This window comes from Mesobacillus subterraneus, from assembly GCF_003937825.1.
In the GTDB taxonomy this organism is placed as follows: Bacteria; Bacillota; Bacilli; order Bacillales; family Cytobacillaceae; genus Mesobacillus; species Mesobacillus subterraneus.
In genome coordinates this window covers 1-57,671 of the sequence record NZ_RSFW01000027.1, presented here as the reverse complement: position 1 = coordinate 57,671, position 57,671 = coordinate 1, and the positions used below count along the sequence as shown (strand labels likewise).

The window sequence follows — 57,671 nt, the reverse complement described above, 5'->3', positions numbered from 1 at the left end:
GAGCATTTCGTTCGTGACACTGTCGTAGAAAAAGCGGCTGCTAACGCTGAAATCGAAGTACCTGACGCAATGATCGATACTGAAATCGACCGTATGGTAAATGAGTTCGAGCAGCGCCTTCAAATGCAAGGCATGAACCTTGAACTTTACTACCAGTTCTCAGGACAAGATGAGGCTGCGCTTCGCGGACAAATGAAAGAAGAAGCAGCAACACGCGTTCGTGTGAACCTTACTCTTGAAGCAATTGCGAAAGCTGAAAACATCGAAGTATCCGATGAAGAAGTGAGCGCAGAGCTTGATAAAATGGCTGAAATGTACAACATGACAGCTGATCAAATCAAAGCTGCCCTTGGCGGAAGCCTTGATGGAATCAAAGGCGATCTTCAACTGAAAAAAGCAGTTGATTTCCTTGTAGAAAACAGCAAATCTGTTGCATAATATTAGAAAAGCGTAAGCGCCTTGGTCAGCCCCGACAAGCACTGGAGGGCCGCCCGGTGAAGTCGTTCTTTGACTTCACCGGGCGGACCGAAGTGACTCGAGGGGCTAGGCGCTGTAGCTAGACATTTCTCGAAGTGAATTTTATACTTAGTTTATAAGATAGAAACAAGGCGCGAGATCTTCGTGCCTTGTTTTCTACAATTAACACATATAAAACAATATACATACATAATTTTTTAGCAATTTCATATATGCCGATTTAATGGCATGATTTATGGTTAAGATGATTTAAGTACATATTTTTTTCACCGGTTCATAAGCACGAAACTGTCGATGTCAAGGGTTATTATTTCCTGTACCTTGGCAAAATGTGATACAATGCAATACATACCTGCTCGAAGCAGCAGAAAAAACCGTTACTTAACCTTTCGTTTCGTTTGCTTATGAATCGCAGCTTTATATATTGTTTAGAAGTTCTCAAGGGGTGAAGGCATTGTTCAAATTTAATGATGAAAAGGGACAGCTGAAATGTTCTTTCTGCGGCAAGACGCAGGATCAGGTCCGCAAATTGGTAGCAGGGCCGGGCGTCTATATCTGTGACGAGTGTATTGAATTATGCACGGAAATAGTCGAAGAAGAACTGGGCACTGAAGAAGAAGTAGAGTTCAAGGATGTTCCAAAACCATTGGAAATCCGAGATATCCTTAATGAGTACGTAATCGGCCAGGACCAGGCGAAGAAAAACCTGTCCGTTGCGGTTTACAATCACTATAAGCGAATCAACTCTAACAGCAAAATCGATGATGTAGAACTTTCAAAAAGTAACATCGCGATGATCGGGCCTACAGGAAGCGGTAAAACCTTGCTGGCTCAAACGCTTGCCCGCATTCTAAATGTACCGTTCGCGATTGCGGATGCTACTTCATTGACTGAAGCTGGTTATGTTGGTGAAGACGTAGAAAATATCCTGCTGAAATTAATTCAGTCAGCCGACTATGATGTTGAGAAAGCTGAAAAAGGGATTATCTATATTGATGAAATCGATAAGATCGCCAGAAAATCCGAAAATCCATCGATTACACGAGATGTTTCCGGTGAAGGCGTACAGCAGGCCCTTCTGAAAATTCTTGAAGGTACGGTTGCGAGTGTTCCTCCTCAGGGTGGAAGAAAGCATCCTCATCAGGAATTCATCCAAATCGATACAACGAATATCCTGTTCATTTGCGGCGGAGCATTCGATGGAATCGAGCAAATCATCAAACGCCGCCTGGGCCAAAAAGTAATTGGCTTCGGATCGGATAAAAAAGAGGAAGAAATCGATAAGAAGGAACTGCTGTCGAAGGTCCTTCCTGAAGACTTATTGAAATTCGGTTTGATCCCTGAATTCATCGGCCGTCTGCCGGTCATCGCCAGCCTGACTCCGCTTGACGAAGAAGCGCTGGTTGAAATCCTGACAAAGCCGAAGAATGCTCTTGTGAAGCAATATCAGAAAATGCTTGAGCTTGATGATGTCGAGCTTGAGTTTGAAGATGATGCTTTAATCGAGATCGCCAAAAAGGCGATTGAGCGCAAGACAGGAGCGCGCGGACTTCGTTCAATCATCGAGGGCATCATGCTGGATGTCATGTTCGACCTTCCATCACGTGAAGATATCGTTAAATGTGTCATCACGAAGGAAACTGTCGAAAACAGCATGCCGCCAAAGCTTGTGCTTGAAGATGGAACCGTCCTTAAAGATGAAAGAAACTCAGCATAATACCCGAAAGCCCGGTGTTCACACCGGGCTTTTTTTGTCATTTAATTTTATAATCGGCTGGTTAATTTCCTGATTTTGAAGGGTGATTTTTTCAAAATTCGAGTGTAGAAGTCCGACATTTCAATGGGAAAATTCACTTGAAAATATTGTTTATTCCAACAGAGTCAGGGGGATACTAGGGGAAAGCAAATAGTATCAACTTACGGGAGGGAATGTACATTGAGTTGGACGGGAATCGCCTTGTTTATACAGCTGTTCTTTGGAATCATCATTGGGCTGTATTTCTGGAATCTACTAAGGAATCAACGGACGCAGAAGGTATCGATCGATCGGGAATCCAGAAAGGAAATGGAGCAATTAAGAAAAATGAGATCGGTGTCCCTGAGTGAACCTTTAGCTGAAAAAGTCAGGCCATCCAGTTTTAAAGACATTGTCGGGCAGGAAGATGGAATCAAGGCACTGAAAGCCGCATTATGTGGACCAAATCCACAGCACGTAATCATCTACGGGCCTCCCGGCGTTGGGAAAACTGCTGCGGCCAGGCTTGTTTTGGAGGAAGCGAAGCAGAATCCTAAATCCCCTTTTAAGACTTCTTCAGTATTTGTTGAGTTGGACGCGACGACAGCCCGATTCGATGAAAGAGGAATTGCCGATCCGCTGATTGGCTCTGTCCATGACCCAATCTACCAGGGGGCAGGCGCGATGGGGCAGGCAGGCATTCCCCAGCCGAAACAAGGTGCGGTGACCAATGCGCATGGCGGCGTATTGTTCATTGATGAAATTGGTGAGCTGCATCCAATCCAAATGAACAAGCTGCTAAAGGTGCTGGAAGACCGCAAAGTATTTTTAGAAAGCGCTTATTATAATGAAGAAAACGCACAAATTCCCAGCCATATCCATGACATTTTTAAAAATGGGCTGCCTGCTGACTTCAGGCTTGTTGGCGCAACGACAAGAACCCCTAGTGAAATCCCTCCTGCCATCCGATCAAGATGCATGGAAGTATTTTTCCGTGAATTGACCCAGGAGGAAATCTCGGCAGTGGCAAGGAATGCGGCTGAGAAGGTTGAATTGAAAATGAGCGAGAAGGCAGTCGAAATCCTGTCCAACTATGCCCGCAATGGGCGTGAAGCGGTAAATATGGTCCAAATTGCTGCGGGCTTAGCGATTACAGATGATCGGTCTTATATTAAGGAAGAAGAAATCGAATGGGTCGTCCACTCAAGCCAGCTGACACCAAGGATGGAGCGCAGGATCAACGAGAAATCAGCAGTTGGACTCGTAAACGGCCTGGCTGTATATGGCCCCAACACCGGAGCGCTTCTTGAAATCGAAGTGACGGTCATTAAAGCAAAGGACAAGGGTTCAATCAATATAACCGGGATCGTCGATGAAGAGAGCATTGGCGGCCAGGGTAAGTCAATCCGCAGGAAAAGTATGGCGAGAGGCTCTATTGAGAACGTCATCACCGTTCTTCGTTCCATGGGTGTTCCAGCGGATGAATTTGATATCCATGTCAATTTTCCGGGGGGCACCCCCATCGATGGACCTTCTGCAGGGATTGCTATGGCAACCGGCATCTACTCTGCCATCTATAAAATCCCTATGGACAATACCGTGGCCATGACTGGTGAAATCAGTATCCATGGAAACGTAAAACCGATCGGGGGAGTATACCCGAAAGTAAAGGCAGCGAAAAAGGCCGGAGCAAAGAAAGTCATCATTCCAAAAGAAAACGTCCAGACCATCTTGAATGAAATCACAGGTATCGAAATTATTCCTGTCACCCATCTGGATGAAGTCTTCGAGATCGCCCTGTTAAAAGAGCATCCAAGAGAACAAATCATCAAGGCAGCGGCCGATTTGACCAAAAAAGAAACAAGCTGACACATCAAAGACAAGATAAACGGTTAAGGCAGACAGGAAAGTGCAACCACAAACTCTGATCGAAAAAAAGAACGCGGGCCGCGTTCTTTTTTTCATGAAGGTTTATTGTTCTTTTAAAAAGGAAAAGAGGCAAATAACAAGGGTATTTGCAAGACTTAAGTTATCTGGTGTAAATAGTCTTCACACCCAACTGGATGCTGACATATTTTCAGCATGTTTTCAGGATACTAAGCATTGTAGGCGAAACGCTCTTGATATTAGACACTTGAAAATAAATACGATAGAATTGAACAACAAAGTATTATATGCTAATGGAATGAGACAAAGCATGTTGGAGGTGCAATGCCATGGCGAATAAAAATGAGTATGCAGTCCCTCTTTTACCATTGCGCGGGCTGCTTGTATACCCGACAATGGTCCTTCATTTAGATGTGGGCCGTGATAAATCGGTACAGGCACTGGAAAAGGCTATGGTGGACGATCATTTGATTTATCTTACCACCCAAAAGGATATTTCCATAGATGAACCTGGCGAGGAAGACTTGTACCAAATGGGTACACTGACTCGCGTCAAGCAGATGCTGAAGCTCCCGAACGGTACGATCCGCGTATTGGTTGAGGGCTTGTCTAGGGCTGAAATCCTCGAGATCTTTGATGAGAATGACCATTTCTCCTGCAAGGTCAGGACGTATGAAGACAAGGAATCAAAAGATGTCGAAGATGAAGCATTAATGCGGACAATGCTCGAGTATTTTGAACAATACATAAAAATGTCCAAGAAGATTTCTGCGGAAACGTATGCATCCGTGTCTGATATCGAGGAGCCGGGAAGGATGGCTGATATCATCGCATCCCATCTCCCGCTCAAGCTTAAGGAAAAGCAGGAAATCCTTGAAACGATCGAGATCAAAGACCGGATGAATCGTGTCATTGAAATCATCCATAACGAAAAAGAAGTGCTTGGCCTGGAGAAGAAAATCGGCCAGCGCGTCAAACGTTCTATGGAGCGCACCCAGAAAGAATATTACCTGCGCGAGCAAATGAAGGCGATCCAAAAAGAGCTTGGTGAAAAAGAAGGTAAGACGGGGGAGATTTCCGAGCTTACCGAAAAAATCGAGCTTGCCGGAATGCCTGAACATGTGAAGGAAACGGCGATGAAAGAGCTTGACCGTTACGAAAAAGTGCCGACAACGTCTGCCGAGAGCGCAGTGATCAGGAACTACATCGAATGGCTCGTTTCTTTGCCTTGGTCGAAGGCGACCGAGGATGACCTTGATATCAACAAGGCGGAGAAAATCCTCGATAAGGATCATTACGGCCTTGAAAAAGTGAAGGAAAGGGTCCTTGAATACCTCGCCGTCCAAAAGCTGACGAACTCTTTGAAAGGACCTATCCTGTGTCTTGCAGGACCTCCGGGAGTTGGTAAAACAAGTCTGGCCAGATCGATTGCAAAGTCCCTGAACCGCAACTTTGTCAGGGTTTCCTTAGGCGGGGTGCGCGATGAATCAGAAATTCGCGGGCATCGACGCACTTATGTCGGGGCGATGCCAGGCCGGATCATCCAGGGCATGAAAAAAGCAGCGACAATCAACCCTGTATTCCTGCTTGATGAAATCGATAAGATGTCAAGCGATTTCCGCGGCGATCCCTCAGCGGCCATGCTTGAGGTGCTGGACCCTGAACAAAATCATAACTTCAGCGACCATTACATTGAAGAGACGTATGATCTTTCAAAAGTAATGTTCATCGCTACAGCCAATAATCTTTCAACTGTCCCAGGGCCATTGCTCGACAGGATGGAAATCATCAATATTGCCGGCTATACTGAGCTTGAAAAGCTCCATATCGCCAGGGACCATTTGCTTCCAAGGCAAATCAAGGATCATGGTCTGTCTAAATCACAGCTTCAGATGAAGGATGACGCGATCACGAAGCTCATCCGATACTATACACGGGAGTCTGGTGTTCGTTCCCTCGAGAGGCAGCTTGCCTCCATCTGCCGGAAGACGGCCAAAATCGTTGTATCGGGTGAGAAAAAGCGCGTGATTGTCAGCGAGAAAAATGTGGAAGACTTCCTTGGCAAGACAAAATACAGATACGGCCAGGCGGAGCTTGAAGACCAGGTGGGTGTTGCCACGGGCCTTGCTTATACAACGGTCGGAGGCGATACGCTGCAAATAGAAGTGTCGCTGTCACCAGGTAAAGGCAAGCTAGTGCTCACAGGTAAACTGGGAGATGTCATGAAGGAATCGGCCCAGGCGGCATTCAGTTATGTCCGCTCAAAAGCAAGTGACCTCGGAATCGATCCGGACTTCCATGAAAAGAATGATATCCACATTCACGTGCCAGAGGGAGCGGTTCCAAAGGACGGCCCTTCTGCGGGAATTACCATTGCTACAGCTCTTGTCTCTGCTTTGTCTGGAAAGCCGATTCGCAGAGAAGTAGGAATGACAGGAGAAATTACCTTACGAGGACGAGTGTTGCCAATCGGCGGCCTTAAGGAAAAATCCTTGAGCGCCCACAGGGCAGGCCTCACAAAGGTAATTTGCCCGAAGGATAATGAAAAGGATATCGATGATATACCAGAAAGTGTACGTAAGGAGCTTGAATTTGTGTTAGTTTCTCATGTTGATGAAGTATTGAAACACGCTCTTGCCAGTGGTGATTCTCAATGAAAGTAAACAGTGCAGAGATCGTCATCAGTGCGGTCAGGCCGGCCCAATATCCGGAAGGCAACCTTCCTGAATTTGCCTTGGCCGGTCGTTCGAACGTTGGTAAGTCCTCTTTTATTAATAAAATGCTGAACAGAAAGGCGCTTGCCAGGACTTCCTCAAAGCCCGGCAAGACGCAAACTCTTAACTTCTTCCTCATCAACGAAATGCTTTATTTTGTTGATGTTCCAGGCTATGGTTATGCCAAGGTTTCCAAGAAGGAACGCGAAGCCTGGGGGAAAATGATTGAAACCTACATTACTTCAAGGGAACAATTAAAAGCAATGCTTCTGATTGTTGACTTGAGGCATCCGCCGTCCGCAGACGATGTCATGATGTACGATTTCCTTAAACATTACGGAATTCCTGTCATCATCATCGCTACAAAGGCGGATAAAATCCCTAAGTCCAAGTGGCAAAAGCACTTGAAAATAACGAAAGAGACCCTTGATCTCGACCCGGACGATTCAGTCATCCTTTTCTCTTCTGAAACTGGAGAAGGAAAAGACAAGGCCTGGTCCATCATGGGAAGTTTCATGAAATGAAAAAATCCCGCACCGTAGACGAAACGGTGCGGGATTTTTATTTCTTTTTGAAAAATAATAGATATATTCCTATGATGACCAAGACTGCCGGCCAAAATCTCCACGCAGTCGCGACGCCATTTTCCAGGAGGCCAAGCCAGTTTGTGAGTCGGTCATAAAAAAGGAGCAGCCCTGCCAGGACAAGGAAGAGTACGCCATGAAACAAACCATTTCCCGTTTTCTGATAGCGCAGCAGAAATCCGAGGGCGATAATTAAGATAAAGGCGCCCAAGTGATCTGGCCATAGCGCGAACTTATTGACGACATGAAAATGCACTCCGAATCCTACGAGGATGACACCCGGGAAGATTGCCTCGTAATCCCTTCCCCAATATCCCTGTACCAGGAAGGCGGCACCGATGATGATCATCAATGTCGGCCATGTAAAGAATTGGCTGAACAGCGGGATGTTTTCCTGCTGAAGGTAAAAATAAATCCCGAATCCGATCAGGATCATGCCAGGTATAATTCTCTGATTTTTCATACTTTCACCACTTCCAATAAGGCTCACTTGAATTAACGGACAAACTTTGATAATGTACATTAGGGAGTATGTTTATTTGTTATTTAGATAGTCTAAACAGTAAATAAACAGATTGACGAACTTATTTATATTAATGCTTCTATATATATGATTTTTCAATAGTTGTTCACATTTACAACGTAAAAAGTAAAAAAACGTCATGTATAATTGCCTTAGCCAATTATGCAATTTCTAATGTGGGGGTGTCAATTAAAAATGCATATTATTGTAGTCGGTCTTAACTATAAAACTGCCCCTGTCGAAATCCGTGAAAGATTGACATTCAACGAGGCGACTCTCGGGGAAGCCATGAGTGCCCTTCAGCAAAAGAAGAGCATTCTTGAGAATGTCATCGTTTCAACATGCAACCGTACAGAAATCTACGCTGTCGTTGACCAGCTTCATACCGGCAGATATTACATTAAAGAATTTTTATCTGAATGGTTCGGGATTCCTCAGTCTGAATTCACGCCATTCCTGTTCATCTATGAGCAGGACGGTGCAATTGAACACCTATTCAAAGTATCTTGCGGGCTGAACTCCATGATTCTTGGTGAAACCCAGATTCTTGGACAGGTTCGTTCCAGCTTCATGCTTGGACTGGGACGGAATACAACTGGAACAGTGTTTAACCAGCTGTTCAAGCAGGCGGTCACTTTAGCAAAGCGCGGTCATTCGGAAACGGATATCGGTGCGAATGCTGTATCAGTCAGCTATGCAGCCGTTGAGCTTGCAAAGAAAATTTTCGGCTCTCTTGATCAGAAGCATGTCCTGATTCTTGGAGCTGGCAAGATGGGCGAGCTTGCAATCCAGAACCTCCACGCCAATGGAGCGAAAAAGGTTACGGTCATCAACCGTACTTATCAAAAGGCCGAGGATCTGGCCAACCGCTTCTCTGGAAATGCAAGGACTCTTGATGAACTTCAAAACGCCCTCTCTGATGCGGATATCCTGATTAGCTCAACAGGCGCCAAGGATTTTGTTGTCACGAAGGAAATGATGGTAAAGGTCGAGCAGAAGCGTAAAGGCAAACCATTGTTCATGGTTGATATTGCAGTCCCTCGTGACCTTGATCCAGAAATTGCGACACTGGAAAATATCTTCCTTTATGACATCGATGATCTTGAAGGCATCGTGGAAGCGAATCTGCAGGAACGCCAGAAAGCAGCAGAAAAAATCCTGATCATGATCGAAGGCGAAATCGTCCAGTTCAAGCAATGGCTGGGCACACTTGGTGTCGTACCAGTTATTTCTGCGTTGCGTGTGAAAGCACTTGCGATCCAGGAAGAGACGATGAACAGCATCGAACGAAAGCTCCCGCATCTTTCAGATCGGGATCGAAAAGTCTTGAACAAACATACAAAGAGTATCATCAACCAGCTTCTGAAGGATCCGATTCTCCAGGCGAAAGAGCTTGCTGCCGGACCTGATGCTGAAGAAGCGCTAGACCTATTCGTCAAGATCTTCAATATCGAACAGCTTGTTGCTGAACAAGAAGGAATCAAAACAGCTGAATCAAAGCAGGTCAGAGTTCCTTCGCCTCAGGCTTCCTTTCAGCCGTAAGAGAGGTTTTGCGTATGGTTGATTTATATATTACCCGACTGCATGAAATCACGATCGTTTTCTATGCAGCCAGCGTGCTCTTATACTTTATCGACTTTCTTAACAGTAACCGGAGGGTAAACCAAACTGCCTTCTGGTTACTTGCATTTGTATGGCTATTTCAGACCGTGTTCTTGCTCTACTATATGGTCGACAAAGGCCGGTTCCCTGTCTTGACCCTCTTTGAAGGGCTTTACTTTTATGCATGGGTGCTTGTAACGCTCTCGCTGGCGATCAACAAGCTGCTAAAAGTAGATTTCATCGTGTTTTTCACAAATGTGCTCGGCTTCATAATCATGGCGATCCACACATTCGCTCCAGTTCATTATGATTCCGAGGTCATGTCCGAACAGATGATTTCCGAGTTGCTGCTAATCCATATCACCATGGCGATCCTATCGTACGGGGCATTTTCCATATCATTCGTCTTTTCACTGCTTTACCTGATTCAGTATGACCTTTTAAAGCGGAAAAAATGGGGAAAGCTGTTACGGAGAATCTCGGATCTTTCTAGATTGGACTATTGGTCTTACATACTGAACGTCATAGGTGTCCCGTTGCTGATTCTCAGTTTGATCCTTGGGCTGCAGTGGGCATGGATCAAGGTTCCTGACCTGATGTGGTACGATGCCAAGCTGATTGGCTCATTCATCGTCCTTGCTGTCTACAGCATCTATCTGTATTTGCGGGTCGGCAAAGAGATGTATGGGAAGTCACTCGCGCTTTGGAACATCGGGTCCTTCCTGGTGGTATTAATCAACTTCTTTCTTTTCGGAAAATTATCATCTTTCCATTTTTGGTATCAATAAATAGGAGGCTGTCATGAGAAAAATTATTGTTGGCTCTAGACGGAGCAAGCTTGCGTTAACACAAACAAATTGGGTAATCCAGCAATTGAAAAAGCTTGGAGCTCCCTTTGAGTTTGAAGTAAAGGAAATCGTCACAAAAGGAGATAAAATCCTAGATGTAACCCTATCAAAAGTTGGCGGCAAGGGGCTTTTTGTAAAGGAAATCGAGCAGGCGATGCTTGATAAGGAAATCGATATGGCTGTCCACAGCATGAAGGATATGCCTGCAGTGCTTCCAGAGGGCTTGGTCATCGGCTCCATACCTGAGAGGGAAGACCACAGAGATGTCCTGATTTCAAACGGGCATGTCGGTTTCAATGACCTAAAACCAGGTTCAGTCATTGGCACAAGCAGCCTTCGCAGGAGTGCACAGCTTTTGGCAAGACGTCCTGACCTCGAGATGAAATGGATCAGAGGCAATATTGATACGCGAATTTCCAAGCTGGAAACAGAAGGCTACGATGGAATCATCCTGGCGGCTGCCGGCTTGAAGCGCATGGGCTGGGCAAGCGATACAGTGACTGAGTTCATTGATGAGGATGTATGTGTACCGGCAGTAGGCCAGGGCGCGCTATCCATTGAGTGCCGCGGCGACGACACTGAGCTTCTTCAGCTTCTAGAAAAGTTCACGTCCCCTGAGACAAGTGCAGCAGTCAGGGCAGAAAGAGCATTTCTTCACAAGATGGAGGGTGGCTGCCAGGTACCGATCGCTGGATATGCGTATATTAATGAGCAGGAAGAGATTGTCTTGACTGCACTAGTCGGTTCACCTGATGGAAAGACCATCATTAGGGAGCAGGTCACAGGAACGAATCCGGAGGAACTTGGCGAGCTAGCGGCTGACAAACTGATCAGCCAGGGTGCCAAGGATCTGATTGACCGGGTTAAGCAGGAGCTTGAAGGTGAATGATTCCGTCACGCCCGCTGCAAAATAAAACGGTTATGATTCCAAGGGGAAAGGCACACGCTAAGCCTTTCTCCGAATTGGTTGCCAGGTATGGAGGGATTCCGGTGGAAATCCCTCTAATTGCCTTTCGTCCTGTTGCAGCAACAGAAGGGCTTCGGCACAAACTGAACAATTTACATACATACGACTGGATCATTTTTACCAGCAATGTAACGGTAGAAACGCTATTCTCTTTTATAAAAGATAACCAGGGTGAGATGCCGAGAATTGCTGTGATCGGCGAAAAAACGAAAGAAGTTCTTGATATCATCGGGCAGAAGGTGGATTTCGTCCCAGGGGAATACGTGGCGGAAGGGTTTGTCGAAGAATTCCTGCCTCTTGTCCGCCAGGAGGAAAGGATCCTCATTCCTAAAGGGAACCTTGCGAGGGACTATATCTCAAGAGCCCTTATGGCGAAGGGCGCGGTAGTCGAAGAGTTAATCGTCTATGAAACGTACCTGCCGGATGAAAGCCGTGATAAGCTGGTTCAGATGCTAAGTGAACGAAGTCTTGATATACTTACATTTACAAGCCCTTCAACGATCGATCATTTCATGGAAATCGTTGAAGGCCATGAATTAACCGACAGGCTCAGTGATTGTATCATTGCCTGCATAGGGCCTGTTTCAAAAAGGAAGGCAGAGGACCGGGGCTTAAAGGTCCATGCCATGCCGGAAAAATATACAGTGGAAGAGATGCTGAAAAGCATATCCCATTACATACAGGAGGGTAATCCATGAAACATCTCGAATTCAGCCGTCATCGCCGTCTTCGCCAGTCAGCGAATATGCGCGCACTGGTACGCGAAAACTATCTTCACACAGAAGACTTGATCTATCCGCTTTTTATCGTGGAAGGAGAAAACGTCAAGAATGAAGTCTCTTCCATGCCAGGAGTCTATCATTTATCGCTGGATAACCTGAAAGAAGAAATGACGGAAGTAGAAGCGTTAGGCATCAAATCTGTTCTGTTGTTCGGCGTGCCGAATGAGAAAGACGAAGTAGGCTGCCAGGCGTACCATGACCATGGCATCGTCCAGGAAGCAATCCGAGTGATTAAGAAAGACTTCCCTGAAATGGTTGTCATCGCCGACACTTGCCTGTGTGAATACACAAGCCATGGACACTGTGGCGTCATCGAAGACGGCAAGGTGCTGAACGACCCGTCCCTTGAATTGCTTGGAAAGACAGCAGTAAGCCAGGCAAAAGCAGGTGCAGATATCATCGCACCTTCCAATATGATGGACGGCTTTGTAACAGCAATCCGTTTTGCGTTGGATGAAGCAGGCTACCATGATGTACCGATCATGTCCTACGCGGTAAAATATTCATCTGCATTTTACGGTCCATTCCGCGAAGCAGCTGAGAGCACACCGCAGTTCGGCGACCGCAAATCCTACCAGATGGATCCTGCAAACCGTATCGAAGCGATGCGCGAAGCAGAATCCGATGTCATGGAAGGTGCTGACTTCCTGATCGTCAAGCCGGGCATGCCATATCTGGATATCGTCCGTGATGTCAAAAACAACTTCAACCTGCCAGTTGTCATCTACAACGTCAGCGGTGAATACTCCATGGTCAAAGCGGCTGCGCAAAATGGCTGGATCGACGAAAGAAGCATTGTCATGGAAATGCTGACAGGTATGAAGCGCGCTGGCTCAGACCTGATCATCACCTACCATGCAAAGGATGCAGCACGCTGGCTCAAGGAACAGTAACCGGTATATTAAATTAGGAATGGGGGATCATCATGCGCTCTTATGATAAATCGATTGAAGCATTCAAAGAAGCGAAGGAGTTATTGCCAGGCGGAGTCAACAGTCCTGTCCGCGCTTTCAAATCCGTTAATATGGACCCGATTTTCATGGAAAAGGGGAAGGGTTCCAAAATCTATGATATTGACGGCAATGAATATATTGATTATGTATTGTCCTGGGGACCGCTGATTCTTGGCCACACGAACGACAAGGTGGTTGAAGGAATCAAGAAGGTAGCTGAACTGGGCACAAGCTTCGGTGCTCCGACACTAGTGGAAAACGAGCTTGCACAACTGGTCATCGACCGTGTGCCATCCATAGAAATGGTGAGAATGGTATCTTCCGGTACGGAAGCAACGATGAGTGCGTTGCGCCTTGCGAGAGGCTATACCGGCAGGAACAAGATTCTTAAGTTTGAAGGCTGCTACCACGGACACGGTGATTCACTGCTGATCAAAGCCGGTTCAGGCGTCGCGACGCTTGGCTTGCCAGACAGCCCTGGTGTTCCGGAAGGCGTTGCTAAAAACACCATCACAGTACCTTACAATGATCTTGAGAGCGTTCATTACGCGTTTGAACAGTTCGGTGATGATATTGCCGGTGTAATCGTTGAACCGGTTGCCGGCAACATGGGCGTCGTCCCTCCTGTAACAGGATTCCTGGAAGGACTCCGCGAAATCACAACACAATACGGAACAGTTCTGATTTTCGATGAAGTCATGACAGGCTTCCGTGTAGGATATAACTGTGCGCAAGGCTACTACAATGTCACTCCGGACCTCACTTGCCTTGGAAAAGTAATTGGCGGAGGACTCCCTGTAGGAGCTTACGGCGGTAAAAGAGAAATCATGGAACAAATCGCTCCAAGCGGACCGATCTACCAGGCCGGTACCCTTTCCGGGAACCCGCTGGCGATGACAGCTGGTCTGGAAACATTGAAGCAGCTGACACCTGAAACATACAAAGAATTCGAACGCAAAGCAGATATCCTTGAAGCCGGACTGAAAGAAGCGGCAGAGAAATACGGAATCCCGCACACCATCAACCGCGCAGGCTCGATGATCGGCATCTTCTTCACAAATGAAAATGTCATCAACTACGATGTCGCGAAAAGGTCAAACCTGGAATTCTTCGCTGCGTACTACCGTGAAATGGCAAACGAAGGCGTCTTCCTTCCACCATCACAATTCGAAGGCCTGTTCCTGTCAACAGCCCACACAGACGAAGACCTGCAAAAAACAATCCAGGCAGCCGAAAAAGCATTCGCCAAGCTGCAGGATAAATAAATTAATTTATGAAGACACTCTCTGCTGCCAGAGAGTGTCTTTATTTTTATTTATTGGAGGAAAAGGACGTACTTTCAGTTGACCGTTCTGAAGATGCATTGTGTTCGGATTGATACTTGGCTAGTTGCTGTATAAACGTCTCCTGTTCGGACAAAATCACGGGGCGAAGCTATTAAAATGTCCGAAGATGGCATGACTTCGGACAAAATTTAGTGATGATGCCGCGAAAATGTCCGAAGATGGCATGACTTCGGACAAAATCATGCGATGATACCGTGAAAATGTCCGAAGATGGCATGACTTCGGACAAAATCCCGCGATGATGCCGTTAAAATGTCCGAAGATGGCATGACTTCGGACAAAATCATCCGGTGTTGCCGTGAAAATGTCCGAAGGTGGCATGACTTCGGACAAAATCCCGCGATGATGCCGCGAAAATGTCCGAAGTCACAATTCAATTAAGAATTACATCCGTTCTCCATCCTCCTTTTTTATGTTCTAAATTATCATAAAAGCAAATATAGACTCATAAAGTGTTAATGACATAGTGATTTTACGCGTAAGGAATGAAAGGAGGAGTCGCTTTGTCTCAGGGGAATCAATCGTGCTTGCGATTTTCATTAGAAGAGTCAGTATGGTTTCAAAGAGGACAGGAAGTCGCGGAGCTTGTCTCGATTTCACTCGATCCGAATATAACCATCCAGGAAAATGAGCAATATGTATCCATTCGCGGATCGCTGGAGTTGACTGGGGAATATACATGCCATGAACAGCAGCAGGAAAATCAAGAGGAGCAAATCCCGGCTCTAAAGTTTGTCCATTCTGTCATGGAGAGAGACCAAGGAGTTTATGAATTCCTGCATCGTTTTCCGGTGGATATCACGATTCCGAAAAACCGCATTGAAAGTGTCTACGACATTGATATCACGGTCGAAGGGTTCGATTATGTTTTTCCGGAAGCAGACCGTCTGAAGCTGAACGCTGATCTTGCCATTACCGGATTATACGGCGAGCAGCAGCACGAGGCCGAGCAGGAAGCTGACAGTGAAGAAGCAGAAGAGCTGGAGATCAGCTACAGGGAAGAGGCTACAGCAGAGGTAGATGCAAACAGTGATGATGCCGGCGAAGCTGAACAGCCAGACTTCCCGGAAGCTCCGGCCTATTCATTTGTCCAGCAAAACGAGACATTGAATGAACAGGAAGAGCAAGATTCGTATGTGGAAGAATTATATGCACCTTTCCGGGCAGAGGCAAAGAAAACAGCCGCTGCTGAAGAACAAGCTGAACCAGTACTGCAGGAGCAGCGGGAAAACCAGGCAGTTCCTGAGTATGCTTTAAGTGATTTCCGAAGCGAGCAGATGCCTGCTCAAGAAGTTGAAGTGGAAGAAGAAGTTGAGCTTGAGGTGGTGGAGGAGCAGCCACAGGCAGAAAACATTCCTGCTGATGTAGAGGAAGCAGAAGAAGAAAGTTCATCATCTCCTCAAGCTTTGTTTAAAAAGAAGAAGCCGAACATGAAGCAGGGCATTTCGATTGCAGAGTTTTTGGCGAGAAAAGATGAAGAAGCGGAAGTGGCAAAAATAAGGGTATGCATCGTCCAGGCAGGCGATACGATTCAATCCATTTCCGAACGCTATGATGTCCCTGTGCAGCAGCTGCTCCGTGTGAACCACCTGAGCATCGATCATCAGGTGCAAGAGGGCCAGGTCCTATACGTTCCAGGAGTAGCCGTTCACCAGTAATAATGAAAGAAAGGCTGCAAGTTATAAAATGGGCCTAATATCGTTACAATCTATGGGAAAAGTTAGCAACGCCTTGTCCAAAGGGAGCTGGTTGTCAGGGCCAGCTTGGCTGCTGGCCGGGATTGCTGTAGCTTTTAGAATGGGCAGGTGTACCGCACCTGCCTTCCTTTATTTTGCAAGAAGTTCAGAAAGTAGGCGAGTGATCATATGGATGATCGCAATTTTTTAAAAGAAGAAGCGGAAGTGCTGAAGCAATATCCGATCGAGCCTTATTTTGCCGAAGACTTTGGTAAAGTAAAAAAAGTCTATACCAATTCGGGGGCGTTCGCATTAAAGAAAATCCATCCGTATGAGGGAACGGATTTCATCAAGCATATCCAGCATCTATACCAGAGGGGTTATAACAGGATTGTTCCTGTTTATCCTGCAAACGATGGACGGTACGCGGTTTTGCATAATAAATCGCTGTATTACTTGATGCCCTGGATGCCGAATTCGCTAAAGGAGGACCAATCCGAACGGCAGAAGCAGCTGTTTCGGGAATTGGCCAGAATGCATACATTGTCCGTCAAGGAAATGGAAATCAGTCCGGAAGTGAAAGAAGAGCACTACAATCAGACCTTAAAAGAATGGGAAAAGGAAGAAGAGTTTGTAAATGGCTTCCTTGAAACATGTGAAAACAGAGTATATATGTCTCCTTTTGAACTGACTTTTTGTCTCTATTACATCCAAATCCGCCAGGCCATCCAGTTCGCCAAGCAAAAGCTTGAAAGCTGGAAGGAAATAACCAAGGAACAAAAGAAGACGAGGACCGTGACGCTGCATGGGAAGGTTTCTCCGGAACACTTCTTGTTCGACGAAAGGGGCTACGGCTATTTCGTCAATTTCGAGAAAGCTCGGAAGGGTTCACCTATCCAGGATTTGCTGCCGTTCCTGGCCAGGTCATTGAAGACCCAGCCGAAATACGGGGATGATGTCATCGACTGGATTAATGTCTATTTTAAGTATTTTCCTTTCAGGGATGATGAAATGCAATTGTTCATGAGCTATCTCGCGTTCCCTTCAGGAATCATCCGTGTTGCGGAAACCTATCATCAGCGGAAGAAGGAAGTGGATGAAAGGAAGTTCGTCCAGAAGCTTCAGAGGCAGTACTGGCTTTTGAGCAATACAGGTTATGTCGTGACCAAAATGGATGAGATCGAGCGCCAAAAACAGCAGGCGAAACAGGAAGGAGCCCAGAGCTAAACGATGCTCTAAGGGCTCCTTAAATGATTTCGAACTTAATTGCCAGTGCAATGATGATGAACAATGCCAGCAGGAAGACATCAAATGTGGTAGGAAAGAATAGGGTTCGGATCCCCTGGAATACGCAAAAAGGAATGATCAATTGTACGCATACCGCGCGTGCCGTTCTCGCCCACCTCGGGAGTGTATACGGATTATACCTTCTTCTCTTCATCGCCATCCCTCCAAACAATCAGGTTCCCTTTTTTCATTCTATGAGTGATTGGCCTAAAATGTGCCTTATATTGGCACACTATGGCATGGAAAGTATAAAATATTAAAAAATAGGAAATGATGATTGACGTCATTCCCCTTTTTTGGGTAGTATAACTAATATACAAAAATCCTCATATAGTCAAAGCTTTGACAGGGAAGAGTACATGTGCGCCCAGCTTGAAGAGAGGAAGGCCAGTAGCTGAGAGGTCTTCTAGGCTGAACCATGGAAGGTCGCCCTTGAGCATCGCCTGGGAACGGAAGGTTCTTCCCAGTAACAGGCGACGGTGAAGAGCCGTTATCCAGATTTGAGCCAGCAAGGGTTTTTGTATTGCTGGGAAAAAAGGTGGTACCGCGAACATACTCCATTCGTCCTTTTATGGCGAATGGAGTTTTTTATTTTTACTTAGAAGAACCGTGAATGGAGGATTTAACATGGAAGAGAATTTATCAATGCCGACGAAATATGATCCGGCGTCGATTGAACAAGGACGCTATGAATGGTGGATCAACGGGAAGTTCTTTGAAGCGAAGGATGATGAAACGAAGAAGCCTTACACAATCGTCATCCCGCCGCCAAACGTAACAGGAAAGCTGCACCTTGGCCATGCGTGGGATACAGCTCTTCAGGATATCCTTACTCGCATGAAGAGGATGCAGGGTTACGATGTACTTTGGCTTCCGGGAATGGACCACGCGGGCATTGCTACCCAGGCTAAGGTTGACGAAAAGCTGCGCAGCCAGGGGATCAACCGCTACGACCTCGGACGTGAAAAGTTTTTGGAAGAATCTTGGAAATGGAAAGAAGAATATGCCCAGCATATCCGCACGCAATGGTCAAAGCTTGGCCTTGGTCTTGATTACAGCCGTGAGCGCTTCACGCTTGATGAAGGACTTTCCAAGGCGGTTAAGGAAGTTTTCGTTTCTCTTTACCGTAAAGGCCTGATCTATCGCGGTGAATACATCATTAACTGGGACCCGGCCGCTAAAACGGCTTTATCTGACATCGAGGTTATCCATAAAGACGTCCAGGGTGCTTTTTACCACATGAGATATCCTTTAGCAGATGGCAGCGGCCATATCGAGATCGCGACGACAAGACCGGAAACGATGCTTGGCGATACTGCGGTTGCCGTCCATCCTGAAGATGACCGTTACAAACATTTAATCGGTAAAACAGTCATCCTTCCAATCGTTGGCCGTGAGATTCCGATTGTAGGCGACGATTATGTTGATATGGAATTTGGTTCAGGTGCTGTTAAAATCACACCTGCTCATGACCCTAATGATTTTGAAATTGGCAACCGCCACAATCTTGAAAGAGTCCTTGTCATGAACGAGGATGGCTCGATGAACGCGAAGGCCGGCAAGTACCAGGGCATGGATCGATTCGAGTGCCGCAAACAAATTGTTAAGGATCTTCAGGAGGAAGGCGTACTGTTCAAGATTGAAGAGCATATGCATTCTGTTGGGCATTCAGAGCGAAGCGGAGCAGTTGTTGAGCCATACCTGTCAACACAATGGTTCGTTAAAATGCAGCCGCTCGCTGACAAAGCAATCGCCCTTCAAAGTCAGGAAGACAAGGTTAACTTTGTTCCTGACCGCTTCGAAAACACGTATATGCGCTGGATGGAGAACATCCGCGACTGGTGTATTTCCCGCCAGCTATGGTGGGGCCACCGCATTCCTGCCTGGTATCATAAAGAAACAGGCGAGGTTCACGTAGACCATGAGCCGCCGGCTGACATCGAGAACTGGGGACAGGACAATGACGTTCTTGACACATGGTTCAGTTCAGCGTTGTGGCCATTCTCGACAATGGGCTGGCCAAACGAAGAAGCAGCTGATTACAAGCGTTACTACCCTACTGATGCACTCGTTACGGGATATGATATCATCTTCTTCTGGGTATCAAGGATGATTTTCCAGGGTCTTGAGTTCACAGGACAGCGTCCATTCAAGGATGTCCTCATCCACGGACTTGTTCGTGCTGAGGACGGCCGCAAGATGAGCAAGTCATTGGGCAATGGTGTTGACCCGATGGATGTCATCGACAAATATGGAGCTGACTCGCTTCGCTACTTCCTGACAACAGGAAGCTCACCGGGGCAGGACCTTCGCTACAGCACAGAGAAGGTTGAAGCGACTTGGAACTTCGCGAATAAAATCTGGAACGCATCTCGTTTTGCACTGATGAATATGAACGGCCTGAAATATGAGGAAATCGATTTAAGCGGCGAGAAATCCGTTGCTGACAAGTGGATTTTGACAAGGCTGAATGAAACGATTGAAACTGTCACAAGGCTGTCTGATCGTTATGAATTCGGTGAAGTCGGCAGAGCGCTTTACAATTTCATCTGGGATGACCTGTGCGACTGGTACATCGAAATGGCGAAGCTACCGCTCTACGGCGAAGATGAAGCAGCCAAGAAGACGACAAGATCCATCCTTGCTTATGTTCTTGATAACACGATGCGCCTGCTTCACCCATTCATGCCATTCATTACCGAAGAAATCTGGCAGAACCTTCCTCACCAGGGAGAGTCAATCACAGTTGCAAGCTGGCCGCAGGTTGATGCTGCTTTGACAGATAAAGAAGCCGCAGAAGACATGAAATTGCTTGTTGAAGTCATCCGCTCAGTAAGGAATATCCGCTCTGAGGTGAACACACCTCTAAGCAAGAAGGTTGATATGTTCCTGAAGGCGAAGGATGCCAAGACACAGAGCATGCTTGAAAATAACCGCGGATACATCGTTCGCTTCTGTAATCCGGAAAACCTTGAAATCGGTCTTGAAATAAACGCGCCTGAAAAAGCGATGACAGCCGTCGCCACAGGCCTGGAAATCATCATGCCGCTTGAAGGGCTGATCAACATCGATGAAGAAATCGCCCGTCTTCAAAAGGAAAAAGAGAAGCTGGATAAAGAGGTTGAGCGCGTCCAGAAGAAGCTCGCCAACGAAGGCTTCGTGAAAAAAGCTCCTGAGAAAGTTATTGAAGAAGAGCGTGCGAAGGAAAAAGACTATTCAGAAAAAAGAGCAGCAGTTGAAGCTCGTATAAATGAATTAAGAAACTAATAGCAATAAAAAAAGGGAAGGCGAACCATTTCTGGTTCGTCTTCCGCTTGAATTGAGGTGTAAAACATGTTTGATACATATGAACATGCAATTGACTGGATTCATGCAAGGCTAAGGCTTGGGATCAAACCGGGCCTAACGAGAATGGAATGGATGCTCGAAAGGCTGGGTCATCCTGAAAGACAAATTAAAACGATCCATGTCGGCGGAACGAATGGGAAAGGCTCGACTGTCACCTTCCTGCGCTCGATCCTTCAGTCAGCCGGATATCGGGTTGGCACTTTTACTTCTCCATATTTTGAGCAATTCAATGAGCGAATCAGCATCAATGGTCAGCCCATCAGCGACCAGGAATTGATCGAGCTGACGAATGTCATCAAGCCTCTGGCAGATGAATTGGACAAGACTGAGCTTGGCGGCCCGACTGAATTTGAAGTCATTACCGCCATGTCGATGTATTATTTTGCAAAAATGTCGCCTGTTGATGTGGTCATTTATGAGGTAGGACTTGGCGGCCGCTTTGATTCAACCAATGTGATCCATCCGCTGTTATCCATCATCACAAGCATCGGACTCGACCATACAGCGATCCTTGGTGATACATACGGCGAGATTGCCTTTGAGAAAGCCGGGATCATCAAAAACGGCGTCAGTGTCATTACTGGCGTGAAACAGGCAGAAGCACTCGAAGTTATCCGGAAAAAAGCAAGGGAAAGCAGGTCACCGATGTACCAGCTTGGTGAAGATTTCTCAACAGGTTCCAGAGAGTCCTTAAAAAATGGGGAACAATTTTCGTTCTCCAGCCTGTTCGGCAAGGTGGAAAGCCTGCAAACCTCGATGATCGGTTCCCATCAGATAGATAACGCAGCATGTGCAGTGATGGCCTGTCAGGTGCTGAAGAATTATTACTCCTTCATCATTGACGAATCCAATATCCGTGATGGGCTTATACAAGCGTATTGGCCAGGCCGTCTGGAGGTTTTAAGTGAGTCTCCTTATATTTTGATCGACGGAGCTCACAATGAAGAAGGGATAAATGCCCTGGCCAGTGAAATTAATTCTCGATTTGCCGATAAAAAGGTTAACATTCTTTTTGCTGCTCTAAAGGATAAGAAATTGGACAGGATGATTGCGACTTTGGATAAAGTAGCCGATCAGCTGACCTTTACTACCTTCGATTTCCCGCGGGCAGCGACAGCCGAAGAATTAGCTGAAATCGGGATCGTTCAAAACAGCTTTGCAGAGGATTATAAAGGCTTTTTAAAAGAGAAACTGAATAAGCTGCAAAATAACGAGGTACTTATTGTCACTGGCTCCCTCTACTTCCTGTCAGAAGCGAAGCCAGTTATTGCAAATTTACTGGAAAAATAAATGAGAAAATTATGACATTGTACAAAAAGTTTGCTAAAATATTTTAAAAAGTAAGACTTTTTTCCTATTTGAGGAGGTGGGTAGATGAATAACAATCCAATCGTAAAAAAAGCCATTTGGTTTGCGTGGCTATTGGTCGTTCCTGTCGGCATCTGGGTGACTTTTCAAGTCTATCCACCTGAGTCCAACATATCTCTATCGGATGTTATTCCATTTCTCATTCTGATGTCAGTGGTGGCCGCCATGCCACTGGTTGTCAACAATACACCCATCTTCCTGATCCAGTGGGTTTCGCTGGCGGTATTCTTAAAATATGGTATCTTCATAGAGATGATTTTAATGCAGGTTTCCGTGTTGACGCTGTTGGTCAGGCTAAGGATTCCTAAGGCAGATGCATATAAATTTCCACTGAACTCGTTAATGTTCTTTATTGTTTCCCTGGCAAGCGGCTTAATATTTTACGCTTTGGGCGGAACACATGGTGAACACCTGGCGGATGAACCATATTATATCCTTTTGGGGGTTGTTTATGGAGTCAGTAATTTCGGAATAAATACCATCTTGCTCGTTTTCATCCAGGCGTTCTTATTTAAATTGAAACCACCGTATTTCGGAAAGGACTTTATTTGGGAGACAGTCACCACTTTGATTACGTTCCCAATTGGATTTGTGCTTTATGAATTAAGCCGGGAAATGGGTGCAATCTCCTTACTGTTTGTAGGGATTCCATTTGCAAGCCTTTCTATCATTCTCAGTCTCTATTATTCCAGCGACAATGTGAACAAGTTTTTACAGAATGCCGCAGAAATCGGACACCAGCTGGCTGAAAGGCTGAAAGCGGACGAAGTGCTTGACCTTTTTGTCCAGAAGCTGATTGAGATGCTGCCTGTAGATTATGCCTATATTATGGATGTGGTCGATGAGAAGGAATTGCGATTGATCCATAAGATTGAATATGGGGAAATGTTGGAGCCTGTCTCAGCACCCCTGAATAAAGGGGAAGGGATCAGCGGACTGGTTTGGGCAGAGAAAAAGCCTGTACTCTTCCATTCCAAAAAAGAGTGGAAACATATCAATTCCGGCTATATGCCTCCAAGAGTGGAGAGCATTCTGAGCGTTCCGATCGTCCGGCACAACCAGGTAACGGGTGTACTGGTCCTTGCTGCAAATAAAAAAAGGGCATTTGAAAAGTCACAGCTAATGATTGTCGATATTCTGTGCTCCCATTTTGCAGTGGCTGTCGAGAATGCAAGGCACCATGAAAAAACAAAGGAAAACAGTGAGCGTTGTGCACTGACTGGACTATTTAATTACCGTTATTTTGAAAACATGCTGACTACGGAATTTGAGAAATTACAAAAAGGCGAGAGAGACTTGATGTCCTTGATTCTGCTCGATATTGACCATTTCAAGTCAGTAAACGATACATATGGCCATCAAAGCGGGAATGAGATTTTATGCGAGCTGGCCGTACGCTTGAATAATCGGATTGACCAGATTGGAACAGTGGCCCGTTACGGTGGAGAAGAATTCGTCATTCTCCTGCCGGATATGAGGAAAGGCAATGCCCTTCAACTTGCCGAGCAGATCAGGCTCCTCATCGCAAACGAACCATTCACATTGCTGCAGGCAATGGATGACGAAGGAAAACTGTTGAAGGTTAACATTACAGTTTCCATCGGTGTGGCAACCGCGCCACAGGACGCAGATGACTCCCTCGCTTTGATCAGGCATGCCGACCGGGCGTTATACGTCGGCGCTAAGCGAGCAGGCCGGAACAGGGTCGCTGAATATGTGAAATAAAAATGGCTGGCCCGGTTGGGCCAGCCATTTTATTAATATTTGACTTCAATTCCTTTTTCAGGGTTAATGAACCATTCTTCATCAAGCGGGCTTGGACAACTTTTTGAGTTACCGGATGGAAACGGATTATACTCTACTAGTTTGTCGTTTTCGGTGTAATAAGTATTCCCGTAAACACAAAATGTAGAGTTGCCATTAAGAGATGGATTATCCAATCGAGATGAAAAGATTGCGTCCCCATGAACCACGATGGTATCGGTACCTTTTAAGCTTACCTTATCCTTAAAAAAGGCATCTCCGGTTACAGTAAGACTGTTTTTACCTCTTAGGTCTATGCTTCTTTCAAAATAAGTAGATTCTTTATATAACTTAGGCGGATAATTTCCAATCATTTCGATTGAATTATTCTCATTGATGGCAAAGCTGCTTTTCAACGGTGCATCTTCACCATGTCTTGTCAGAGAGTTTTTGGTAATGGTCACCGTGCCAGAAAGAGTCTTGGACTCTTTTTCTATCCGTCCCACACTAGTAAATTCCACGATGATTTTTTTATCGAGTGGTAATGTATAAGAGTTAAGGGTAACAGCATATGAATTGGGATTTTCTACAACATTAGAGAGATTTCTATTTGCCTCAAGGTTCTTTTTCAAAAAATCGAAAAAGTAATCATCATACACAGGTATATTCCTATTCTTTTTACCATTTTTGTTTATACCTTTTGTCGCTTCTTCTACTGCCTCATCTGCTTTAATATTCGAATTCTTAACGATATTTGCTAACAATGCTTCGTAATGTGCAACCCCCATCTCCGCAAGGTCCGTTGCCCTATTTACTTCATCGGTCTTATTGAATTGTTTTCTGGCTGACAGGGCCATACCGCTGAGGGACAAGGCAAAGGTAAAGGTGATCGTGATGATCAGCAAAACCAGGACAAGCGCATAGCCTTTTTCATTTTTCACCATCACGATTCCCTCCTAATATCTTTTGATCATGGTTTCCGTTTCATATGTTTGGCCCCTTTTATCCTTCAGGGTGATCGAGATGGATAAAGGGTACTTGGATTTTATTACTTTTGCTCCTGTGAAAGTCTCTGGTTCTGGATAGCCTGCTTTGATTTGTAATTCATAATTGGCATCACCAAGAATAGCTTCGGTACCATTTACTTGGATGTGAGCGATTTGCTCAGCGGCATTGTATGTGATCTGATATTCATCGTACTTTAAGTGATGCCGTTTGATTGTTGCAATGATCAGGTTAGCATTCTGGTCCATGCTGTTTTTAGTTGAAATTTGGTTATAGTTTTTATTGAATCCGAAGAATACCCCATAAATGAGGGCCGAAGCGATAAAAAGGATGGAAATGGCCGCAAGGAGTTCATATAATGTCAGTCCACGTTCGTCTTTCATCTTCTCACCTTCTTATGTATGTAAAAGTTTTTGATGAGCTTTCAGGGTTGTCCAAGTTCTCTACAGACACTTTTACGCGGATTAATCCCTCGACACTATTTGTAAAATCAGCCGATATTCTAAGTGAAGTATCTATAGGATTGTCCAAAAGCATTGATAGTTCATTCTGATTTAGTGAACATGGAAGGCTGGCACAACCATTATTGACCAGGATATTTCTAGTAAGCTTTAGTTCTATTAAATTTACCATCTGTTGTGCTGTTTGGGTTGTATTTATTTTATCTTCATTTTTATTCACAAATAAGGCAGATTGTGAGAAAAATCCTGCAAAAGAAGTAAGCACGATGACAAGCAGCACGATTGACAGCAAAACTTCCAGCAAAGTCAAACCTTTCTGATTATACAACTTTTTACCCACGACTTTCCTCCTTAATCTATTAAATCTTTTGGTTTTATTATACAATATAAAAGAGTGGAATTTGTCATTTTATAAGTAAATAGTCTGATAGAGTAGAGAAAAATTATCGAAAAATGATGTAAAAATTTAGCGGATGAAAGAGGTAGCATAAACATCCTGCAATCTTAAACAATCAATAATTTTATCTCCGGGAGGGGTTAGAGTGCAAATGCACAAAATCTTAAAAATATCGCTCATTGTCCTGGCGTTTTCATTGTTTATCTATAGTCTCACCTATTTTGGCGCTTCGGCAAAAGGCTCCCAGGCTGCGGATGCTGTTGGGTATTCTGACATGACCTATATTGGAGGCACAAATGTCTCCAACAAAACTAAGGATGAAGCAAGGGTATTGCTGGAGACACAATGGAGTGAATGGGCTGCAAAAGCGGAGATAGAACTGAATTATAAAGAGCAAAGTTATCTAGCAAGTGCAGCAGCAAACCTCACCTTTCTGACGGAAGAAACCATAAAATCAGCGATTGACGGTCAAAAAAATGATCTTCGGATAGCTGTAGATAACTTGGATAAAGTTTTACCTGAGACAATAATGGACCGATTGAATCATGCCGAACTGGAACGAGATTTAGCTGCTGCGATAAGCCGTTTAGATGAAAAGATCTCCATTAATCTGAATTCCTATCTTCCTGAAGAAGAGAGGATTAAAATTTCTTCAGCCGTCGTTCGACTGGAAGACGAAAACGAGGAGATCCTGGCTTTTGTTAAATCGGTTCCGTCTATCGAGCTGGCACCGGAAAAGCCATTTTCACTGGGAGCTTTCGTTGAAGAAATGAAAGTTGACCAGTTTTCCGACCTTACATATAACAAAATTGCTTCTGCGATCTATCAGTCGGTTCTGCCTACAAATTTCATCATTTCTGAAAGACATATCAGCTCGCAGCTGCCGACTTATGCAGAGCCCGGCTTCGAAGCAAAAGTCCGTTTTAACAGGAATTTGGATCTTGTTTTCATAAATCCCAATACAACTCCATATACATTTGAATTCAACTTTAATGAAACAGAATTAGTGGTTGTGCTCAAGGGAGCACCGTTGTTATACCAATACAGTATCCATACTGATGGCAAGCAAGAGTTTAAGCCAAGAACCATTAAGCAATATTCACCATTACAAGAATCTGGGGAAAAATCAGTAGAAGTAGAAGGATCACCAGGTTCGATAGTGAAGGTAATTCGTGAGACCCGCAACGATAAAGGAGAACTCCTAAAGACAGAATTATTGTCAGAGGATTTTTATCCACCAGTCCACCGGGTGGAGGTTCACCCATTAATGGCAGTTGTCCAAAAAACAACCGGCGGGTCTGAGGGAGATGGTACCGTTGATTTACCGGGAGCAGGTGAAGAACCATCTGATTCACAGAACAGCCAAAACGATGCTGCTCCACCTGTCAAGGATGGTAATGGACCCGAAGAAGAAGCGGGTCAAGAGGATGATGGCGGTCTTTATGGTAAACCAAATGAAGAACCCAAATAAGCCAAGCTGGAAGTGAGTAGTGATGAGACAAATGAGAAAGAGACTTGGCGACTTATTAGTTGAAACAGGTCTGCTGACAGAAGAACAGCTCCAAGCAACTTTGGCCGAGAAAGCCGGTGGCCAAAAGCTTGGTGATGCACTACTGCAAAGAGGGCTTATAACGGAGCAGCAGCTGATTGAAGTTCTGGAATTCCAGCTTGGAATCCCTCATATCAGTTTATATCGTTATCCTTTTGATACAAAGCTATTTAACCTCATACCGAAGGAGACTGCGAAACGCAACCTGGTCATTCCGTTGAAAAAAGAAGGGGAAAAGTTATTCGTTGCAATGGCAGACCCGATGGATTTTTTCACTGTCGATGATCTCAGGCTGTCAACTGGCTTCCATATTGAAACAGCAATTGCAACCAAGGATGATATTATCCGGGCAATCAACAAATATTACGACAACAATGAAGGCTTTGAAGATTTAATAGGCATTCATAATCCTGTATTGGAAACGATCCAGGAAGATAACTTGACTGAAGCAGATTCTCCCATTATTAGGCTGGTGAATCAATTATTATCCAATGCGTCTGCCAACAAGGCGAGTGACATCCATATAGATCCACAGGAAACAAAGGTCATCATTCGCTACCGGATCGACGGCATTCTCCGTGTGGAACGGGTTCTGCCTAAACATATGCAAAGTGTGCTGATTGCCAGAATTAAAATTATGGCGAACCTGGATATAACGGAAAATCGGATTCCGCAGGACGGCAGAATCAAGGTAAATCTTGATTTCCATCCAATTGACCTCCGAGTCTCTACGCTGCCAACCGTTTTTGGTGAAAAGGTGGTCATGCGAATCCTTGATATGGGCAGTACATTGAATGATATCGAAAAATTGGGTTTTAACAAACCAAACCTGGATTGTTTTACAAGCATGATTGCTAAACCGAATGGAATCGTCCTCATTACTGGTCCAACCGGTTCAGGTAAATCATCTACTTTGTATGCCGCACTGAACAAACTAAATAGTGAAGAGGTTAACATCATTACGATTGAGGACCCGGTTGAATATCAAATTGAAGGAATAAATCAAATTCAGGTTAATCCTAATGTAGGTATGACCTTTGCGGCTGGCCTGCGGTCCATCCTCAGGCAGGACCCAAACATCATTATGGTTGGGGAGATTCGTGATAAAGAGACGGTTGAGGTTGCCGTAAGGGCCTCTCTGACAGGACACCTCGTTCTCAGTACTATGCATACGAATGATGCCCTTAGCTCTGTAACAAGACTGCTTGATATGGGCGTTGAGCCATTCCTGGTGGCCTCTTCTTTAAGCGGAGTGGTTGCCCAAAGGCTAGTACGGAAAGTATGCCGTGACTGCGCAGAGGCAAAGGTCCCTTCAAAACGCGAAATTGATATCTTTTCTAAAAGAGGCCTCTCAATTGAAACTGTCTGGAAGGGAAGGGGCTGTTCATCCTGCAATATGACTGGCTACAGAGGGCGGTTGGCGATCCATGAAGTATTACCGGTAGACAATGAACTCCGAACCGCGATCATGAATGAAGAGCCTGTAACAGTTTTAAGGGAGATTGCTATAAGAAATAAAACGATTTTCCTGATTGACGACGGTTTGCTTAAAGTTAAGCAGGGACTCACCACAACTGAAGAAGTTTTAAGAGTTGCCATAACAGAATAAGCGGGGAGTTAGCATGAAAGAGAAAATTGAGGATTTGCTGAGGTCTGGCTTCGAGCTTAAGGCTTCAGATATACATATATCTGTTGGGGTTCCGCCAGTTATGAGGATCAATGGGGAATTGAAAAAATGCGGGACGGATTCCATCACACCGGTTGAAGTAGAAGGCATGGCAAAGGCCATCGTGCCGGAAAAATCCTGGGACGTGTTCAAATCAAACGGAGAACTGGACTTCTCGTACGGCATTCCAGGGATATCCCGTTTCAGGGTGAACGCATACCATCAAAGAGGATGTGTATCCCTGGCAATTCGGATTGTTCCTACAAGGATTCCCTCACTAGAGGAGCTTGGATTGCCGGATATCTTGAAAAAAATCGCCGAAAAACCTCAGGGTCTCGTCCTTGTGACTGGACCGACTGGAAGCGGGAAATCAACGACCCTGGCATCAGTGATTCAGTATATGAATAATACAATGAGAAAGCATATTGTCACACTGGAGGACCCAATCGAGTATTTGCATAAGCATGGAAACAGCATTATCGATCAGCGTGAGATCGGGTTGGACACCAATAATTTCTCGAATGGATTGCGCGCAGCTCTCAGGCAGGATCCGGATGTCATCCTTGTCGGGGAGCTGCGGGATCTGGACACGATCCAGACCGCAATCACGGCAGCAGAAACGGGGCATCTTGTTCTTGGAACACTTCATACATCAAGCGCACCTGCGACAATAAATAGAATAATAGATGTTTTCCCACCAGGCCAGCAGGCGCAGATTCGGATTCAGCTCGCTTCTGTACTTGTTTCAGTCCTATCCCAACGGCTTTTTCCCACGGTGGATAAAAAAGGCCGCAGAAGTGCAACGGAAATTTTAATCAATAATCCTGCCGTTGCCAACTTGATTAGAAATGAAAAAATCCATCAAATTATCAGTATTATGCAGACTTCGAGAATTCATGGTATGCACACGCTGGAAATGGATATTAAGGAGCTGGTCCAGAGAGGAATCATTTCGAGGGAAGCTGCTGAACCATATTTGCTGGAGAAGATGGTGTAAAATGGCTCGATTCAAATATTCCGGCCGAGACCGGACAAAAAAACGTTCAGGAACCATTACAGCCGGCTCCAAACGTGAAGCATTGGAAAAACTTCGTGAAGAAGGAATCAGGACGACAGAGATCATCGAAGTGCCAGAAACATGGCTTACGAAAGACATTACAATTGGGAATCCTGTTAAGCTCCAGCATCTGGTCATATACCTGAGACAATCCGCTACTCTGTTAAAAGCAGGGGTCTCAGTAGTGGAATCCACTAAAATTTTAGCTAAACAAACAGACAGCAAGCCGTTGAAGAAGGCCTTGCAGGCAATTGAAGCGGAACTTCGCGAAGGGGTCCAGTTATCGGAAGCATCCTCCAAACATAGCAAAATCTTTTCTTCCATGTACATCAATATGGTGAAGGCAGGAGAAGCAGGCGGAAACATGGATGAGACCCTGGAACGGTTAGCTGAACACTATGAGAAACAGCATAACACCCGCCAAAAGGTCATCGCGGCAATTAGTTATCCTGCCGTCATCGCAATGCTCGCAATTCTAGTGGTCATCTTTTTATTAGTATCGATAGTCCCAACATTTGTGAGCATGTTTGAGGACTTCGGCGGGGAACTGCCGGCAATTACTAAGTTTGTCCTGGCTTCAAGCGAGTTCATGCAAACATACTGGTGGCTCATCCTGTTATTAATGCTGGCAATGGCAGTTGGCCTCGCATCAATGAAGAAGAACAAACAGACAAAATATTATCTTGATTATGCGCTTTTAAGGATGCCGATCTTCGGCAAAATGATGCAAAAAGCAGTGCTTGCAAGGATGACAAGAACGCTGAGCTCCCTTTTTTCCAGCTCTGTCCCGATTCTACAGGCACTTTCCATTGTCGAGAATGTAGTGGAGAACGAAGTTGTTGGGAGAGTCGTTCGTGAATCGCGTGATGCGCTCGAGGTAGGACAGTCAATGACTGGTCCAATGAAAGCTCATTGGGCATTCCCGCCGCTTGTTACCCAGATGATTGCAATCGGGGAAGAAACAGGCTCACTTGATGCCATGCTCGGCAAGGTGGCAGATTTCTATGAAAAAGAAGTCGAAACAAGCACGGACCAGTTAAAATCATTGATCGAACCAATCATGATTGTCATCCTCGCCGGCCTCGTCGGCACCATCGTTACCTCGATCATGATCCCGATGTTCGACATCTTCAATCATGTTAATTAATTTCTGGCAAAAAAAGACAAGTCTCTACACATTTCTGATAGGAAATTACCAATCTATCATTTATAATATGGATAGATATATATTCCAATAGTCATGGGTAAAAATAACTATAAAGGAGCGATTCAAATGTTCAAAGCTATTAAGAAAAAATTGAAAGACCAGAGAGGTTTGACACTGGTTGAACTGTTAGCTGTGGTGGTAATTTTGGGGATTATTGCTGCAATTGCTGTGCCTAGTATTGGAAACATCATTGAAAAGTCTAAAACGGATGCACATAAAAGTACGGCGCTGCAGATGATTAATGCAGCCAGACTTGCAGTAACTAATAATGATTCGGAGGTTATATCTTTTAGTGATGTTACGGAAAATAATACGACTACAAAAAAGGCGACAGTTAAGCTAAGTGCATTAGAAAGTCATGGTTACATAGATAATATTGTTAATCCTAGTGACAAATCCAACGGTTACAATAAAGAAACGAGTTTAGTAGTTGTAACTAAAGGCGCAGATGGGAAACTAACTTATAAGGTAACTCTTAAACCAACTACAGGATCTGCATATGTGGATGGGAAATCGCCAGAAGACCTCTAAAGGGAGGAATTTCAATTAATACCTTAACCCATATAGGGATTTTTCTACTATACGGCCTCACCCTAGGCTCCTTCTACAACGTAGTAGGCCTCCGGGTGCCTGAAGGGAAATCAATTGTTGCTCCAAGGTCTTCATGCCCGAAGTGTGGGCATCAGCTCCGTGCGATTGAATTGATTCCGGTCGTTTCATACTTACTTCAAAGGGGGAAGTGCCGCCAGTGCAAGGTCGGCATTTCGCCCGTTTATCCTTTTTTTGAGCTATTGACGGGTGTCTTGTTTGCGGCAACATATCTTCTGATTGGCTGGAATGGTGAATTGGTCATTGCCCTTACGCTGATTTCCTTGTTGGTCATCATTACGGTCTCTGATCTTGCTTATATGCTGATCCCTGATAAGGTTCTGCTTGTTTTTGGTGTACTTTTTTTAATTGAGCGTTTTTTACTTCCTCTGTCTCCATGGTGGGATTCCCTCACAGGGGCTGCCGCTGGATTTTTGATTCTCTTATTCATTGCCATCATCAGCAAGGGTGGCATGGGGGGCGGCGATATTAAGCTGTTTGCGGTCATCGGCTTTGCTGTTGGTTTCAAAATGATGCTGCTATCCTTCTTTTTTGCTACCTTTTTTGGCGCCTTCTTTGGAATTGCCGCCCTTCTGCTTGGTTTCGTAAAAAGAAAGCAAGCCATTCCATTTGGCCCGTTCATCGCAATAGGCACGCTAACGGCCTACTTTTTTGGAGAGAAGATCTTAAGCTGGTATCTTCAATTATTCATGCTTAGCTAACTAGAATGCTATCAATCCAAGGTTTGTGGTTGACTCAAAAAATCCATTCCATAAACAGTCATAATGTAAGGAGTATCAATCATGGCATTTTCCTTATTTTCCAGCAGGAACAAAATTGTCAACATTGTCATTAACGACCACTCAATCCGTTTTATGGAGCTGAAGCAAAAGAATCCAATCCTCCCCAGCCATTTTGGCGAGAGATACTTACCTCGTGGAATTATTGTAGATGGCAAAATCCAAGACTTTGATACGCTCTCGAATATCCTCGATGAATGTATTGCAGAGTGGAAAATAGCCAAAAGAGAAATCCGCTTTACTGTGCCAGATTCTCTTGTCATGATCAGGAAGGTTTCGATTCCAGCCGATATTAAGGAAGATGAAATCCACGGCTATTTGTATTTAGAACTGGGTTCGACTATTCACTTGCCTTTTGAAGATCCTGTTTTTGATACAGTGCCACTGGGCACGGAGAACAACAAACAGGAAGTTCTTTTATTTGCCGCTCCTGAAAAATACATATTTGAGTTTGAAGATTTGTTTAAAAGTGTCAAGCTAAAGCCAATTGCAGCCGATATCTCCCCTTTATCGATTTATCGACTCTATCACTATAGTGACATGGCAGTAAATAATGAAGTGCTGCTTTCTGTTCAGTTCGATCTCGATGGTGTAAGTTTGTGCATCTTTGAAAATCACATTCCTGTTTTCATGCGCCATATTCCGGGTGGCCTGAACGAAAAATGGAAGCTTTCACGAATTCACGCTGATCAATCTGACCAGGAACTTGTTTATGAAGGCGAATCAGCCGATATTATGTTCCAGCTTGAAGAGGTTTACCGGGATATCGCAAAGTTGATGGACTTTTACCGCTACTCAATGACGCAGGGGCAGAAAGAAGTAACACGGATTCTTGTGAATGGAGACCATCCGATGCTGGAAAGGGTTCATAGCGATATGGAGGCTCGTTTTGGCATCCCATTAGCTGCAATTAAAATAAACGCTGGACCAGATAAAGAAGTATTGCCAAATGCATTCCACCTTGCATTGGGTCTTGGTTTGAAAGAGGTGTAATAATGCTGGTTGAAATTAATCTTTTACCTAAGAAAGAGCATAGGAAATCTTCTCAGCTTATTATTGCCTTTATTCTATTTTTGCTTTTTGCAGGCATGCTTACAGGTGTTTATCTTCAGGGCAGCAACTATTCTGGAAAAATGAAATCTTTAGACCATCAAATCGAAGTTTTACAAAAGTTGAACACTGCCCAGCAGGAGAAATTGGCTGCTGACAATGCGGGGAACTCCATGGTCAAGCTTCAGGCTGCAGTTCAGTGGGCAGAACAATACCCAATGGATGCAGTTCCGTTATTGCAGGGAGTTATTTCATTACTGCCAGAACGAGGCTTCATCCAGAATTTTGAATACAACACCGCAGATTCTATCCTGGTGACAATTCAGTACGATGCTTCCAGGGAGGCAGCCTACTACCTTAGTTCCTTGAAGCAAGCGGATTGGGTTCAGGATGCTGAGTTATTAAGTATTGTTGCTGCTGAGTTGGAAGAGGAAGCAGCAGTGAATGGAAATAGTCAAAATTCTGATGAAAAAACCCTTCCGCGATACAGTGCCGTTTACAAGATTACTTACGATCAGGATGTACTCAAAGACAAAAAAAGAGGAGGAAATGAATCATGAACCTCCGTATAGACAAAAAGGAACTGATCATCCTGGTCGCTTCTGCCATTGTCATTGCTGCTATCTATGCATTAGCCTATTTTTTCTATATAGCTCCTATTAAGTCAAGCCTATCCATAAAGGAAAACCAATTGAAAATGGAGCAGCAGCTTAATGAAGCATTGGAAACGAAGCTGGCTTCAGCTGAAGCCAGCGATTTTAGCAGTGCTGGAGAGCTTCAGAAGAAACTACCTGTCGACCCATTGGTTGAGCAAATGGTCCTTGACCTGGAAAAAGCGGAGGTCATATCCAACAGTTTCATTTCCTCTGTCGAATTCAATTTTGGTGAGCATGCAACAATTGCAGACCAGTATGCAGACACTTCAGACGGTCAGCAGTCTGAAATATCTGAGTCGGGTGAACCAGAAACTCAAATTGACACTGAGGAGTCTGGACCTTCAGCTCAACAAACCGAGTTAATGATTCCAGAGGGACTCGCAAATTTTACGGCATCGATAATTGTACGTGCAGATGATTATTTTGGTCTGGAAAAATTCATACAAACGCTGGAGTCTTTACAGCGGATTGTGGCTGTCAACTCGATTTCTTTTACTGGAGCAGATGAAATCTTCACCTTAACAGATGAAGAGGACCAAATAGAAATGACACTTACAATTCATGCATTTTATCTCCCGATGCTAAAAGATTTGCAAGAGTTCAACCCGAAAATCGAAACCCCAACCCCAGCCAACAAACGTAACCCATTCCCGACCTTCGGCGATTATTTTGATGATAATGTGTCAGAAGAAGATGAGGATGGCCAAAACGACGGTAATTAATCTAGTAAAAAAATTGACGAAAGCATTCTATAACAAGACGACAAAAGTCTTGTTATTTTTTTTTGCCGGTATGATAGGATGAAGCAAAACCGGAACGGGCAGGGGAGGTACAAGCATTGGACAAGCAGGGCAAGACGATCACAATCAAGATTAATGGCAAGGACCGGCCGCTTATGGATGAGAGGGAAAGCGGGAGTGCTGCTGCAGAAAAATCTCCAAAAGATGAAATCAAAAGCAATGTATATCCTATTAATATTGGCCAGGAAAATAAGAGCAAGGTTTACCCGATTGACAGGGATGAAGCGATAAAGGAAACAGCTGCAGCCCAGGAACAGGCGGAGGATCACTTTGACTGGATTTTACCGGATCCAGTTGAGGAGGAAATTGTCAAAGAATACAAGGTCGCGCCGAAGCAGCCGAAAAAGCAGAAGAAAAAGGGAATCGGGATTTCGGTCTGGAATACGAAAATCAAACGGAACAACCGTCTTTTTACGACGATTTTTGTGACGGTCTTTTTTGCTGTTCTGCTGGGGACGGCATTTGGCGTGACGATTCTTAAGTTTGTCACCGCAGATTCCCAGGCGGTTACCCCTGTATCAACCCCACCGGCAGCGGCACCTTCAGAGGAGAAGCCAGCTGCCGGAAGCGAGTCAGTGGAACTTAAGCCCATCTCCGTTTTCATCATTCAAAATGGGATTTGGGGGACAGAGGAAGCAGCTAAAGAAGGATTGAATTTGCTTACTGGGCAGGGGGTTAAGGGGGAATTGTTTCCTGTGAATGGTAAGTTCGCTGTCTATGTGGGAACAGCAGGCAGCATTGAGGCTGCGAAACAGCAGGCAAAAGTGCTCGAAGCCAAAGGGGTCAAGGTCTTTGCGAAGCCTTTTGAAATTCCGGGTGGAACAGCAGCCGGTTTGACTGCAGATGAAGCAAAATTTTTGCAGCCAGCTCCGGAAATCTACTCGATTTTGATTGACGGGGGTGGGGCATCTCCTGAAGCAGTGAAAAAAGTGGAGGAATACCACACGATGATAAGCAAGATTGCAGATAAAAATGTCAAGGACAAGTCGGTGCTTAAAGCGAAGGCAAGCATCGAAAGGGCGAGCGGAACATTCCTCAGCTACCAAAAAACAAAAGATGCAAACCAGCTGGCTGAGATGGAAAGTGGACTGCTGTCATTCCTTGCTGCCTATCAATCGATTGGCAAGTAATGTTGCAATCAAAGCTAACTGAATATTTTCCGGGAAATTGAACAAATTAACAGAGCCTTCGGCAATTTATGCCAGGCTCTGATTTTTTTCGCCAGATGAATGGCTAAAGATTGTTACACTGGTTTAATTCTGATACGATTAGCTTGTATCTCCCTAAGATGCAAATACAAAAGAAAGGTGATTTTATGCAACGCCTCATTTTAGCCTCTTCTTCTCCACGGCGAAAAGAACTTCTTGAAAACCTCCGCTTGGAATTTGAAATCTCGAGCAGTGATGCAGATGAAAGCTTTAGCGAAGATTTGAGTCCTTCTGAAGCAGTGATGGAACTTGCTTCAAGAAAGTCTCGAACTGTTGCACAGCATTATCCAGGGTGTTTTGTGATTGGCTCTGACACTGTCGTTGTCCATGAAGGAATGATCCTTGGGAAGCCTGAAAGCGGACAAGAAGCCTTAAAGATGCTCCACAAACTGTCTGGAAACACTCATTCCGTGTATACCGGAGTATCAATCATCTCCCCTGAGAAGGAAACGCGTTTCTATGAAAAAACAGATGTGACGTTCTGGAATTTGTCAGACGAAGAAATTGACACCTATATAAAGAGCGGTGAACCATTCGATAAGGCAGGCGGGTACGGAATCCAGGGATTCGGCAGTATGCTTGTCAAGGAAATCAGTGGGGATTATTATACAGTTGTTGGCCTGCCTGTATCCAGGCTTGTCAGGGAATTAAGAAAAATCGGTTACATCCTTCCTTATTAAAAGAAAAACCACAGAAACTTCTTCTACACTTTCCTCGTCATAATTAATTGACCGGGAGGAAGTATATTGTCTACACAATCATTGATGATCAGAGATTATCCGCAAAACGAGCGGCCGAGGGAACGGTTTGTGCAAAATGGTCCCCAGAGCCTCTCAAATCATGAATTATTAGCCCTTTTGTTAGGGTCGGGATCGCGAGAGGAGTCCGTACTGCAGCTCGCCAACCGCATGCTGTCCCAGTTCGAGGGACTTCGTTTATTGAAGGATGCTACCCTCGAGGAATTGACTCAGATAAAAGGAATTGGCAAGGCGAAAGCAATCCATGTCCTCGCCGCAGTTGAAATTGGCAGGCGCATCGCCAATCATACCCTTGATGAACGGTATGTCATCCGCTCTCCGGAGGACGGAGCAAAATACCTGATGAATGATATGAGATTCCTTACGCAGGAGCATTTCATCTGCCTTTATTTGAACACCAAGAATCAGGTCATCCATAAACAGACGATTTTCATCGGCAGCCTGAATGCTTCCATTGTCCATCCTCGGGAAGTGTTCAAAGAGGCTGTCCGCCGGTCTGCAGCATCCGTCATCTGCTTGCACAACCACCCTTCAGGTGACCCTACTCCGAGCAGGGAGGATATTGAGGTCACAAAGCGGCTCGCAGAAGCGGGAAAAATTGTCGGAATTGAATTGCTGGACCATTTGATCATTGGTGAAAATAAATATGTTAGTTTGAAGGAAAAAGGGTATGTATGATACTAGGATTTTGATTGACGTTGAGATATAATATAATTTATGATTTTTGCGGACAATCTTAAGTTTTTGTCAAAAGATCTGCTATTAACAATCATCTTACTTTGTAAATAGATTGCCTGTTCTTTATTGATTTTTTGCTGAGAGAGGGAGATACAAATTATGTTTGGAATCGGAACAAGAGACCTGGGAATCGACCTGGGTACTGCGAATACACTCGTTTACGTAAAGGGAAAAGGAATCGTCTTAAGAGAACCATCCGTCGTGGCGCTCCAGACTGACACGAAGAATATCGTTGCTGTCGGCAATGATGCGAAAAACATGATTGGCCGTACACCAGGGAATGTCGTGGCGCTGAGACCGATGAAGGATGGCGTCATCGCGGATTACGAAACAACAGCGACGATGATGAAGTACTACATCAAGCAGGCGACGAAAAATAAAGGTTGGTTCGCTGGAAAGCCTTATGTAATGGTCTGTGTGCCTTCCGGAATCACGGCTGTTGAGGAACGCGCGGTCATTGACGCGACCCGCCAGGCTGGTGCAAGGGACGCATTTACGATTGAGGAACCGTTTGCAGCAGCGATCGGTGCGAACCTTCCTGTTTGGGAACCAACGGGCAGCATGGTAGTTGACATCGGTGGCGGAACAACAGAAGTCGCAATCATTTCACTTGGCGGAATCGTTACTTCCCAGTCTGTGCGTATTGCCGGGGATGAAATGGATGATGCGATCATCAATTACATCCGCAAGACGTATAACCTGATGATCGGTGAAAGAACAGCTGAAACGATCAAAATGGAAGTAGGTTCTGCAGGGGACGCTGACGGAATTGAAAATATGGAAATCCGCGGACGTGACCTGCTGACAGGACTGCCGAAGACAATTGAAATAACTGCAGAGGAAATTGCAAAAGCATTGCATGACACAGTTTATGCGATTGTCGATGCGGTGAAGCTGACACTTGAGAAAACCCCGCCGGAACTGGCTTCAGATATTATGGACCGAGGAATCGTCCTGACAGGCGGAGGGGCTCTTTTGCGCAATTTGGACAAAGTCATCAGCGAAGAAACGAAAATGCCGGTGTTGATTGCCGAAGATCCGCTTGACTGTGTCGCAATTGGAACAGGCAAGGCTTTGGATCACATTGATCTATTCAAGAGCAAAGCAAAAGAATCCAGATAAGGAGCAGAAGGGAAGCGGGAGTAATCCAACTTCCCTCCTCTTCTGTCATCATATATTTCAGATTAGAGGTGTAAATCATGCCACAGTTCTTTTTAAATAAACGCCTGATAATGCTGCTTGTGAGCATTATAGTCCTCGTGGCATTGATTGGTTTTTCTTTAAGGGAAAGGGAAGAATTGACATGGCCCGAAAAGTTTGTCAAAGACTCCACGAGCTGGGTGCAATCCCTTGTATCAAGGCCGGCTAATTATATTGCAGGTGTGGTTGAAAACCTTCAAGACTTGCAAAATACATATCAGGAAAATAAAGAATTGAAGAAACGCGTTGATGATATGGCTCGCCTTGAAGCAAAGGTTTACTCGCTTGAAAAAGAAAACGAGGAGCTCCAGGAGATCTTGGATAAACAAGAATCACTTGCAGACTATGAACCAATCCAGGCAGTCAGGATCGCGAGAAGTCCTGAACGGTGGAACGAACTGATCGTCATCAATAAAGGCACGGCAAATGGCGTAGAAAAAAACATGGCTGTGATTACAGCGAAAGGCCTGATCGGAAAAGTAAAAAGCACTACACCATTTTCAGCTACCGTGCAGCTGGTGAGCTCGATCGATCCGACCAACCGGATTTCAGCCATCCTGCAGGCAGAAGAGCCGCTTTATGGAACGATCGAAGGCTATGACAAGAAAAATGAGCTGCTTTTGCTAAAAGGTCTTCCGTATGACGCGAAGGTGGAGAAAGGCCAAAATGTCGTGACGACGGGAATGGGCGGCATTTTCCCTAAAGACCTGCCAATTGGCAAGGTGGTAAAGGTCGTACCTGATGAATTCGGCCTGAATCAAACAGCCTATATCAAACCGGAAGCGAATCTTTATGACGTTGAACATGTGATGGTCGTAAAGAAATCGATGATTTCGGTCGATCTTGAAGAAAGCTTAAAAGATAGCGAAGGTGAGGAGGAAGGCAATTGATCCGTTTCCTGCTGCCTGCACTATTTGCTTTTTTGTTTATCCTGGAAAGTTTGTTTGTCGAACTTATTCCAGCTGAATTATTCAATAGTGACCGCATCCTTGCGCCACACTTCCTGATGGCCGGCATTTTGTTTTTGACGGCCTATCTCAGTCCCAAGCATGGCATCATTTACGGTTTGATCTTCGGTTTCCTTTTTGATGTTGTGTACACTGAAATCATTGGAATCTATCTGTTCGTGTTCCCTTTCATTGCCTATCTGTTCGCGAACATGATCAGAGTGCTGCAGACCAATATCCTGGTTGTTTCGATTTTATCTCTGGCGGGCATTGCGCTTTTGGAAATCGGAGTCTATCAACTGATGCTGCTGATAAAAATTACTGACCTGGACTTTTCGACCTATGTTAAAATAAGACTAGTCCCGACACTCATCCTGAATCTGGCATTTATCATCCTGGCAGCATACCCATTCAAAAAACAGTTCGAGAAGGCTTCGGACCGGCTTAGGAACGATTAAAAATAATCAATGTTGCCTATTCAAATAGAGGATTTTGACGGATGATTGTCGAATTTCATTGTATGAAAGAATTATTTTACAGCAGACTAGTGTCTAGCTACAGCGCCGTAAGTCTCAAAGGCTGCTGAACTGCCCCAGCCGGAATCCCATTTCCTGCCGGAGCCGTTCGATGCGCTCGCGCTTTTCTTATGAGGTGAACATCCAGTATGAAGAAAACACAAAATGTGACGATAAAAGGGACAAAAGATGGACTGACACTCCATTTGAGTGATACATGCTCCTACGATGAATTGAAAAAAGAGCTCGACAGGAAGCTTTCCAATTCATCACGTGTCCAGGAGGAGCAGCAGCTTCTTTCGGTGAAGGTCAAGGTAGGGAACAGGTACCTGACGAAAGAGCAGGCGGAAGAACTAAAGGATCTGATCCGCCAGAAACGAAATCTGATCGTGGATGATTTGGAGACGAATGTGATCACGAAGGAGGAAGCGGAACGTCTTCGACAGGAAACGGAAATCGTGCCTGTTGCCAAAGTGATCCGTTCCGGCCAGGTCCTCGAAATAACGGGCGATTTGCTCCTGGTTGGCGATGTTAATCCAGGAGGGACCGTCAAGGCGACAGGGAATATTTTCATTATGGGTGCCTTGAAAGGAATTGCCCATGCCGGCTCTGGGGGCAACAAAGAGGCCGTCATTGCTGCTTCAGTCATGAAGCCTTCGCAGCTGCGGATCAGCGATTGCATCAACCGCGCACCTGAAGAAGTCCCGGAGGACGAGAATCGTGTCATGGAATGCGCGTACATATCTGACAATCAGCAGATTGTCGTTGATAGATTACAAGTTTTAATGAAAAAAAGACCTAGTTTGACTAGATTTGAAGGAGGCCTCTAAAGTGGGAGAAGCGATTGTAGTTACATCCGGAAAAGGCGGAGTCGGCAAAACGACAACTTCTGCTAATATTGGTACAGCACTGGCCCTTCAAGGCAAAAGAGTCTGCCTTGTCGATACAGATATCGGCCTGCGAAACCTCGACGTTGTCATGGGGCTGGAAAATCGTATCATCTATGACCTTGTCGATGTGATTGAAGGCAGATGCAAAATCCATCAGGCTCTTGTAAAAGATAAACGCTTCGATGACCATCTTTACTTGCTTCCTGCTGCCCAGACCAGCGATAAAACAGCGGTCCAGCCGGAACAAATGAGGAAATTGGTGAATGAACTGAAGCAGGATTATGATTATATCATCATCGACTGCCCGGCTGGAATCGAGCAAGGCTATAAAAATGCCGTTGCCGGTGCGGACAAGGCGATTGTCGTCACGACTCCGGAGGTTTCTGCTGTAAGGGATGCTGACCGGATTATTGGCCTGCTTGAAAAAGAAGAAAATGTGGAATCACCAAAGCTGGTGATTAACCGGATCCGCAGCCACATGATGAAAAATGGCGATATGCTGGATGTCGATGAAATCACCACTCATCTTTCGATCGATTTGATTGGCATCGTCGCCGATGATGATGAAGTCATCAAAGCTTCAAACCACGGTGAGCCGATTGCGCTCAATCCGAACAGCAAGGCATCGATCGCCTACAGGAACATTGCCAGAAGAATTCTCGGGGAATCTGTTCCATTGCAACAGCTGGATACTGAAGACAAAGGCGTTTTCTCGAAGATCAAGAAGTTCTTCGGAGTTCGCTGATTATAGGAAAAAGCGTATATCCAAGATGCGTCATGCATCTCTGGCTCTGCGCTTTTTTTAGTTCTGTCATTCTATCCATTCTTTCTAGTCATACTCTCGTTGGACAGGTCATAAACTTGTACTACTTAGAGTACATGGGGAATGGTGGGATTGGATGAGCTCTAGAGCGGATGATGTTCGGAAGAGGATGTTACGGAAGAAGAAAGAGCGGGAAAGAATGCATAAAATGAGTCATGGCCGTTTTTTATCGCAGGAAGAAGAGAAACATGGCTTTGACAGGATTCCTTCCTATGATTTTGGTCCAGGGGAAGGCGGCCATCCATTGTTTAAAAAGGAAGTCTTTTTATTCAAAATCCTTGCATCGGCCTGTCTTGTGCTGATAGTGGCGATTATCTTCAGGAGTCCTTCTGAAAAGGCGGAGACGATCCAGGGATATGTGAAGCACACGATGGAACAGGAATTCCAATTTGCGGCTGTGTCGGATTGGTATCAGGAGCAGTTTGGCAAGCCGCTGGCGCTGCTGCCCGCGAAGAATGCGGGGGGGGAGAGCGACCAGGAAAATGCTTCAGAGAGCACTGAGTATGCGCTGCCTGCCTCCGGAAAAATCCTTGAGGACTTTGGCGATAATGGCCAGAGGATTACGATTGAAACTGGAAAAGGAGCCGAGGTCGAAGCGATGAATGAAGGGCTTGTCCATTTTGTCGGCATGAAGGAAGGGTTCGGCAAAACCGTTATCGTCCAGCATGCAGACAAGAGTGAAACTTGGTATGGGAACCTCGATGGAATTGATGTGAATTTGTATGAATATATCTCCAAAGGCACAAAGGTTGGAACGGCGATGGACAGCGCGGATGGAACGAAAGGTTCCTTTTACTTCGCGATTAAAAAAGGGGATGACTTCATTGATCCCGTCCAGGTGATCAAGTTTGAATAAACCCCTTGAATTATTGCGGAAAATTCATATCCATCCTCTGCTGTGGGTGGTCATCGCCCTTGCTGTCGCTACGGCGCATTTCATAGAGCTGATGATGGTGCTGCTGATTATTTTTGTTCATGAAATGGGACATGGTGCTGCAGCCTCTTTTTTTTCGTGGAGAATCAAGAAAATTGCTTTGCTGCCATTTGGCGGAGTGGCGGAGATGGATGAGCACGGGAATCGTCCGTTAAAAGAAGAGCTGATTGTCGTACTGGCAGGACCCCTGCAGCATGTATGGCTGATCGCTCTCTCCTACCTGCTGTTTTTAGCAGGTTTCGTTCCCGAGAAATGGCACACGCTGTTCATTGAATACAATTTGATGGTTTTATTTTTTAATCTGCTGCCGATCTGGCCGCTGGATGGAGGAAAGCTTCTGTTCGTTCTCCTTTCCATGAAGTCAGCCTTCCAGGAAGCGCATCTTCGGACCTTATATTTTTCAGCGGGAGCACTCCTCCTATTCTCAGTGATCCTGCTGGTGCTCGCTCCGCTGACTTTGAATATCTGGGTGATTATCGGTTTCCTGGCATTCTCGCTTTATTTTGAATGGAAGCAAAGGCGATATACATTCATGCGCTTTTTAATGGAGAGGCATTACGGGAAGGAAATGGATTTCAGAGAGTTGAAACCCATCAACGCAGCAGAAAATGACATGGTAGGCCATGTTCTTGAGAAATTCCATCGCGGCTGCAAACACCCCATCATCGTTAAAAAGCAGAATGGCAAAGAAATGGTCATGGACGAGAATGAATTGCTCCATGCGTTTTTCAGTGAGAAGCTGTTGACGGCGAAGATAGGAGATTTGCTTTACACCTATTAAAATAGGATAATGAATGCAGCGTGAAGCTTCTTTCACGCTGCATTTTTTTGCGAGTAGGGAGAAAAATGAATCAATTAATCATCAATACAAACTCCAGGGAAAGACGCTTCGCACTGATCAAAAACGGCGAAGTGGAGAAAATCTATATCGAACAGCCGAGTCAGCAATCGCTGGTGGGAAATATCTATCTTGGAGTCGTCGAAAAGGTGATTCCGGGAATGAATGCGGCCTTCGTCAATATCGGAGAGAAGGACAACGCTTTCCTGCCAAAAGATAAACTTGCCTCTTATAACGTATCTCAGGATGAGAATAAAAAAAACCGGCCGATTTCCTCTTTTGTCCATCAAGGTGAAAAGCTCCTGGTCCAGGTTGAAAAAGACGCCGCCGGGACAAAAGGAGCGAGGTTGACAGGGATCATAGAAATTCAGGGTGAACATCTTGTATATATGCCAAAAGGCAACTATATTGCCATTTCCAAAAAAGCGGAAACTTCCGAAATGAGGAACAAATGGCGGGAATTCGCCAAACAGGTGAAAAATGCAGATGAAGGGCTGATTTTCAGGACGGAAAGCCTGAGCCAGACAGAAGTCGTCATCACTGAGGAATTAGAACAGCATCGAAATCAATATGATGAAATGCTAAGAGCCTCCTCAGCGATGAAAAAGCCGGGCATCGTCTACAGCCGGGATTATTTTTTTGAGCAGGCAGCAGGCGCGCTGATTCTTCTGGAAGAAGGCACCGTCATAACAGATAGCCTAGAGTTCAAGAAGAGAATCGAGTCTCATCTCCAGACTGCTCAGACAATTGAATTTTACAATGGAAAGGAAAATATCTTTTCCTTTTATAAAATAGAGCAGGAAATTGAGCGACTGTTAAAGAGGATTGTTTGGCTGGACAAAGGAGCGTATTTGGTCATCGACCAGGCCGAAGCGATGACGGTGATCGATGTAAATACCGGCAAGTTTTCGGGGAATAAGGACCTGCATGATACTGTCGTCAAAACGAATGTGAATGCGGCTGTTGAAGCAGCGAGGCAAATCCGGCTCAGGGACGCAGCAGGCATCATACTGATAGACTTCATCGATATGCAGGGTCAAAAGGAGCGCGATAAAGTCTTAAAAGCAGTTCAAAAAGAGCTTCAGCATGACGAGCGTCGTACCAGGATCGTTGGATTTACCGAGTTGGGAATCCTGCAATTGACCAGGAAGAAAACGAAACATTCGCTGGCAGAGACACTGACCGAAAAATGCAAGGCATGCGGAGGATCCGGCAGGGTGGTCAGCTCCGAAACCGTTGCCTACCGACTTGAGCGTGAACTGTGGGAATATAAGAATTCCGATCACGAAGAACTTCGAGTCGCCGCGACTCCGGAAGTCATTCACCATTTTTCCGGTCAGAAGGATATCCATAAATTGAGGCTTGAACAGGCACTCGGGTTTAAGATAAAATTCTCTCTGTCAGATGCGGACAGGCCACACTATGAAATCATCAAGGCTGGCGCTTCGGCTGAACACGGTTGAACCATGTCTGGCCATTAAAAGAACATCAATTATTATGTTGACACTTTCGCTCGGCATATGATAGTATTTTAATGTTATTGTTTGTAGCACCCGTGCTACAACCGCACACTTCAGGTATGTAAGCTTTGCGATTACGCAAACGCCTGCGGTCGGCGAGTCTGAGTCTAATGAGGAGGTGCACTGGAATGTACGCAATTATCGAAACTGGCGGCAAGCAAGTAAAGGTAGAAGCAGGACAAGCAATCTACATTGAAAAGCTAAACGCTGCTGAAGGCGAAACTGTAACTTTTGACAAGGTTCTTTTTGTAGGTGGCGAAGATGTTAAAGTTGGAAGCCCACTAGTTGAAGGCGCAACTGTAACAGCTAAGGTTGAAAAGAACGGCCGTCAAAAGAAAATCATCGTTTTCAAGTACAAGGCGAAAAAGAACAATCGTAAGAAGCAAGGTCATCGTCAGCCTTACACTAAAGTTGTGATCGAAAAGATCAACGCTTAATAAAGGCGGATTGTCATGATTCGTGCTACGATTAATCGTACAAAATCCGGAAGCATCCAATCGTTTACGATCAGCGGCCACGCCGGGTTTGCTGCCCATGGGAGCGATATCGTCTGTGCAGGCGTTTCTGCCGTATCGTTCGGGACAGTGAATTCGATCATTTCTTTGACAGGAATCACTCCTGACATTGAACAAGGAGCAGATGGATTTCTCCGCTGTGACATCCCGGACAATTTGCCTGAGGAGACACAGGAGAAAATACAATTGCTGCTTGAAGGCATGGTTGTCTCTTTGCAGACGATGGAGAAAGATTACGGAAAGCACATAAAATTAACCTTCAAAAAGTAGGAGGTGGAACAAATGTTAAGATTAGATCTTCAATTCTTCGCTTCTAAGAAGGGTGTAGGTTCAACTAAGAACGGACGTGACTCAATCGCAAAGCGTCTTGGCGCTAAGCGTGCAGATGGTCAATTCGTAACTGGTGGTTCTATCCTTTACCGTCAGCGCGGAACTAAAATCTACCCAGGTGTAAACGTGGGTAAAGGTGGAGATGACACTCTATTCGCTAAGGTTGACGGCGTCGTTAAATTCGAACGTCTTGGCCGTGACCGCAAGCAAGTAAGTGTTTATCCAGCAGCTCAAGAAGCGTAAGCTAAAGAGAAGCCCTAACCACTGCGGTTAGGGTTTTCTTGTTTTTGAAACCAATATACATAATTTACTTACGAAGAACGGCTTTTTTGTTATACTTACACCAAGCAGTCTTAGGAGTAGGAGTATGTCTATGAAAAAAGAGTGGGACACAATCGAGGTTTTGCGCCATGCGCGCCATGATTGGATGAACAAGCTTCAATTAATTAAAGGCAATCTATCGCTGAACAAAGTAGATCGGGCTAAAGATATCATTGAAGAAATTATCATGGAAGCCAGGCAGGATGCAAAGCTATCCAATTTACATCTTCCTCAGTTTGCCTCTACATTGTTAACCTGCAATTGGGAGAATCGTCATTTTCAATTGGAATATGAGGTAATGGACTCCCAGAACTTCCACAGATTAGATGACCAGCTGCTGACAGGCTGGACAGAGCGGCTTTTTGATACACTGGATTCTTCCGTTGAACAATACCAAGAAAATCATCTTTCCGTAACGATCGATCCCCAGGAAAAAGGAATCGGGTTCTTTTTTGATTTTAGCGGGATAATAAATAATAAAAAGCGCTTGGAAAGCTTCCTGGAAGACCAGCCTTGTGAAAACATGAAGGTCTTTTCAGATGGCGTGGTCGATGGAGAATTGACAATAGAAGTTTTTATGGAATCTCTATAGGGAAACATAAAACATGATAACAAATATCAGACAGGTGGTAATGACATAATGTTTGTCGATCAGGTAAAAATTTATGTAAAAGGCGGGGACGGCGGCGATGGAATGGTCGCTTTCCGCCGTGAAAAATATGTGCCAAAGGGCGGGCCTGCCGGCGGCGACGGAGGCAACGGAGCGAACGTTGTGTTCCAGGTTGAAGAAGGCTTGCGTACATTGATGGATTTCAGGTACCAGCGCCACTTCAAAGCACCGCGCGGCGAGCACGGGATGTCCAAGAACCAGCATGGTAAAAATTCGAAGGATATGATCGTCAAGGTTCCTCCTGGAACTATTGTATCCGATGCGGAAACAGGCGCTGTTATCGCGGATTTGGTGGAACATGGCCAGCAGGCTGTCATCGCCAGGGGCGGACGTGGCGGCCGGGGGAACTCCCGTTTCGCGACTCCTGCCAATCCGGCGCCAGAGCTGTCCGAAAAAGGGGAGCCTGGCCAGGAGCGGGAAATCATCATGGAGCTGAAGCTGCTTGCGGATGTAGGGCTGGTCGGTTTTCCGAGCGTCGGAAAATCAACGTTGTTGTCTGTTGTATCAGCAGCAAGGCCGAAGATTGCTGAATACCATTTTACGACGATCGCTCCAAATTTAGGCATGGTCGAAACAGAAGATGGCCGAAGCTTTGTTCTTGCAGATCTGCCTGGTCTTATTGAAGGGGCACACTCCGGAGTAGGTTTGGGGCATCAATTCCTTCGTCATATCGAGCGTACTCGCGTCATCATCCACGTGATTGATATGGCCGCGACTGAAGGTAGAGACCCTTATGAAGATTATCTGACGATCAATAATGAATTAAAGGAATATAACCTGAGGCTGACGGAAAGACCTCAAGTTATCGTTGCCAATAAGATGGACATGCCGGATGCCGAAGAAAATCTGAGTGTGTTCAAGGAGAAGCTGGGCAATGAGCATCCAATCTTCCCGATTTCTGCCGTAACGAGGTCAGGTCTTCGTGAATTATTATTCGCCGTGGCCGACCTAATCGAGCAAACTCCGGAATTCCCGATTATTGATGAGGCGGAACTGGAAAAAGAGGAAAACCGAGTCATGTATAAGCATGAAAAGGCCGAACAGGAATTCCAGATTACCCGTGAATCGGATGGAACCTTTGTTATTTCCGGTGACAGCATTGAAAGACTGTTCAAGATGACAGACTTTTCAAGGGAAGAGTCAATCAGGAGATTTGCTCGCCAAATGCGCGGTATGGGCATTGATGATGCATTGAGAGAAAGAGGAGCGAAAGACGGCGATACCGTCAAACTTCTTGAGTATGAATTTGAGTTTGTTGAATAACGTAACAAAAGGAAAGAAATCTGTTACGACGGGAAAGGAGGGTCGATTAGCCCCAAACAGGCTAATCGGCCTTCATCTTTAAGATTGAGTTAGCTTTCTGTTGGGGTGATGGAGTATGAAGCAAAATCAGGATCAGAAGTTTTACCTCGTTCGTGAAGACGTCTTGCCTGAGGCGATGAAAAAGACACTCGAAGCAAAAGAGATGATTGAGCGAGGAAAGGCTGAGTCTGTCTGGGACGCAGTTCAGCGAGTTGACTTAAGCCGCAGTGCTTTTTACAAATATCGGGATACTGTGTTTCCATTCCATACTGTGGTAAAAGAACGGATCATTACGCTGTTTTTTCAGCTTGAGGACCGTTCAGGCACGCTGTCAGAGCTGCTCGGCACTGTTGCGGCTACCGGATGCAATGTATTGACAATCCATCAGACCATCCCCCTTCAGGGCAGAGCAAACGTAACGCTGAGCCTGAATGTCTCCGAGATGAAAGTGGAGATGGATGAAATGCTGGCAAAGCTGAAGCGGCTTGAATTTGTGGAAAAAGTAGAAGTGCTCGGTTCAGGAGCCTAATAAAAGAGATAGTCTGCAGCAGGGGGAGGAAGTAGCTTGAAAATTGGATATCTTGGCCCAAAAGCGACATTTACTGACTTTGCAGCACGGCAGTTGTTTCCGGAAGGTGAGAGAATTCCTTTTGTGAGTATTCCAGAATGCATGGATGCTGCTGCATCAGGTGAAATTCATGCGGCAATCGTACCGTTGGAAAATTCGATTGAAGGCTCGGTCAATATTACGATTGATTATCTGGTCCATGAGTCGAATCTGAAAATCATTGGAGAAGCCGTCGTGCCGATCAGGCAGCATTTGCTCGTACACCCTGCAAACCAGGACAATTGGATGCATGCTGAAGGAATATACAGCCATCCACACGCTCTTGCCCAGTGCCATAAATTTTTACATAAGGAATTCAAAGGTGTAATGCTTGAGAACATGGCTTCTACAGCGGCAGCAGCGAAATACGTCAAAGACCGTCCCGGAGAGAAAATCGCTGCCATTGCGAACAGTCTGGCTGCAGAAGAGTATGGCTTATTCATAGCCAGAGAGAACATTCACGATTACAGCTATAACCACACCGTTTTCGCTGTACTTGCACAGGAAGGGCATAATGTTTCATTTGCAAAGGCCGATGAACCAAAAACGACCTTGATGGTTACCTTGCCTTCCGACCAGGCAGGCGCTTTGCATCAGGTCCTGTCCGCCTTTTCATGGCGCAAGCTAAACCTGTCAAAAATTGAATCCCGCCCAATGAAAACAGGCCTTGGGAATTATTTTTTCATCATTGATATTAATCTTGAAATCGATGATGTATTGATTCCGGGAGCGATTGCCGAGCTCGAGGCCTTAGGCTGCGGCGTCAAGCTGCTCGGCAGTTATCACAGTCGAAAATTATAAAAAGGTCCATCCTCGGGGATGGACCTTTTCTATTGCTCCAGATTTATGAGAAAATTTGCTTTCCGCAATGCTTCCTCGGCCTGATTCAGTGCTTTTTCGGACGATGCTGTGATGGTATGCAAATGAATACCATCTGTCAGCTCAGACAAATAAGATGCCTTCGTTTTGCGGATTTTTTCCATGAACTGCTTTACTTCCAGACGATTCGAGACCATGATGGAAGCTGTCAAATCCCCGTAGACTGGATGCTCGATTTTGACATCCTTAACTGTCACTCCATGATCGACAAGAAGAATCAGCTCTTCCTCGGTCCTTTCCGGACTATGGGAGCAGGCGATGATCCGTTCCGCAGAAGCTGGATGGGAAGCGTGCATATATAGGTACCCCTGACTCGTCGCAATGATGGGCTCGTTCCTCGCCTTCAACAGGGTAATATCGCCAACGATGACCTGTCTGCTGACATTGGTAATGGATGCAAGCTCACTTCCGGTGATCGGCTCCCTGCTTTCCTGCAAGCGTTTCAGGATGTACGCCCGGCGTTCATCACCAAGGATTTTGGTCGTTTCCTTCATAAATCCGATCTCTCCTTCACTTCTTCATTCGTGAATTTTACCATAACTACTTCGAAAGTTAAAATGCTGATACCTGCACGGTCAGGTCAGCCAATATTTTCCCAAGATCTTCCGCATCCTTATCGGTCGTAAATCTCCCGAATGAGATTCTGAAAAATTCTTTGGCTGCTTTCCCTTCTATACCCATGGCGGTCATCGTTTTTGCTGGTGAAAGCATACCGGTGTGACAGGCTGTGCCGGTGGAAATGGCATATCCTCGGCGATTGCATTCAAGCAGGACGAGCTGGCCTTCCACACCTATAATCCCCATTCCTAAAATGCCAGGCAGCTGTTCCTCCCCTTCGGAACCAAACATACGGAACCTGTCCTTTGAATTCGAAAGGGAAGCGAGAAGGGTGGACCTGAGCGCTTTCAGTCTTTTTGCTTCTTCAGGCAGGGTGAGATGGACCTTTTGGGCGGCTGAAGTCATCGCTGCGATTCCAGGGACATTGACTGTGCCCGGCCGGAACCCTTTTTCATGTACGGTTCCTTCAATGAAAGGCTGCCAGGCAACCCGCGGATTGATATACGCCACGCCAGTGCCCTTTGGTCCGTAAAACTTATGTCCAGATATCGAAAGGGCATCAACCGAGCCCGCAATGCCAGCGATGGAAATCTTGCCAAACGTTTGGACACAATCGGTGTGGATAAAGATTTGCTTGTCTCGGCAAAAGTCGGCGATCTTTTTTATAGGCTGAACGGTGCCGACTTCGGAATTGCCATGATGTATTGAAACAAGCACCGTTTCCTCCTTTACGGCAGCTAAAAAGCTTTCAAAATCAACCAGCCCTTTTTCATCCAGAGGAAGGTAAGTAACCTCCCAACCTTCTCGCTCAAGCTTTTTCATCAGGTTGAAGACGGAAGAATGCTCAGCAAGTGTGGTAATGATATGATTCCCATTCTTTCTGGCAGCTGACAGCAGTGCCATGATCCCAAGGAAATTGGATTCTGAACCCCCGCTTGAAAAATAGATACCGGCACTGTCTACGCCGAGCATGCGCGCAAATTCCTCCCGGCAGCTCTCCAGGAGATTGGCCGATGTGCTTCCAGTTTCATGAAGGCTCTGGCTGTTCCCAAAATAATCAGTGGAAGCCTTAACAAAAATATCCGCAGCCTCAGGGTCAAGCGGACATGTAGCCGCATAATCAAAATATTTCATTTGTACTCTCCTGTTTGTGGTTTGGTATTTTAACAATTCGGGATCAATTGCCTTTTGGCGGATAGAAATTACGAACTTCTATCGGTCCTGACAATCAGTCAGATAAAAGTTCTTGTCAACAGTGTAAAACTGTGTAAATATATATGTCAAGACACCTGTTAATCCAGGAGGCTATAAAACTATGAAGCATGCAGATGTTATCATTATTGGCAGTGGGATTGCCGCGTTGCAGCTCGCCAATAAATTAGCAAAGAATATAAATGTGATGATTCTCACAAAGAAAGATTTGAGAACAGGAAACTCCTATATGGCGCAGGGAGGGGTAGCGGCTGCAATGGCTCCCGGCGATGATTTCTATTTACATTATCTTGATACGCTTGAAGCAGGCGCCCACCATAATAACGCTGAAGCTGTGCTGGAAATGACCAAGAGTGCTCCAAAGCTGATTAAAGATTTATGGGAGGGCGGCTGCACATTTGATGAAGACAGCAATGGATCCTTGCTGCTGGGAATGGAAGGTGCCCACAGCAGGAATAGAATCATCCACAGTGGCGGGGATGCAACAGGGAAGCATATGGTTGACCACTTGCTTTCTAAATTTGATGGGAACATTTCGGTGAAGCCGTCTGTCTTTGTCTATGAACTGCTTTTAAATAAAGAAAAGAATACATGTATCGGTGTAAAAGCAAAGCACCCGGATGGCAGGAATGATGTTTATCTTGCCCCGCATATCGTGGTTGCCACTGGTGGTTGCGGGCAGCTCTACTCATTTACCTCAAATGCCGAAACCGCGACAGGGGATGGAATGGCGCTTGCCTACAGAGCGGGTGCGATGCTTGCGGATATGGAGTTTGTCCAATTCCATCCAACCCTATTATATTTAGAGGGGAAGACCAGAGGGCTGATATCAGAAGCCGTTAGGGGTGAAGGAGCAATCCTGGTAACTGCTGAAGGGAAGCGAATCATGGATGGTGTTCATCCTCTGAAAGATCTCGCACCCCGGCATATTGTTTCGCAGACGATTTATGACTACTTACGTAAAGGAACACAGATTTATTTGGATATTACGCCAGTTTCCGACTTCAGTTCACGATTCCCGACGATCAGCGAGTTGTGCCGCAAACATGGGATCGACCTAAAAGAGGGACTGATTCCCGTCGTGCCTGGCAGCCACTTCATCATGGGGGGGATCAAGACAGATTTGCATGGCCGTACAAATATCAATGGTCTTTATGCAATTGGCGAAGCTGCTTGTACGGGAATCCACGGAGCGAACAGGCTGGCAAGCAATTCCCTGCTTGAAGGGATGTTCGTAGGAGGGAAGCTGGCTGATTGGATTAACCAGCAGCTGGGGGGAAAAGTGGATACCTACTATACTGCGCAAAATGCCAAGGTATTTCATGATATGGAATTGCCCGATGCTGATGTTCTGAAAAAGGCAATGATGGATCGAGCCGGGATTGTTAGGACCAGGGAAGCCCTCGTACATCAAAAGGATTGGCTAGCAAAATATGGTCTGGAAGAATGGCTGGAAGCTTCGCTTGATCATCTCGGAACAGACGAGATAGACCGGGTGTTCATGTATATAACGGCCTGGTTGATCACAGAGGCAGCATTTCAAAGAACCGAAAGCCGGGGCGGGCATTACAGGGAAGACTTTCCTCATGAAGATCCTTATAACTGGATGAAAAGACAAATCATCCATCAACGAAAAACAGTAAAGGATGGGAAGCATGAATACAATCAAATTGCGTTTGCTACTTGAACAATTTTTTATTGAAGATATTGGGGACCGCGATGTAACAAGTGAATTGATTTTCGGCAATGAAAGCCGTGGATCCTTAGTCTTGATCGCAAAAGCAGATGGTATCTTCTGCGGGGAGCAAATCATCCATACAGGTTTCAGGTTGATGGATGAAAACAGTCTGGCAGACATCAAGGTAAAGGATGGGGAGAAAGTTAAGTGCGGACAGGAGCTTGCCGTGATCTCCGGCAAGGTGTCCGCATTATTGAAAGCAGAAAGGGTTGTTCTTAATCTAATCCAGCGGATGAGCGGGATCGCGACGAAGACTAGTGAAGCTGTAGCGGTATTGGACAGTACAAAAACAAGGATTTGCGATACGCGGAAAACGACACCAGGTTTGCGCATGCTGGAAAAATACGCGGTACGCTGCGGCGGAGGCTTTAACCATCGTTATGGCTTATATGATGCGGTCATGATCAAGGATAACCATATCGCTTTCGCTGGATCGATCAGCAACGCTGTTCATGCTGTGAGAGCCAGCCTTGGACATATGGTAAAGGCCGAAGTGGAAATCGAAACGAAAGACCAGCTTCTAGAAGCAATTGAAGCGAGGGTTGACTGTATCATGTTCGATAACAGGACACCGGAAGAAATTGCCGAATGGATCAGTCTAGTGCCGAAAGGAATTTTAACCGAGGCATCAGGCGGAATTACACTTGAGAACCTGAATAGCTACCGCAATTGCGGGGTGGATTATATTTCACTTGGCTTCCTGACACACTCGGTGAAGTCATTGGATATCAGCGCGAAGGTCGTTGCAGAAAAGGAAGGAGATGTTTCAAATGAATATTTTGGAGTCGCTAGAATCTAAAAACAGGATGCTTCCTGAAAAATATCGCAATATGTCAGTTGATGAACTTGAAAATCTGGTAAGGGACATAAAAGCGAAAATGGGAAAGAAGCTGTTTATCCCGGGCCATCATTATCAGAAGGATGAAGTCATCCAATTCGCTGACGCGACTGGTGATTCTTTAAAGCTTGCGCAACTGTCAGCGGATAATAAGGATGCTGAGCATATTGTTTTTTGCGGTGTCCATTTCATGGCCGAAACTGCGGATATTTTAACCACTGAGAACCAGAGAGTATATCTGCCTGATATGAGGGCGGGCTGCTCAATGGCGGATATGGCTGATATTTATCAGACTGAGAGGGCATGGGAATTCCTCCAGGTGCTTTTTGGTGACACCATTCTTCCGCTTACTTATGTAAATTCTACAGCAGCGATCAAATCATTCGTCGGTGCAAATGGAGGTGCTACCGTAACATCTTCCAATGCCGAAAAGATGGTACGCTGGGCTTTTTCGCAAAAAGAGCGCCTGTTGTTCCTGCCTGACCAACATTTAGGAAGGAACACCGCTTTTAACATTGGAATCGGGCTTGATGAAATGGCCGTTTACAACCCAATTGAAAATATCCTGGAATTTGACGGCCCGTTAGAAAAAGTGAAAGTCATTCTTTGGAAGGGGCATTGCTCAGTCCATGAGAATTTTACCGTAGAAAATATTGCGGACGTGCGCAGGACGAACCCGGATATGAAAATTATTGTTCACCCTGAATGCCGGCGAGAAGTTGTAGCCCTTTCGGATATGGCGGGCTCGACGAATTACATCATCGAGGCAATCGAAGCCTCTCCTAAAGGTTCTGCCTGGGCAATCGGGACCGAAATGAATCTCGTCAATCGTCTCATTGCGCAGCATCCTGATAAACATATTGTTTCCCTTAACCCTCATATGTGCCCGTGCCTTACGATGAACAGAATCGACCTCCAGCACCTTGCCTGGAGCCTCGAATCCGTCATGGAAGGACAGGAAACCAATATCATAAAAGTAGATGAAAACACAGCAACAAATGCAAAGCTCGCATTAGAACGCATGCTGGAATTGTCATAATGTAAAGCTCTTTTCATAAACTTTGTAACTTTAGGCCTTCGATCCTGCTGGGATTGGGGGTTTTTGTTTTACAGAAAAAAATGGTTATAGCTTCGGACAGTATCCGATGGAGAAGCAGTGAAAATGTCCGAAGATGGCATGACTTCGGACAAAATCAGGTGGAGGGGCAGTGAAAATGTCCGAAGGTGGCATGACTTCGGACAAGATCCGGTGGAGGAGCAGTGAAAATGTCCGAAGATTGCAGGACTTCGGACAAAATCATGCGATGATGCCGTGAAAATGTCCGAAGATAGCAGGACTTCGGACAAAATCAGGTGGAGGAGCAGTGAAAATGTCCGAAGGTGGCATGCCTTCGGACAAAATCATGCGATGAGGCCGTGAAAATGTCCGAAGATAGCAGGACCTCGGACAAAATCCGGTGGAGAGGCAGTGAAAATGTCCGAAGATGACAGGACTTCAGACAAAATCAGGTGGAGAAGCAGTGAAAATGTCCGAAGATGGTTGCCTTCGGACAAATCAATAGAGAACCCACAGAAAGTGAACGGAATTACTTATGTTATACGAAAAGCAGTCATCAATCCGAAAACAGCTTAATGTAAAAATCCTTCTGCGCAGAGAAGGATTTTTTTATAAGGAAAAGCTTAATCTCCCGGGAAAAAACATATTTATTTAGATAGAAGCATAAGTTTTTTTTGAAGATTGTTAGCAATTTGCCCACACCAACATAGAATATATGGACTTATGCCATAGGAGGGAATCAGAGTGAAGATCCATATCGTACAGAAAGGGGATACTCTTTGGAAGATCGCCAAGAAGTACGGCGTGAACTTTGAAGAGCTGAAAAAGATGAACGCCCAGCTCAGCAACCCTGATATGATTATGCCCGGTATGAAAATAAAAGTTCCTACCACTGGAGGTACAGTAAAGAAAGAAGCTCCAATCACTGGTGGAACGCCTCAAGCAAAAATCAATATGGGTGGCAAAAAGGAAATGCCGATTGCCAAAGAGAAACCAATGCCTATTCCTGAAGTGAAAAAGGAAGCGCCGAAAGAGGCGCCAATCAAGGAAATGCCTAAACAAGAAGCACCTAAACCGGTTAAAAAAGAAGAACCTGTTAAACCATATACTCCTAAAATGCCAGTTCAAATCAAGCCGGAAATCGATATTAACAACTATTACATGATGAACATGGCGAATATGCAGCTTCCACCTCAGCCACAGCCGAAACCACAGCCAAAACCACTGCCTAAGGAACAGCCAAAAGCATTGCCTAAGGAACAGCCAAAAGCATTGCCGAAGACGCAGCCACAGCTCCCGCCAAAACCAGACAATATCTTCCCGGAAGTCAAGCCTGAAATCAAGCAGCCGATCAAGCCGCAAGTTAAACCTGAGGTGAAACCGCAGCTGCCGAAGGCTGAGGTCAAGCCAAAGTCGGAAATCAAGCCTGGTATCAAGATTGAAAAGAATGATTACATGGATGAAGCACCTTCCATGATGCCGTATGGTCAAGGGGGTTACCAGCAGCCGATGATCCCATACCCTTATGAATGCTATCCAGGTGCGCCATCCATGCATGGAGCAGGTTTTTACCCAGGAGCCCCACAGATGATGCCATATCCACAGGTACAGGGAGTATCGCAATATCCGGGAATGATGCCAAATATGCCATTGCCTGCAGAAGATATGGAATCATCCTCCTTTGCCCAAAATATGCCGGCGCAAGTTTCGCCTGAAATGACAGGTCCGACATTCCATGGTGTACCGATTTCACCGGTCTTGCCAGGGCCTGGATACTGTCCGCCATATGGCCATGGCTTTCCACAGCAAATGCCGTATATGCCACAGGTAGGCGGAATGATGCAAGATCAAATGCCAATGATGCCGCAGGTTGGTGGGATGCAGGATCAAATGCCGATGATGCCACAGGTAGGCGGGATGCAGGATCAAATGCCAATGATGCCTCAAGTTGGAGGGATGATGGATAACCAGTCTATGCCTCAGGTTGGTGGAATGATGGATGATGAATCATCAGAAATGCCGATGCCTCAAATGCCGCATGTTGCGGGAATGATGGAAAATCAAATGCCACAAGTAGGTGGGATGATGGATAACCCGATGGCACCTCAAATGCAAATGATGCCGCAAGTTGGCGGAATGATGCAGGGGCAGATGCCTCACCAAATGCCAATGATGCCGCAAGTCGGCGGAATGATGC

Annotated in this window: 55 protein-coding genes and 2 other annotated features (1 of these 57 running past the window's edge); of the genes, 48 read left to right on the top strand and 7 right to left on the bottom strand. The window is 45.4% G+C overall.

What is annotated here, in order from left to right; translation table 11 throughout:
* The 5 genes from tig to yihA all read left to right on the top strand — a co-directional run.
* Positions 1–438: the end of a trigger factor gene (tig, locus tag EJA10_RS20430; RefSeq protein WP_125481889.1), read on the top strand. It extends 852 nt beyond the left edge of the window; 438 of the gene's 1,290 nt are visible here — the last part of the coding sequence; its start codon lies off the left edge, out of view; its stop codon occupies positions 436–438.
* Between the two features lie 493 nt (positions 439–931).
* Positions 932–2,194: an ATP-dependent protease ATP-binding subunit ClpX gene (gene clpX / locus EJA10_RS20425; RefSeq protein ID WP_125481888.1), complete on the top strand. Its 1,263-nt coding sequence runs from the start codon at positions 932–934 to the stop codon at positions 2,192–2,194.
* 219 nt (positions 2,195–2,413) lie between these two features.
* Positions 2,414–4,081 (top strand): ATP-dependent protease LonB, encoded by a 1,668-nt coding sequence (gene lonB, locus EJA10_RS20420; protein WP_125481887.1) that lies wholly within the window; start codon positions 2,414–2,416, stop codon positions 4,079–4,081.
* 347 nt (positions 4,082–4,428) lie between these two features.
* Complete coding sequence (lon, locus tag EJA10_RS20415) at positions 4,429–6,756, top strand: endopeptidase La (protein WP_125481886.1); 2,328 nt, start codon at positions 4,429–4,431, stop codon at positions 6,754–6,756.
* Entirely contained in the window at positions 6,753–7,337 is a 585-nt protein-coding gene (gene yihA / locus EJA10_RS20410; protein WP_125481885.1) for a ribosome biogenesis GTP-binding protein YihA/YsxC, read from the top strand. Before lon ends, yihA begins: the two co-directional genes overlap by 4 nt.
* Before the next feature lie 37 nt (positions 7,338–7,374).
* On the opposite strand, the gene EJA10_RS20405 is transcribed toward yihA, so the two are convergent.
* On the bottom strand, positions 7,375–7,860 hold the full coding sequence (locus tag EJA10_RS20405) for a LiaI-LiaF-like domain-containing protein (protein WP_125481884.1): 486 nt from the start codon (positions 7,858–7,860) through the stop codon (positions 7,375–7,377).
* A 255-nt stretch (positions 7,861–8,115) separates the two neighbouring features.
* Here EJA10_RS20405 and hemA point away from each other — a divergent pair, with 255 nt between their 5' ends.
* The 8 genes from hemA to ysxE all read left to right on the top strand — a co-directional run bounded on the left by hemA (position 8,116) and on the right by ysxE (position 17,321).
* A complete protein-coding gene (gene hemA, locus EJA10_RS20400; RefSeq protein ID WP_125481883.1) occupies positions 8,116–9,462 on the top strand; it encodes a glutamyl-tRNA reductase in 1,347 nt (448 codons plus the stop codon).
* A gap of 14 nt (positions 9,463–9,476) precedes the next feature.
* A complete protein-coding gene (locus EJA10_RS20395; RefSeq protein ID WP_125481882.1) occupies positions 9,477–10,310 on the top strand; it encodes a cytochrome C assembly family protein in 834 nt (277 codons plus the stop codon).
* A 13-nt stretch (positions 10,311–10,323) separates the two neighbouring features.
* Positions 10,324–11,259 carry a hydroxymethylbilane synthase gene (gene hemC / locus EJA10_RS20390; protein ID WP_125481881.1) on the top strand — a complete coding sequence of 312 codons (936 nt, stop codon included), beginning with the start codon at positions 10,324–10,326 and terminating at the stop codon, positions 11,257–11,259.
* A complete protein-coding gene (locus tag EJA10_RS20385) occupies positions 11,256–12,035 on the top strand; it encodes a uroporphyrinogen-III synthase (RefSeq protein ID WP_125481880.1) in 780 nt (259 codons plus the stop codon). The genes hemC and EJA10_RS20385 overlap by 4 nt, the downstream gene beginning before the upstream one ends.
* A complete protein-coding gene (gene hemB, locus EJA10_RS20380) occupies positions 12,032–13,012 on the top strand; it encodes a porphobilinogen synthase (RefSeq protein WP_125481879.1) in 981 nt (326 codons plus the stop codon). The genes EJA10_RS20385 and hemB overlap by 4 nt, the downstream gene beginning before the upstream one ends.
* A gap of 32 nt (positions 13,013–13,044) precedes the next feature.
* Positions 13,045–14,337: a glutamate-1-semialdehyde 2,1-aminomutase gene (gene hemL / locus EJA10_RS20375; RefSeq protein WP_125481878.1), complete on the top strand. Its 1,293-nt coding sequence runs from the start codon at positions 13,045–13,047 to the stop codon at positions 14,335–14,337.
* A 608-nt stretch (positions 14,338–14,945) separates the two neighbouring features.
* Positions 14,946–16,076 carry a stage VI sporulation protein D gene (gene spoVID / locus EJA10_RS20370; RefSeq protein WP_246017898.1) on the top strand — a complete coding sequence of 377 codons (1,131 nt, stop codon included), beginning with the start codon at positions 14,946–14,948 and terminating at the stop codon, positions 16,074–16,076.
* A gap of 207 nt (positions 16,077–16,283) precedes the next feature.
* Positions 16,284–17,321 (top strand): spore coat protein YsxE, encoded by a 1,038-nt coding sequence (gene ysxE / locus EJA10_RS20365; RefSeq protein WP_125481876.1) that lies wholly within the window; start codon positions 16,284–16,286, stop codon positions 17,319–17,321.
* 19 nt (positions 17,322–17,340) lie between these two features.
* Here the strand turns inward: ysxE and EJA10_RS20360 are convergent, their stop codons facing one another.
* Positions 17,341–17,535 (bottom strand): hypothetical protein, encoded by a 195-nt coding sequence (locus EJA10_RS20360; RefSeq protein WP_125481875.1) that lies wholly within the window; start codon positions 17,533–17,535, stop codon positions 17,341–17,343.
* A gap of 179 nt (positions 17,536–17,714) precedes the next feature.
* Positions 17,715–17,953 (top strand) — a binding site (T-box leader).
* A 55-nt stretch (positions 17,954–18,008) separates the two neighbouring features.
* Between EJA10_RS20360 and EJA10_RS20355 the strand changes: the two genes are divergently transcribed.
* The 3 genes from EJA10_RS20355 to EJA10_RS20345 all read left to right on the top strand — a co-directional run bounded on the left by EJA10_RS20355 (position 18,009) and on the right by EJA10_RS20345 (position 23,822).
* Complete coding sequence (locus EJA10_RS20355) at positions 18,009–20,648, top strand: valine--tRNA ligase (protein ID WP_125481874.1); 2,640 nt, start codon at positions 18,009–18,011, stop codon at positions 20,646–20,648.
* Between the two features lie 66 nt (positions 20,649–20,714).
* Complete coding sequence (locus tag EJA10_RS20350) at positions 20,715–22,019, top strand: bifunctional folylpolyglutamate synthase/dihydrofolate synthase (protein ID WP_125481873.1); 1,305 nt, start codon at positions 20,715–20,717, stop codon at positions 22,017–22,019.
* Between the two features lie 84 nt (positions 22,020–22,103).
* Positions 22,104–23,822, top strand: coding sequence for a sensor domain-containing diguanylate cyclase (locus EJA10_RS20345; RefSeq protein ID WP_125481872.1), 1,719 nt, complete (start codon positions 22,104–22,106; stop codon positions 23,820–23,822).
* A gap of 32 nt (positions 23,823–23,854) precedes the next feature.
* On the opposite strand, the gene EJA10_RS20340 is transcribed toward EJA10_RS20345, so the two are convergent.
* Genes EJA10_RS20340 through EJA10_RS20330 form a run of 3 tightly spaced genes read right to left on the bottom strand, consistent with a single transcriptional unit; the run spans position 23,855 to position 25,646 of the window.
* A complete protein-coding gene (locus tag EJA10_RS20340) occupies positions 23,855–24,784 on the bottom strand; it encodes a hypothetical protein (RefSeq protein WP_125481871.1) in 930 nt (309 codons plus the stop codon).
* A gap of 12 nt (positions 24,785–24,796) precedes the next feature.
* Positions 24,797–25,228, bottom strand: coding sequence for a PilW family protein (locus EJA10_RS20335; RefSeq protein WP_125481870.1), 432 nt, complete (start codon positions 25,226–25,228; stop codon positions 24,797–24,799).
* Positions 25,229–25,232: 4 nt separating this feature from the next.
* Entirely contained in the window at positions 25,233–25,646 is a 414-nt protein-coding gene (locus tag EJA10_RS20330; protein ID WP_170169206.1) for a type IV pilus modification PilV family protein, read from the bottom strand.
* 202 nt (positions 25,647–25,848) lie between these two features.
* On the opposite strand from EJA10_RS20330, the gene EJA10_RS20325 reads away from it, so the two are divergent.
* The 27 genes from EJA10_RS20325 (at position 25,849) to pheA (ending at position 49,993) form a co-directional block, all read left to right on the top strand.
* Complete coding sequence (locus EJA10_RS20325; RefSeq protein WP_125481868.1) at positions 25,849–27,174, top strand: VanW family protein; 1,326 nt, start codon at positions 25,849–25,851, stop codon at positions 27,172–27,174.
* A gap of 22 nt (positions 27,175–27,196) precedes the next feature.
* Positions 27,197–28,861, top strand: a complete 1,665-nt coding sequence (locus EJA10_RS20320; RefSeq protein WP_125481867.1) for a GspE/PulE family protein — start codon at positions 27,197–27,199, stop codon at positions 28,859–28,861.
* 13 nt (positions 28,862–28,874) lie between these two features.
* Positions 28,875–29,915 carry a type IV pilus twitching motility protein PilT gene (locus EJA10_RS20315; protein WP_125481866.1) on the top strand — a complete coding sequence of 347 codons (1,041 nt, stop codon included), beginning with the start codon at positions 28,875–28,877 and terminating at the stop codon, positions 29,913–29,915.
* A gap of 1 nt (position 29,916) precedes the next feature.
* Positions 29,917–31,122, top strand: a complete 1,206-nt coding sequence (locus EJA10_RS20310; protein ID WP_125481865.1) for a type II secretion system F family protein — start codon at positions 29,917–29,919, stop codon at positions 31,120–31,122.
* A gap of 126 nt (positions 31,123–31,248) precedes the next feature.
* Positions 31,249–31,713, top strand: coding sequence for a type IV pilin protein (locus EJA10_RS20305; protein WP_125481864.1), 465 nt, complete (start codon positions 31,249–31,251; stop codon positions 31,711–31,713).
* A gap of 14 nt (positions 31,714–31,727) precedes the next feature.
* Complete coding sequence (locus EJA10_RS20300) at positions 31,728–32,492, top strand: prepilin peptidase (RefSeq protein WP_211340609.1); 765 nt, start codon at positions 31,728–31,730, stop codon at positions 32,490–32,492.
* A gap of 81 nt (positions 32,493–32,573) precedes the next feature.
* Entirely contained in the window at positions 32,574–33,563 is a 990-nt protein-coding gene (pilM, locus tag EJA10_RS20295) for a type IV pilus biogenesis protein PilM (protein WP_125481862.1), read from the top strand.
* Between the two features lie 2 nt (positions 33,564–33,565).
* Complete coding sequence (locus EJA10_RS20290) at positions 33,566–34,180, top strand: hypothetical protein (protein ID WP_125481861.1); 615 nt, start codon at positions 33,566–33,568, stop codon at positions 34,178–34,180.
* A complete protein-coding gene (locus EJA10_RS20285; RefSeq protein ID WP_125481860.1) occupies positions 34,177–34,998 on the top strand; it encodes a hypothetical protein in 822 nt (273 codons plus the stop codon). Before EJA10_RS20290 ends, EJA10_RS20285 begins: the two co-directional genes overlap by 4 nt.
* A 116-nt stretch (positions 34,999–35,114) precedes the next feature.
* A complete protein-coding gene (locus tag EJA10_RS20280; protein ID WP_125481859.1) occupies positions 35,115–36,206 on the top strand; it encodes a hypothetical protein in 1,092 nt (363 codons plus the stop codon).
* A 185-nt stretch (positions 36,207–36,391) separates the two neighbouring features.
* The gene (locus tag EJA10_RS20275; RefSeq protein WP_125481858.1) at positions 36,392–36,964 is read left to right on the top strand and encodes a Maf family protein; all 573 of its coding nucleotides are present in this window, start codon (positions 36,392–36,394) and stop codon (positions 36,962–36,964) included.
* 66 nt (positions 36,965–37,030) lie between these two features.
* Positions 37,031–37,720 (top strand): RadC family protein, encoded by a 690-nt coding sequence (radC, locus tag EJA10_RS20270; RefSeq protein WP_125481857.1) that lies wholly within the window; start codon positions 37,031–37,033, stop codon positions 37,718–37,720.
* 159 nt (positions 37,721–37,879) lie between these two features.
* Entirely contained in the window at positions 37,880–38,902 is a 1,023-nt protein-coding gene (locus EJA10_RS20265) for a rod shape-determining protein (RefSeq protein WP_125481856.1), read from the top strand.
* A 77-nt stretch (positions 38,903–38,979) separates the two neighbouring features.
* Entirely contained in the window at positions 38,980–39,870 is an 891-nt protein-coding gene (gene mreC / locus EJA10_RS20260) for a rod shape-determining protein MreC (protein WP_125481855.1), read from the top strand.
* A complete protein-coding gene (gene mreD, locus EJA10_RS20255) occupies positions 39,867–40,385 on the top strand; it encodes a rod shape-determining protein MreD (RefSeq protein WP_125481854.1) in 519 nt (172 codons plus the stop codon). Before mreC ends, mreD begins: the two co-directional genes overlap by 4 nt.
* Positions 40,386–40,591: 206 nt before the next feature.
* Positions 40,592–41,272, top strand: a complete 681-nt coding sequence (gene minC / locus EJA10_RS20250) for a septum site-determining protein MinC (RefSeq protein WP_125481853.1) — start codon at positions 40,592–40,594, stop codon at positions 41,270–41,272.
* A gap of 1 nt (position 41,273) precedes the next feature.
* Positions 41,274–42,077 carry a septum site-determining protein MinD gene (gene minD, locus EJA10_RS20245; protein WP_125481852.1) on the top strand — a complete coding sequence of 268 codons (804 nt, stop codon included), beginning with the start codon at positions 41,274–41,276 and terminating at the stop codon, positions 42,075–42,077.
* Positions 42,078–42,231: 154 nt separating this feature from the next.
* Complete coding sequence (locus EJA10_RS20240) at positions 42,232–43,011, top strand: M23 family metallopeptidase (RefSeq protein ID WP_125481851.1); 780 nt, start codon at positions 42,232–42,234, stop codon at positions 43,009–43,011.
* Positions 43,004–43,870 carry a M50 family metallopeptidase gene (locus tag EJA10_RS20235; RefSeq protein WP_125481850.1) on the top strand — a complete coding sequence of 289 codons (867 nt, stop codon included), beginning with the start codon at positions 43,004–43,006 and terminating at the stop codon, positions 43,868–43,870. Before EJA10_RS20240 ends, EJA10_RS20235 begins: the two co-directional genes overlap by 8 nt.
* A gap of 65 nt (positions 43,871–43,935) precedes the next feature.
* A complete protein-coding gene (locus tag EJA10_RS20230) occupies positions 43,936–45,390 on the top strand; it encodes an Rne/Rng family ribonuclease (RefSeq protein WP_125481849.1) in 1,455 nt (484 codons plus the stop codon).
* 89 nt (positions 45,391–45,479) lie between these two features.
* Positions 45,480–45,560, top strand: a sequence feature (ribosomal protein L21 leader region).
* 15 nt (positions 45,561–45,575) lie between these two features.
* The gene (gene rplU / locus EJA10_RS20225) at positions 45,576–45,884 is read left to right on the top strand and encodes a 50S ribosomal protein L21 (RefSeq protein WP_125481848.1); all 309 of its coding nucleotides are present in this window, start codon (positions 45,576–45,578) and stop codon (positions 45,882–45,884) included.
* Between the two features lie 15 nt (positions 45,885–45,899).
* Positions 45,900–46,232 carry a ribosomal-processing cysteine protease Prp gene (locus tag EJA10_RS20220; RefSeq protein WP_125481847.1) on the top strand — a complete coding sequence of 111 codons (333 nt, stop codon included), beginning with the start codon at positions 45,900–45,902 and terminating at the stop codon, positions 46,230–46,232.
* A gap of 12 nt (positions 46,233–46,244) precedes the next feature.
* Positions 46,245–46,535, top strand: a complete 291-nt coding sequence (rpmA, locus tag EJA10_RS20215; RefSeq protein WP_079509900.1) for a 50S ribosomal protein L27 — start codon at positions 46,245–46,247, stop codon at positions 46,533–46,535.
* A gap of 130 nt (positions 46,536–46,665) precedes the next feature.
* The gene (locus tag EJA10_RS20210; RefSeq protein ID WP_125481846.1) at positions 46,666–47,205 is read left to right on the top strand and encodes a Spo0B C-terminal domain-containing protein; all 540 of its coding nucleotides are present in this window, start codon (positions 46,666–46,668) and stop codon (positions 47,203–47,205) included.
* Positions 47,206–47,253: 48 nt separating this feature from the next.
* On the top strand, positions 47,254–48,546 hold the full coding sequence (obgE, locus tag EJA10_RS20205; RefSeq protein ID WP_125481845.1) for a GTPase ObgE: 1,293 nt from the start codon (positions 47,254–47,256) through the stop codon (positions 48,544–48,546).
* Positions 48,547–48,661: 115 nt separating this feature from the next.
* Positions 48,662–49,114 (top strand): ACT domain-containing protein, encoded by a 453-nt coding sequence (locus EJA10_RS20200; protein WP_125481844.1) that lies wholly within the window; start codon positions 48,662–48,664, stop codon positions 49,112–49,114.
* Between the two features lie 36 nt (positions 49,115–49,150).
* Entirely contained in the window at positions 49,151–49,993 is an 843-nt protein-coding gene (gene pheA, locus EJA10_RS20195; protein WP_125481843.1) for a prephenate dehydratase, read from the top strand.
* Between the two features lie 29 nt (positions 49,994–50,022).
* On the opposite strand, the gene EJA10_RS20190 is transcribed toward pheA, so the two are convergent.
* Together EJA10_RS20190 and EJA10_RS20185 are read right to left on the bottom strand one after the other, a co-directional pair.
* Entirely contained in the window at positions 50,023–50,565 is a 543-nt protein-coding gene (locus EJA10_RS20190) for a transcription repressor NadR (RefSeq protein WP_125481842.1), read from the bottom strand.
* Between the two features lie 58 nt (positions 50,566–50,623).
* Positions 50,624–51,763: an IscS subfamily cysteine desulfurase gene (locus EJA10_RS20185; RefSeq protein WP_125481841.1), complete on the bottom strand. Its 1,140-nt coding sequence runs from the start codon at positions 51,761–51,763 to the stop codon at positions 50,624–50,626.
* 181 nt (positions 51,764–51,944) lie between these two features.
* Here EJA10_RS20185 and nadB point away from each other — a divergent pair, with 181 nt between their 5' ends.
* From nadB to safA, 5 genes are all read left to right on the top strand, one after another.
* Positions 51,945–53,528 carry an L-aspartate oxidase gene (nadB, locus tag EJA10_RS20180; protein WP_125481840.1) on the top strand — a complete coding sequence of 528 codons (1,584 nt, stop codon included), beginning with the start codon at positions 51,945–51,947 and terminating at the stop codon, positions 53,526–53,528.
* On the top strand, positions 53,497–54,378 hold the full coding sequence (gene nadC, locus EJA10_RS20175; RefSeq protein WP_125481839.1) for a carboxylating nicotinate-nucleotide diphosphorylase: 882 nt from the start codon (positions 53,497–53,499) through the stop codon (positions 54,376–54,378). The genes nadB and nadC overlap by 32 nt, the downstream gene beginning before the upstream one ends.
* Positions 54,350–55,456, top strand: a complete 1,107-nt coding sequence (gene nadA, locus EJA10_RS20170) for a quinolinate synthase NadA (protein ID WP_125481838.1) — start codon at positions 54,350–54,352, stop codon at positions 55,454–55,456. Before nadC ends, nadA begins: the two co-directional genes overlap by 29 nt.
* A 429-nt stretch (positions 55,457–55,885) precedes the next feature.
* A complete protein-coding gene (locus EJA10_RS23560) occupies positions 55,886–56,050 on the top strand; it encodes a hypothetical protein (RefSeq protein WP_170169205.1) in 165 nt (54 codons plus the stop codon).
* A gap of 168 nt (positions 56,051–56,218) precedes the next feature.
* Positions 56,219–57,671 (top strand): SafA/ExsA family spore coat assembly protein (gene safA, locus EJA10_RS20165; RefSeq protein WP_246017894.1); only part of this gene is annotated, 1,453 nt, incomplete at its 3' end.

Coding starts and splice junctions, on each gene's coding strand:
- lon (WP_125481886.1), top strand. CDS start 4,429: ATGGCGAATAAAAATGAGTATGCAGTCCCTCTTTTACCATTGCGCGGG.
- yihA (WP_125481885.1), top strand. CDS start 6,753: ATGAAAGTAAACAGTGCAGAGATCGTCATCAGTGCGGTCAGGCCGGCC.
- EJA10_RS20405 (WP_125481884.1), bottom strand. CDS start 7,860: ATGAAAAATCAGAGAATTATACCTGGCATGATCCTGATCGGATTCGGG.
- hemA (WP_125481883.1), top strand. CDS start 8,116: ATGCATATTATTGTAGTCGGTCTTAACTATAAAACTGCCCCTGTCGAA.
- EJA10_RS20395 (WP_125481882.1), top strand. CDS start 9,477: ATGGTTGATTTATATATTACCCGACTGCATGAAATCACGATCGTTTTC.
- hemC (WP_125481881.1), top strand. CDS start 10,324: ATGAGAAAAATTATTGTTGGCTCTAGACGGAGCAAGCTTGCGTTAACA.
- EJA10_RS20385 (WP_125481880.1), top strand. CDS start 11,256: ATGATTCCGTCACGCCCGCTGCAAAATAAAACGGTTATGATTCCAAGG.
- hemB (WP_125481879.1), top strand. CDS start 12,032: ATGAAACATCTCGAATTCAGCCGTCATCGCCGTCTTCGCCAGTCAGCG.
- hemL (WP_125481878.1), top strand. CDS start 13,045: ATGCGCTCTTATGATAAATCGATTGAAGCATTCAAAGAAGCGAAGGAG.
- ysxE (WP_125481876.1), top strand. CDS start 16,284: ATGGATGATCGCAATTTTTTAAAAGAAGAAGCGGAAGTGCTGAAGCAA.
- EJA10_RS20360 (WP_125481875.1), bottom strand. CDS start 17,535: ATGAAGAGAAGAAGGTATAATCCGTATACACTCCCGAGGTGGGCGAGA.
- EJA10_RS20355 (WP_125481874.1), top strand. CDS start 18,009: ATGGAAGAGAATTTATCAATGCCGACGAAATATGATCCGGCGTCGATT.
- EJA10_RS20350 (WP_125481873.1), top strand. CDS start 20,715: ATGTTTGATACATATGAACATGCAATTGACTGGATTCATGCAAGGCTA.
- EJA10_RS20345 (WP_125481872.1), top strand. CDS start 22,104: ATGAATAACAATCCAATCGTAAAAAAAGCCATTTGGTTTGCGTGGCTA.
- EJA10_RS20340 (WP_125481871.1), bottom strand. CDS start 24,784: ATGGTGAAAAATGAAAAAGGCTATGCGCTTGTCCTGGTTTTGCTGATC.
- EJA10_RS20335 (WP_125481870.1), bottom strand. CDS start 25,228: ATGAAAGACGAACGTGGACTGACATTATATGAACTCCTTGCGGCCATT.
- EJA10_RS20320 (WP_125481867.1), top strand. CDS start 27,197: ATGAGACAAATGAGAAAGAGACTTGGCGACTTATTAGTTGAAACAGGT.
- EJA10_RS20315 (WP_125481866.1), top strand. CDS start 28,875: ATGAAAGAGAAAATTGAGGATTTGCTGAGGTCTGGCTTCGAGCTTAAG.
- EJA10_RS20310 (WP_125481865.1), top strand. CDS start 29,917: ATGGCTCGATTCAAATATTCCGGCCGAGACCGGACAAAAAAACGTTCA.
- EJA10_RS20305 (WP_125481864.1), top strand. CDS start 31,249: ATGTTCAAAGCTATTAAGAAAAAATTGAAAGACCAGAGAGGTTTGACA.
- pilM (WP_125481862.1), top strand. CDS start 32,574: ATGGCATTTTCCTTATTTTCCAGCAGGAACAAAATTGTCAACATTGTC.
- EJA10_RS20290 (WP_125481861.1), top strand. CDS start 33,566: ATGCTGGTTGAAATTAATCTTTTACCTAAGAAAGAGCATAGGAAATCT.
- EJA10_RS20285 (WP_125481860.1), top strand. CDS start 34,177: ATGAACCTCCGTATAGACAAAAAGGAACTGATCATCCTGGTCGCTTCT.
- EJA10_RS20275 (WP_125481858.1), top strand. CDS start 36,392: ATGCAACGCCTCATTTTAGCCTCTTCTTCTCCACGGCGAAAAGAACTT.
- EJA10_RS20265 (WP_125481856.1), top strand. CDS start 37,880: ATGTTTGGAATCGGAACAAGAGACCTGGGAATCGACCTGGGTACTGCG.
- mreC (WP_125481855.1), top strand. CDS start 38,980: ATGCCACAGTTCTTTTTAAATAAACGCCTGATAATGCTGCTTGTGAGC.
- minC (WP_125481853.1), top strand. CDS start 40,592: ATGAAGAAAACACAAAATGTGACGATAAAAGGGACAAAAGATGGACTG.
- EJA10_RS20240 (WP_125481851.1), top strand. CDS start 42,232: ATGAGCTCTAGAGCGGATGATGTTCGGAAGAGGATGTTACGGAAGAAG.
- EJA10_RS20230 (WP_125481849.1), top strand. CDS start 43,936: ATGAATCAATTAATCATCAATACAAACTCCAGGGAAAGACGCTTCGCA.
- rplU (WP_125481848.1), top strand. CDS start 45,576: ATGTACGCAATTATCGAAACTGGCGGCAAGCAAGTAAAGGTAGAAGCA.
- EJA10_RS20220 (WP_125481847.1), top strand. CDS start 45,900: ATGATTCGTGCTACGATTAATCGTACAAAATCCGGAAGCATCCAATCG.
- rpmA (WP_079509900.1), top strand. CDS start 46,245: ATGTTAAGATTAGATCTTCAATTCTTCGCTTCTAAGAAGGGTGTAGGT.
- EJA10_RS20210 (WP_125481846.1), top strand. CDS start 46,666: ATGAAAAAAGAGTGGGACACAATCGAGGTTTTGCGCCATGCGCGCCAT.
- obgE (WP_125481845.1), top strand. CDS start 47,254: ATGTTTGTCGATCAGGTAAAAATTTATGTAAAAGGCGGGGACGGCGGC.
- EJA10_RS20200 (WP_125481844.1), top strand. CDS start 48,662: ATGAAGCAAAATCAGGATCAGAAGTTTTACCTCGTTCGTGAAGACGTC.
- EJA10_RS20190 (WP_125481842.1), bottom strand. CDS start 50,565: ATGAAGGAAACGACCAAAATCCTTGGTGATGAACGCCGGGCGTACATC.
- EJA10_RS20185 (WP_125481841.1), bottom strand. CDS start 51,763: ATGAAATATTTTGATTATGCGGCTACATGTCCGCTTGACCCTGAGGCT.
- nadB (WP_125481840.1), top strand. CDS start 51,945: ATGAAGCATGCAGATGTTATCATTATTGGCAGTGGGATTGCCGCGTTG.
- nadC (WP_125481839.1), top strand. CDS start 53,497: ATGAATACAATCAAATTGCGTTTGCTACTTGAACAATTTTTTATTGAA.
- nadA (WP_125481838.1), top strand. CDS start 54,350: ATGAATATTTTGGAGTCGCTAGAATCTAAAAACAGGATGCTTCCTGAA.